This is a genomic window from Azospirillum palustre (assembly GCF_002573965.1).
Classification (GTDB): Bacteria; Pseudomonadota; Alphaproteobacteria; order Azospirillales; family Azospirillaceae; genus Azospirillum; species Azospirillum palustre.
This window is the reverse complement of record NZ_PDKW01000040.1, coordinates 1-56,976: the sequence shown is the minus strand read 5'-3', so window position 1 is coordinate 56,976 and position 56,976 is coordinate 1. Positions and strand designations below refer to the sequence as shown.

The following is a 56,976-nucleotide window of genomic DNA, read 5'->3' as shown; positions in this document are numbered from 1 at the left end:
GGCCAGCGAGGGAACTGCAATCGCTTGAGCGGGATGCCGGCGGTCGCCCGGACCAGAAGTGCCTAAAACCGCGCCACTGCGCTGAACTGCTGCACAAATGCCGCGTCTTTGCGCAATGAGCGGCCATGCGACCGGCGGATTTCCGCCATTTGGCCGTTGGCACGCGGGATGCACAAGTCGGAACGGTCACAAACGACCGCGCAGATTGTGCACAATTCTGGAGGCCCTTCGATGACGGCAGGTTCGACGGTCGAGCTGGTGAAGCTGCGCAAGGCCTATGGAACGACTGTGGCGGTGGACGGCATCGATCTGCGGATCGCCGCCGGGTCCTATTGCTGCCTGCTGGGGCCGAGCGGTTGCGGCAAGACCTCCACCCTGCGGATGATCGCCGGGCACGAGGACATCACCGACGGCGACCTGCTGATCGGCGACAGCGTGGTCAACGACGACCCGCCGGCCAAGCGCGGCACCGCGATGATGTTCCAGAGCTACGCCCTGTTCCCGCATCTGGACTGCACCGACAATGTCGCCTTCAGCCTGAAGATGAAGGGTGTCGCGAAGGAGGAGCGGCGGCGCCGGGCGTCCGGGATGCTCGATCTGGTCGACATGGGCAAATATGCCGGGCGCCTGCCGTCGCAGCTGTCGGGCGGGCAGCAGCAGCGCGTCGCGCTGGCCCGTGCGCTGATCACCCGGCCCGGCGTGCTTCTGCTGGACGAGCCGCTGTCGGCGCTCGACCCCTTCCTGCGGGTGCGCATGCGGGAGGAGTTGAAGCGCCTGCACCGCGACATCGGCATCACCTTCATCCACGTCACCCACAGCCAGACCGAGGCGATGGCGCTGGCCGACCTTGCCGTGGTGATGAACCAGGGCCGGATCGAGCAGGCGGGGCCGCCGCGCGAGCTGTTCAACCAGCCGCGCACCGCCTTCGTCGCCCGCTTCATCGGCGGCCACAACGTGATCGAAGGCGGAGTTGTGGGCGACGCCGGCCGCTGTGCCGTGCGGACCGACCGCATCCAGCTCGGCGCGGCCGATATGCCGAGCGAAATCCAGGTGGAGGGCACGGTGCGCGCGCTGGAGTATCACGGCGCCTCGGTCCATCTCAGCCTCGACGTCGCCGGTGCCGACGAGTTCGCCGTCGTGCTGGACGAGGCCCGCTATTTCGATGCCCCCGTCGGCGTGGGCGACCGCGTGCGGGCCGGCTGGAGCCGCCGCGACATCCACCCGCTGGTGGCCTGACCTTTTTCAAAAACCGCCCATCAAAAAACAACACGACGAACAGACTGGAGGCTCAGCGATGACCGACACCCGTACTCCTTCGAAGTCCGCGACGCTGTCGACCGGCGTCAGCCGCCGCACCCTGCTGAAGGGCACCGCCGCCGTGGCGGGTGCCGCCGTCGGCTCGGGCGCCATCACCGGCTTTCCGACCATCTGGGCGCAGAACATCAAGAACGTCACGCTGCGCCAGTTCGGCACCGGCGTGTCGAACCTGAACGCCGTCGCCGACAAGGTGAAGGAGGATCTGGGCTTCACCCTGCAGATGACGGCGCTGGATTCCGACGCGGTGACGCAGCGCGCGGTGACCCAGCCGAAGTCCTACGACATCGCCGACATCGAATACTGGATCGGCAAGAAGGTGTTCCCGGCCGGCGTCATGCAGCCGATGGACGTCAAGAAGATCAAGAACTTCGACAAGATCGTCCCGATCTTCATCACCGGCAAGCTGACGCCCGACAGCGCCATCGCCCAGGGCACCGCCCCCCACACCGTCGGCTTCGTCGAGGGCAAGGACAGCACCAAGTTCGCCAAGGCGCCGACCGAGTGGATGACGCTGATCCCGACGATCTACAACGCCGACACGCTGGGCATCCGCCCCGATCTGGTCGGCCGGCCGATCTCCAGCTGGAAGGATCTGCTGGATCCCGCCTTCAAGGGCAAGGCGTCGCTGCTGAACATCCCGTCCATCGGCATCATGGACGCCGCCATGGTCTGCGAGGCGATGGGCGAGGTCAAATATGGCGACAAGGGCAACATGACCAAGGAGGAGATCGACAAGACCCTCAAGATCATGACCGACGCCAAGAAGGCCGGCCAGTTCCGCGCCTTCTGGAAGACCTTCGACGAGAGCGTCAACCTGATGTCGTCGGGCGAGGTCATCATCCAGTCGATGTGGTCGCCGGCCGTTGCCGCCGTGCGCGCCAAGGGCATCCAGTGCGTCTACCAGCCGCTGAAGGAGGGCTATCGCGCCTGGGGCGGCGGTCTCGGCATCGCCAAGCATCTGAGCGGGCTGGAGCTGGATGCGGCCTATGAATACATCAACTGGTATCTGTCGGGCTGGGTCGGCGCCTATCTGAACCGCCAGGGCTATTACTCGGCCGTGCTCGACACCGCCAAGCAGCACATGTCGCCGGAGGAATGGGCCTTCTGGATGGAGGGTCAGCCGGCCAAGGCCGACATCCTCAGCCCCGAGGGCAAGGTGATGGAGAAGGCCGGCGCCGTGCGCGACGGCGGCTCGTTCCAGGACCGCATGGGCCGCGTCGCCTGCTGGAACGCGGTGATGGACGAGGACCGCTACATGGTCCGCAAGTGGAACGAGTTCATCGCGGCGTAAGGCTTGCGGTGGCCAGCCATCCCCTCTCCCCCCCCCGGGGAGAGGGGGATAATCGCCGAAACCACCTCAAGCGCAGGACCACGCCCATGACCCTGACCGCCGAAACGTCCCGACCGTCCGTCACGGCCGCCGCCGGCAGGGCGCGGCGTCGCCGCTTGGCTCCGCGCGTGGCGCCCTATCTCCAGGCGGCACCGCTGACCGTGATGCTGCTGCTGTTCCTGCTGGTGCCAATCCTGACCATCGTTGTCGTCAGCTTCTGGGACTACGACAGCGTCCGCTTCTACCCGGACTTCGTGCTGACCAATTACACGGAGCTGCTGACCTCGCCGGTCACCTGGAAGACCTATCTGAACACGCTGAAATACGCCGCGCTCACCTGGGCAATCACGCTGGGGATCGGCTTCACGGTCGCTTATTTCCTGGCCTTCCATGTGCGGTCGACCACCTGGCAGATGGTGCTGTTCCTGGTCTGCACCATTCCGTTCTGGACCTCCAACATCATCCGCATGATCTCGTGGATCCCATTCCTGGGACGCAACGGGCTGCTCAATTCCGGCCTGATCTCCGCCGGGATCATCGACCAACCGCTGGAGTTCCTGCTGTTCTCCGACTTCTCGGTCGTGCTGGCCTTCGTCCACCTCTATGCGCTGTTCATGGTGGTGCCGATCTTCAATTCGATGATGCGCATCGACCGCGCCCTGATCGAGGCGGCGCGCGACGGCGGCGCCAGTGCCGCGCAGACCTTGTGGAACGTCATCCTGCCGCTGACCAAGCCTGGCATCGCCATCGGCTCGATCTTCGTCGTCACGCTGGTGATGGGCGACTTCATCACCGTGCGACTGATGAGCGGCGGTCAGAGCGCCTCCATCGGGCTGATGATCGCCAACGAGATCTCGCTGCTGCAATACCCGGCCGCCGCCGCCAACGCCGTGGTTCTGCTGGCCGTCGTCCTGATCATGGTGGTGGCGATGCTGCGCATCGTCGATATCCGCAAGGAGCTGTGAGAGATGAACACCTCCCGCCGCGGCCTGTCCTTCTATCTGCTGGGCGCCTTCTTCGCGCTGTTTGTGCTGTTCCTCTACGGCCCGACCGCAACCATCCTGATCCTGTCCTTCCAGGGGCCGGATGGCGGGCTGACCTTCCCGATGAACGGTGTCTCGCTGCACTGGTTCCGCAACCTGTTCGAACAGCAGGCGGTGGGCGATTTCGGCGGATCCTTCCGCCGCTCCATCGCGCTCGGGCTGATGGTGATGGTGCTGACCGTGCTGTTCTCGGTGCTGGCCGGCTTCGCCTTCCGCCGCCGGTTCCGCGGCAGCGGGGCGATTTTCTATCTCGCCGTCGCCAGCCTGATCGTGCCGTCGATCCTGGTCAGCCTGGGCATCGGCCTGTTCTTCAACATCCTGGGGCTGGAGCCGTCCTGGTACAGCTCGGCGCTGGGCGCGCATCTGACCTGGACGCTGCCCTTCGGCCTGCTGATCGTCTTCGCCATCTTCAACCGCTTCAACCCGGCCTATGAGGAGGCGGCGCGCGACCTGGGCGCCACGCCATGGCAGACTGTGCGCCATGTGGTGCTGCCGATCCTGCTGCCCAGCCTGATCGGCGTCGGGCTGTTCGGCTTCACCCTGTCCTATGACGAGTTCGCCCGCACGCTGATGACCGCCGGCAGTTTCAACACGCTGCCGCTGGAGATCTACGGCATGACCACCAACGTCACCACGCCGGTGCTCTATGCGCTGGGGTCGCTGACGACGGTCTTCTCCTTCACCGTGATCGGCCTGTTCTTCCTGGGCCTGATCGCGCTGCGCCGCCGCCGCCTGGGCCATAGCGGCGCTTAAGGACTTTCAAGACATGCGCATTCTGGTCGTCAACCCGAACAGCACCGCCTCGATGACCGCGCGGATCGGTGCCGCCGCCCGCACCGTCGCGGCCCCCGGCACCGAAATCGTCGCCACCAACCCGCCGGGCGGACCGGCCAGCATCGAGGGCTATTACGACGAGGCGCTGGCCGTTCCCGGCATGCTGGCCGAGATCGAGCGGCAGCAGCGCGACGGCGTCCTCGCCGGCACGGTGATCGCCTGCTTCGACGATGTCGGGCTCGACGCCGCGCGCAGCCTCGCCACCGCGCCGGTGGTGGGCATCTGCGAGGCGGCGATGCAGACTGCCGGGCTCCTGGGCGGCCGGTTCAGCGTGGTGACGACGCTGGCCCGTTCCGTCCCGGCGCTGGAGCGGCTGGCGCAACATTACGGCATGGCCGGGCGCTGCACCATCCGTGCGGCCGGCGTGCCGGTGCTGGCGCTGGAGGATCCGGCGTCGGGTGCCGTCGAGCGGGTTCGGGCGGAAATCCGGCGGGCGGTGGAGCAGGATGGCGCCGAGACCATCGTGCTGGGCTGCGCCGGCATGGCCGACCTCGCCCGCAACTTGAGCGATGAGATGGGACTGCCGGTGGTGGACGGAGTCACCGCCGCCGTGAAGCTGGTGGAGGGGCTCGCCGCCCTGGGGCTGCGGACCAGTAAGGTCGGCGGCTATGCGCCGCCGCTGCCCAAGGCGCGGTGACCCTTCCGCCGTTTTACAGTCGTGGCAGTTCCGGGAAATCCGGCGTGCCGATGCCGGGCAACCCCGTCCGGGTTGACATCGCCCCGCCCGGCAGTCCGCCCAGGATGCGGCGGGCGGCGTCCGCGCATTGGCTGCGCAGTTCCGGCACCGCCGTCATTTCCCAGAAGGGCGCCTTGGCAACCGGCCCGAACGCCAGCAGGCGCGGCGACGGCGTGCCGTCCGCGGCGATCACCGCCCCGCCTTCCGTCACGTCCAGCCCCAGCCGCAACTCGTCCGGACGGGCGAGGCCGCGGTCGAGCAGCGAGCGTACCAGCGGGTGGCGGATGCGGGTGTAGTCGCAGTTGGTGCCGGTGGCATTGATCAGCGCGCCGGCTGTCAGCCGCCGCTCCGCACCGCCGCCGCGCTCGGCGACGGTCAGTTCCAGGCCGCGCGCGGTCAGCGCGGCGTCCTTCAGGCGGCCGGGCAGGATGCTCAGCTGGCCGCTGTCGCGGGCGGCGGCGATGCGGTCGGCGACCTGCGGGGCCATGCGGTGGCGATGCACCTCCCAGAAGGGACGGGCATGGCGCAGGAAGCGGCGGCGCTCCTCCATCGGCAGATGCGCCCAGATGCGGTGATGGTGCGGCCGCAGCGCGTCGAAGGCCGACCGCCAGTCATAGCCGGCGGCGGTCGCCCGCCGGGCGTCGGCCTTGAGCGCGATCAGCACGTCGAGAACCGTGCTGGGCAGCACATCCGGATGGAGGAAGGAGGTGTAGGGCCGCGTCTCCTCATGGCGCAGCGGCAGCAGGCCGCGGCGCGACATCGCGGTGATCGGCCCGCGATGCCCCTGGTCGAGCAGCGACAGCACCGTGTCCACCATGGTCAGCCCGGTGCCGAGGATGGCGACGGGAGCGTCCCGGTCGATGGTGCCGATGGCGGCGGCATCCCACGGGTCGCCGATGAAGCGGTCCGATGCGAAGGCCTCGTCCGCGGTCGGGGACGCCAGACAGGGCGGGGAGGGCGGAAAATTACCGATGCAGAGGGCGGCGGTGTCGGCGCTGACCACCCGGCCGTCGCCGAGCCGCACATGCACCGCCGGCCGGCTGCCCGATGGGGTCTCGGTCCGGACATCCACCGCTTCGGCCCGAATCAGGTTCAGCCGGGCATGGTCGGGCGCCTCGGCCTGGGCCTCCGCCAGGACATCCTGGATGTAGGCGCCGTAGAGCGCGCGGGAGGCGAAGGCATGGCCGCTGGGCGGCATCGGCTCGTCCGGCGTCGGACCGTCCGCGCGGCTCCACAGCCAGCGCAGGAAATGGCGCGGATCGTCGGGATAGGCGCTCATGTTGTAGGCGCGGACATTCAGCACATGCGTGCCGTTCGGTGTGGAATAGGCGACGCCGGTGCCGGGCCGGTGCCCGTATTCGATCAGATGCACCACCAGCGGCGCCTGGGCGCCGCGCAGCAGGTGGGCGGCCAGCAGGCTTCCGGTGAAGCCGGCGCCGACGATGGCGATCTGGCGGGGCTGGTGGACAGCATTGGGCGGTGTGACGCCAGGGCGATGGAAGTGAGGCGTTGCAGGCATCGAAGTCCGTCCTTCCGTGAGTCATTCCGGAAAAGGCCGGCCGTTGGCGTCTGTTCCCCGAACCCGTCAGGCTATCGCTGAAAGAGGGGACTCGCGTCGGCCGTGTGTCTGCTCTGTCCGCTTCGTTCTGCCCTGAATATCACAGCGCCGGGGACACGCGCCATCGGCCGAACGGCAAACACTATTCCAAAAGTAGGGATTTGCCGGTTTTTTACGCATGCTGCCCCGCATCATCGCTGTCGCCAAGCCCGCGCCGATATGGCACATGCGTTCGGCCACCGCCGCCACCGCGCAGCCGTGTTGCAAGACCGATCAGGAGCACGCCCGATGTCCATGCCGTCCATCCAGTCCGCCCCCCACGCTTCCGCTTGCGACCGGCTGGAAGCGGCGCTTTCCCGGATTGCCGATCCGGAGCGGCAGGGTGCCATGGTGTTCACCGAGATTTATGCGGAGGAGGCGCGCTCCGCGGCGGCCGCCAGCGACCGCCGGGCCGCGGCCGGTCGCTCGCTGGGGCCGCTCGACGGGCGGATCGTCTCGGTGAAGGCGCTGTTCGACGTGGCGGGCGATGCCACGGCGGCCGGCTCCGCCATCCTGCGCGGTCGTCCGGCAACCGGGCGCGATGCCAGGGCGGTGGCCCGGCTGCGCGCCGCCGGGGCGGTCATCGTCGGCCGGACCCACATGACCGAATTCGCCTTCTCCGCGGTCGGCATCAATCCCCATTACGGCAATCCCGGAAATCCGCATGACCGCTCGCGGGTGCCGGGCGGCTCCTCGTCCGGGGCGGCGATCTCGGTGATCGACGGCATGGCGGAGATCGCACTGGGCAGCGACACCGGCGGGTCGCTGCGCATTCCGGCGGCGCTGTCGGGTGCGGTCGGCTTCAAGCCGTCCGCCGGGCGCCTGCCGTCGGACGGGGCCTTTCCGCTGTCGCCGACGCTGGATGCGATCGGGCCGATTACCGCCACTGTCGCGGATGCTGCGCTGCTGGACAGCATCCTTTCCGATGGCAACCCGGCGCCGCTGGCACCGTTGTCCCTTGCCGGGCAATCCTTCCTGGTGGCGCGCGGGCGGCTGTTCGACGGGACCGAGCCTGCCGTCGCCGCCGCCTTCGAGGCGGCGCTCGACCGGCTGCGGGCGGCCGGGGCGCAGGTCGTCGACGGGTCCATCGAGGCGGAACTGGACGCGCTGGCGGAACTGGACCGCATCGGCGTCTTCACAGCCATCGAACTGGCGGCGACCCTGGCCGATCTCGGCATCACGGCGCTCGACGGCATCGATCCGAAGACCCGCGCGCGGATCGAGGCCGGCGGCAAGGCGCCCGCCGCCGATTATGTCCGCATGCAGAACCGCCGTGCCGCGTTGATCCGCCTGATGGACGAGCGGCTGACCCGCCATCCCGTCCTGCTGCTGCCGACGGTGCCGATGACGGCGCCCACCATCGCCGACGTGCTGGACGATGCGGCCTTCCACCACGTCAATCTGGCGTTGCTGCGAAACACCCGTGTCGCCAACCTGTTCGACCTGCCGGCCATTTCCCTGCCGGTTCCGGCCGATGGGTTGCCGGTCGGCCTGATGGCGATGGGCCGGCGCGGCAGCGACCGCAGCCTGCTGGGCATCGCCGCCGGGATCGAAGCGGCGCTGCTGGGGTAAGCCTGCGCCAGATGTGCTGTGACCATGATGGGGCCGTGAATTTTCCGCGCAGGAATCGCGGCCCCGTGCGTATCACCCATGTGGACGTGCGCCCTGTTCAAAGAGTAGAAGTAAATAATTACAAACAACCGATTCCTGACTCCCAAATGACCGCTCATCGTCACAAGCGGTGTCAAAGAGTGGCGACAGACAGAATTCGGTTCAATTTGCGGAAAACTCGCACTTATTGTCTGCCGGCGGTCGGATGACGACTGCAGACGAGAGCCGACGATCATCATGTGTGATGGTCGGATGCCATCCGCTGGCGCCGGGAATATTGGCGCGGGAATGCCGGGTGGCGATCGGCTGAAATGCTTGGAGACTTCCTATGGCTACCAACTTCGCCACTGATACGCTCAAGTCCGTGACGTCCAAGGCCACTGCGCCGACCTCATCCGTCACGACCACCGACAGCGCAGTCGCAGAGTTCCGGGACCACCAGCTTCAGCACCAGCACGCCCAGGGCGATTCCGCCACCGACGGCGCGAATGGGAACACGACGGCCGACACCATTGTCGGGCACAGCGCTCCGACGCTGTCGGACAGTGCAGTCACTGAATTGAAGGCCGCCTATGTCGCGGTCGAAAAGGCCATCGCCGACGCCAAGAGCGGCAGCACGCGCAGTGGGAGACAGGCTGTTCTATAACCACGGCGAGGATTTGTGGACCAGCGACGGAACCCCGGAAGGCACAATGCTGGTAAAGAATTTTCCGCCGGTCGGCCTCTCCCTGCCCAACCAGTATGTCGCCTTCGACGACCGGATTGCCTTTGTGGCCGAGGATGGGCAGCACGGTTTTGAGCTCTGGATGTCGGACGGGACGGAGCAGGGAACGCGCATGGTGAAGGATATCGCCCCTGGCAGCGCAGGGGCCAACATCTCGGACTTCGCCGTTCTGGACGACTGGGTGTTCTTCACCGCGGACGACGGAGTGCACGGACGCAGTCTGTGGATGAGCAACGGTACCGAGGCTGGCACGCGCATGGTGGCGGACAGGTCCCACGACACGATTTGGACGGCGCCCGGCAACCTCCACTCGGTCGGCGACAGCCTCTATTTCAGCGGGATCGACGCCGGGCAAGGCGGCGCGCTGTTCCGATTGGATGCCGACGGGGAGGCGGTGACGAGGCTCGCCACCGCGCAACCCTTCAGCCTGCTTTATGGCACGCTGGAGATCGCCGGGATCTGATGCCACTCATTTCAAGCTGGTGTCGATTGCCACGACCGCCCCCTGAACCGTGTCGGGATTTCTACCTGACCAATTCACCGGAGCCGGGTCGGCGGGCGCGGGGCTAAGCCGCTGGCTTCGTACATGATTCTTGTGATGAAGCAGTCTCACAGCGGATCAATGGAGTTCACGCCCGCCTTGGCCGAGAGTGCCGGGGATCTTCCCGTCTTATCACCGGTTGCCGACAAGCCGGTTGTCGTTGACTTCGATTGTGGCCGTCTCACCTCCGCCGACCAGCTTCCCCTACCAGGAAAGCTTCGCGATGCTGGCCGCTCGCACCGTCAAGCTGCCGCCTTAAACGCTGGTGCAACCCGCCCCTGACCAACCCATTCCCGCGACCAAAAGCGTATCGCCGAAAGGATGGTGGACGTCCGCCCTAGCGATTCGGCCGATCGCCCGCGATATTAACCGGAGCCGGGAAATCGGGAGGATCCTGCTTTGTGCAAAAAGGCGATGCTCCGATCGGTGGTGATAGCCGTCGGGTGCTTGGCGCTTGTCCGGCTGCCGGGGACGGCTTCGGCAGCCGACTTGCAAGGTGTCTGGCTAACCGCAGACAAGGATGCGGTCCTTAGGATCACCCGCTGTGCCAATCGATTCTGCGGTCGGATTATCTGGCTGGAGAACGCTACGGATCGGAGTGGCTCGCCTCGTCTGGATCAGAAGAACCCGGATCCAGCCAAGCAAGCACAGCGGATCTGCGGCCTCGTCGTCATAACCGGCCTTACCCCCGTAGGTCCCGACCGCTGGGACGGGTCCGTTTACAATCCTCAGGATGGCCAGACCTACAGTGGCAGTATCACCGTCCTGTCGGATGAGTCATTGAGAGTTCGTGCCTATATAGGGTTACCGATCTTCGGGCGAAGCGAGACTTGGACACGGGTGAACGGTTCATCGGCAAACGAGATCGAGTATAAATGCCGAAGTCACGGGTGAGGCCCCCTACGCCATCCCGAGAAAGTCGGCACCGGCTTCCAACACCTTCTTCGAGGAGGGGGCTTATGACTCAGGATGCCGTGGGTGCGACATTGCCGCCGCACAACGATGTCGCAATCGGTGATGGTGGACATGCGCTTTTGCGCGAACGGCTTCGCCCCTACCAGACACCAAGCCTCGTCCGCAGCCTCGCCCAACTGGCAACGTCGGTCCTGCCCTTCATCGGGTGCTGGGCGCTCATGGTCCTCAGCCTCGACATCAGCTACGCCGTCACGCTGCTGCTTGCCGTTCCGGCCGCCGGCTTCCTGGTTCGCATTTTCATCATCCAACACGATTGCGGGCACGGGGCCTTCTTCCGGTCACCGCGGGCCAACGATGCCATCGGCACGCTGTGCGGTGTCATGACCTTGACTCCCTATGCCAACTGGTGGCGCCAGCATGCCGGTCACCATGCCAACTGGAACAATCTCGACCGGCGGAACAGTGGATACGACATCTACTCATCCTGTCTGACGCTGGACGAGTACAACGCGCTCGGCCATCGCGAGCGTCTTTTCCATCGCCTGCTCCGCTATCCGGTGGTGGCGCTGATCCTGCTGCCGCCGCTGGTCTTCCTCGTGCTGTACCGTTTCCCCTTCGACACGCCGTCCGATTGGCGGCAGGAGCGGCTGTCCGTCCATAAACCAACCTGATGATCGCCGCCCTGCTGCTAACGCTCGCGGCCTGGCTCGGCTTCGGCACGGTGCTGCTGGTGCAATTGCCCATTACGATCCTCGCCGCCATAGCCGGCGTCTGGCTGTTCTCGGTCCAGCACCGGTTCGAGCACACGCTGTGGGTTCGGCAGGAGCAATGGGAGCCACAACTCGCGGCCTTGCAGGGAAGTTCCTACCTGCGTCTTTCCGCCATACTCCAATGGTTCACCGGCAACATCGGTTTCCACCACATCCATCATCTGAATCCCCGCATTCCCAACTATCATCTGCAGCAATGCCACCGGGATATTCGGGCACTCCAGGAAGCGCCCATTCTCACCCTGGGAGGGGCGTTGGCTGGAGGCTGTCTCTGGCTGTGGGACGAAGCGCGTGGAAAGCTCGTCCCGTTCCCTTGACCACATTTCCCCGGCCACCCGCCCCACGGCGCCCTTCCCGATCCTAAGGACGCCGCTGCGTACCCCCCGTTGGGGAGCGGCTTATCCGCTGCAATCGGCAGGTTGCCACCTCCGCTTCCCATGACGATCCCGCAGCGGCAGGACCAGGCTATGCCTCCCGCCATCGAGCGGCAGGCGCACCGCTTCGCCGGTCCGGTCGAAACGCGAGCCATCGAGGACCGCGTCCGATGCGTCGCGATCACCGTGCGACGTCGCCTCCACACGGATGTGGTAGTAGGTCGAATCCACGGTTACCGTGGCTTCGAAGCCTGTCCATGAAGCCGGAAGACACGGATCGACGACCAGGAATGCGCCCTCGCGGCGGATGCCGAGGATGCCCTCGGTGCCGGCACGGTACATCCACCCCGCCGCACCCGTATACCAGCTCCAACCGCCGCGCCCTTCATGTGGCGCCACCGAATAGACATCGGCGGCGACAACATAGGGTTCGACCTTGTAGCGCTCGGCCTCCGCCGGCGTGCGGGCGTGGTTGATCGGATTGAGGAGGTCGAACAGGGCGGCCGCCCTGCTGCCGTCACCCAGCTTGGCGAACGCAAGTATCGCCCACATGGCGGCGTGGCTATATTGCCCGCCATTCTCGCGCAGGCCCGGCGGATAGCCGCGGATATAGCCGGGATCGGACGTCGTCCCATCGAACGGCGGCGTGAACAGCAGCGCCAGGCCATCGTCGGGTCGGATCAGCAATCTTTCCAGCGACGCCATCGCCGTCGCGGCACGCTCGGGATCGGCGGTACCCGAGAGCACGGCCCAGGATTGGGCGATGGAGTCGATGCGGCACTCCTCGCACGCGGCAGAGCCAAGCCATGTGCCGTCGTCGAATGTCGCCCGGCGGTACCATGCGCCATCCCAAGCCTCGCGCTCCAGCGACTGGCGCAATGCCTCGGCATGGTCACGCCAGCGGCGGGCGCGGACGGCGTCGCGACTGTCCGCCAGCGGCGCGAACAGCGCGATGGTGCGGAGCAGCAGCCAGCCAAGCCAGACACTTTCCCCCTTGCCGTCCTGGCCGACGCGGTTCATGCCATCGTTCCAGTCGCCGGTGCCGATGAGCGGCAACCCGTGCTCGCCGGACAGGACGAGGCTTTGGTCGAGGCCGCGGGCACAGTGTTCGAACAGCGAGGCGCACTCGTCGGCAGTCGCCGGCTGGAAGAAGGCGTCGTGCTCGCCGGGACGCAAGGGCGGACCGTCGAGGAACGGCACGCTCTCCTCCAGGATCGCTGCGTCACCCGAACTGGCGATGTAGGTGGCGGTGGCGAAGGCAAGCCACACGCGATCGTCCGAGATCCGCGTCCGTACCCCTTGCCCGGACTGCGGCAGCCACCAGTGCTGGACGTCGCCTTCGACGAACTGCCGGCCAGCGGCGCGCAGCAGATGGCGCCGCGCCTCATTCGGCATGGCGAAGCTCAGCGCCATCCCGTCCTGCAACTGGTCTCGGAAGCCGTAGGCGCCGCTCGCCTGATAGAAAGCCGAGCGTGCCCAGATGCGGCAGGCCAGCGTCTGGTAGAGCAACCAACCGTTCAGCATGATGTCCATCGCCCGGTCCGGCGTCTTGACCTGAACGGCGCCGAGCACGGAAGTCCAATGATCGGCGACCGCTTCGAGAACGGCGTCGAGATCGGCGTCGCGGTAGCGCGCGATCAGCACGCGGGCCGCCTCCGCCGAGGCGCATTGCCCGAGGAACCAGATGATTTCGACCGTATCGCCGGCCTCCAACTCGACAACGCCCTGCAAGGCCGTGCAGGGATCAAGGCCGGCACCGGTCGCCCCGGACAGCGGTGACCGCCCGACGAGCGCCGCTGGCGCCGAGGGGCCGCCGTTGCGGCCGAGGAACTCCGTACGGTCGGCCGTCCACGCCGTCTGCCGGCCGTCGAGATCGGCGAAGGCGACACGCTCGCCGAAGGTCAGGCTCCAGCGGTTGCGGGCCAGCATGGCTCCAGTGGCGGCGTCGATTTCCGTTGCGATGAACGGAGCCGAAGCGCCACGTGCCGTGCCGAGCACCCACTCCGCATAGGCGGTGACGGACAGCGTGCGCGGGCCGGGCGAATGGTTGCGCAGGGTCAGGCGGGAAATCTTGACCGGATCGGCGAGTGGCACGTATTGCAGAAGCTCCAGCGCGATGCCGTGCGCCCGATGTTCGAAGCGGCTGTAACCGCGACCATGGCGGGCGATATAGGTCCCGCCGTTGCGGATCGGCTGCGCGGTGGCGCTCCACAGGTCCCCGCTCACCTCATCGCGGAGATAGATCGCTTCCCCGGCCGGGTTGCCGACCGGATCGTTGGACCACGGCGTGAGCTGGTTCTCCCGGCTGTTCCCTGCCCAGGTGAAACCGCCGCCCTCCGCCGCCACCTGGAAGCCGAAATCGGGGTTGGCGATCACGTTGATCCAGGGAGCGGGCGTCATACGGCCGGCGTCGAGGATGGTCACATACTCCTGTCCGTCCTTGTCGAAGCCGCCCAGACCATTGAAAAACTCGAGGAAACCCGGCACAGGCACCTGTTCCGCCATGGGCTGGGCCGCGGACTGGATCGATACGAGAGTGTCGGCGGGTGCCGATGGAGCCCGCTGCAGCTGCAGGCGGGCGATCTGTTCGGCGATGGAGCCGCGCCGGGCGATCAGCACGACACGGGCCACCGAATGGAGCAGGGCGCGTGCGTCGGCACGCATCAAGTCGGCACGCAACGCGTAGACCGAGCCTTGCGCCGGTTCCTCGCCGAACCGTGGCCGCGACTGGCTGCTTCGCACCGCAGTCTCAATGGCGACCTGAAGATCCTGAACATAGGATGAGGCGCGCTCGTTGACGATCACCAGATCGACGGCCAGACGCTTCATGCGCCAGTATTCGTGGGCACGCAGCAACTGGCGGACCTGGGCGATGTCCTCGACGTCGTCGATGCGCAGCATGACGATGGGCAGATCCCCTGAAATCGCGTGCGGCCACAGGCCCGACTGGGTTCCTGCACCACCGGCTATTGTCGCGGAGGGAGCCCGGAAGCGGGCATCGGCGTACAGGATCGGCGCGGCCAAGCGCTGGAAGTCGGCGGCCTCGTCGGCCACGATGGCCAGGTGGCGAAGCTGGACCTGGGCCTGCGTCCATGCCAGGGTTTTCGCCCGGTCGAAGGCATTCCGGTCGGCGTGCTGATCGACAAGGTCAAGGAGCGTTGCCTGCGACGACGCGACCAAGGTCCAGAAGGCGACCCGCGCGACCCCGCCGGGCGGGATGGTCACGCGCTGCCTGATCGCGACAATCGGGTCGAGAACCGTCCCGAGGCTGTTCGACAGCGGCTGGCCGTCGGTGATAGCGGCGGCCGTGCCGACGGTGTGGCCACGCCCGATGAAACGGGCCCGGTCGGTCTCGAATTGTGGATCGGCCGCAATCCCGCCGTCGACGACGGCGAAGTGGGCGGCCCAGACCGGCGGCTCGCGTGGTGAGCGCGGGCGGCGGGTAGCGACCAGCGCGCCGAACTCGGCGTGGAACTCGGTCTGCACGAACATCTTGGCGAAGGCCGGATGGGCGGCGTCGGCGGCCGGCGTGGTCAGGACCAGCTCGGCATAGGACGTCACTTCGATCACGCGCGGTCGCCGGCCGCCATTGGTCAGCGAGATGCGGCGGACTTCACCGTCGGCCTCGCCGGAGACCAGAACGTCCATGGTGGTGGTCAATGTCCCGTCATGGCGGATGAATTCGACGTGATCCTCGCCGAACACCACCTCGGCATGGTCCGCCGCACGCCCGATCGGCTGCGCGCTGGCAGACCACAGTTCGCCGGTCTGCGTGTCGCGCAGGAAAATAAACGTCCCCCAATCGTCCCGGGTGGCATCCTCGCGCCAGCGGGTCACGGCGATGTCACGCCACAGGCTGTATCCCGCCCCTGCCGCGGTCAGCATCACTGTGTAGCGCCCATTCGAGAGCAGGTGGGTGACCGGGGCTGCGGCGGAGGGCGGCGCGGTAAGGCGGCGCACCGTCGGCGATGCGATGGCGACGCCCATTGCGGAGGTCTTCACCTCCTCGGCCCGAGGATGCCCGACGACGACGTCGCGCGGCATGCGTTCCTGGAGCAGCAGTTCGCTGGCCATGATCATGGGTTCACGGTGGAAACGGTCGCGCATCCGGCCGTCCTGCAGGGCGTTGGCGATGGCGACGATGGTCATGCCCTGGTGATGGGCCATGACGTTGCGCACGATGGCCATTTCCGCGCCTTCGGGAAGCCTGGAGCGGGTGAAGTCGAGGGCGTCGTAGAAGCCATAGCGCCCGCATGCGCCCATCGCGGCGAGGCGGTCGTAGTTCAGCCGCGCGCCGTGCGGATCCACCATCGCGGCCAACCCGGTGGCGTAGGGCGCGATGACGAGATTCTCGGAGAGGCCGCGCTTGAGGCCGAGGCCGGGAACACCGAAGTTCGAGTACTGGTACGTGAACTCCAGGTCGCGGGCGCTGTAGGCGGATTCCGAGATTCCCCATGGTACCCCCAGCGTTCTGCCGTAGGCTTGCTGACGCTCCACCACCAGACGGTTTGTTTGCTCCAGAAGGCTGCCAACCGGCGCGCGCATCACCAGCGCCGGCATCAGATATTCGAACATGGAGCCGGACCAGGAGATCAGCGCGGAGCCGTTGCCGACCGGTGTCGCCGCACGGCCGAGGCGGAACCAGTGCCGCGTCGCGACGTCGCCCTTTGCGATGGCGAACAGGCTGGCGAGCCGGGCTTCCGAGGCAAGCAGGTCATAGCAGCTCGGATCCAGGCTGTTGTCGGGGAGAGCGTAGCCGATCGACAGCAGTTTACGTTCGGGATCGAGAAGGAAGGAGAAATCCATCGCGAGCGCCATGGCGCGCGCCGTATCGGCGAGGGCACGCAACCGGCCTCTCAGCATGTCCGGCATCCCGGCGATGGGGAACCGGTCACGGCCATGCTCGATCACCGCGGTCTGCAACGCCACTATCCAGAACATCAGATCCGCCGGACCGTCGCCCCCGGCCGACAGCCCGCCCGCTGGGATGATGTCGCGGGCCGCCTCGACGGCCTTGTCGGACAGCCGCTTCAGCGTCGGCACCTGGATCTCTAGGGACTGCCTCCCGTTCAGCTGGGCGGCGATCTCGTCAAGAACGGCGCCAAGTCGGCATCCGTGCTCGCCACCCGAAGTGGGCAGGGCGTCTGTGGCTTCGCGGGCCAGGGCGAGGGTATCCATCATGCCGAGCCGGGCGTCCGCCGCCGGAGCGCCGTCCATCCATTCCTCGCAGGCGTTCGCGAGTGCGATCAGATGGCCGGCAAGGTTCCCGCTGTCGACCGACGAGACATAGGCCGGTTCCAACACTCTCAGATCCTGTGTTCCATACCAGTTGTAGAAATGCCCCCTGAACTGCGAGAGCTTCCGCATGGACTCGAACGTCGCCTCCAGCCGCTCGATGGTTTCCGTCGTTCCTGACCAGCCGAAGTCGCGGGCGGCGACGGTGGAAAGCAGGTAGAGACCGATGTTGGTCGGCGATGTCCGGTGGGCGACCACCGGCTTCGGGTCCTCCTGGAAATTGTCCGGCGGCAGCATGTTCTCGGCAGGTGTGACGAACGTCTCGAAAAAACGCCAGGTGCGCCGCGCGGTGAGGCGCAGGTCGCGGGCATCCGGATCGGAGAACGCCGCCCGCCGAAGTATGGCCGGCGACCGGCTGGTCCACGCGGCGAGCGCGGGGGCCGTCAGCCACAGCAGGGCGAAAGGCAGGGCCAGCGGCCAGGACGATGGCGTCACGGCAACGGTACCGGCCGCCACGACGAGCCCAAGCGCGGTGCCACCGGCCATGTCGCGATAGAAGCCGCCGAGATCCAGCCGCGGCCGGCCGCTTGTCTGCGCCGCCGTCGTCCATTCGAGAAGGTGGCGGTGCGTGACGAACAGCCGGGTCAATGTCCTTGCGATCGCATCGGCCATCCGCCACGCCTGGTCGGCCAGGAAGGCGGCCGACATCACGGTCCGCATCGCCGCCATCCGCAGATCCTGCATGAGCGAGCCGACGTGGCTGCCGAGGCGGGTACCCGGCCGGCCCGGCAGCACCGAGGACACCGCCGGCAGGAACGCCGGAACCGCGCTGACAGCGAGCACGAGCAGGATTCCCGCCAGGGCGGACGGCAGAGGCAGCAGCCAGCTCACGGCCAGCGTCGCAAGGGTGAACGGCGCCAGCAGCGAGCGTCGCAGGTTATCCAGCATCTTCCAGCGACCGACCGGCGGGGCCGCCTGAGGACCTGTCCTATGGCCGAGGATCCAGGGGAGCAGTTGCCAGTCGCCGCGGGTCCAGCGGTGCTGACGCTTGGCAGCGACGTTGTAGCGCGAGGGGAACTCCTCGACGAGTTCGACGTCGGAAGCAAGACCGGCGCGGGCGAAAACACCTTCGAACAGGTCGTGGCTGAGCAGGGCATTCTGCGGAGCCCGGCCGTCCAGCGCCGCTTCGAGGGCATCGACGTCGTAGATGCCCTTTCCGGTGAAGGATCCCTCGCCGAAAAGATCCTGGTAAACGTCGGAGACGGCCGACGCATAGGGGTCGATGCCGCCGGGGCCGGAGACGATCCGCTGATAGAGCGAGCCCTCGCCGCCGAGCGACAGCGACGGCGTGATGCGGGGCTGAAGAATGGCATAGCCGTTGATGACGCGCCGACCGGCCGCGTCGAACGTCGGTCGGTTCAGCGGGTGCCCCATCTTGCCGACCAGCCGGAGTGCGGCGTCCCGCGGCAGTCGCGTGTCGGCGTCAAGGGTGATGACATAACGCACGTCTCCCGGTACCTGCGGCGCGCGACCGGCAATGGGCATGAAGCTGGTGTCGGTGGCGCCGCGCAACAACCGGTTGAGTTCGTGCAGCTTGCCGCGCTTGCGCTCCCAACCCATCCATTTGCCCTCGCCGTCATTGTAGAGCCGGCGGCGATGCAGCAGCAAAAAACGGTCCCCGCCGTCGGGACCAGGGCCATGGCGCAGATTCAGTCGCTTGATGGCCGTAGCGGCCACCGCCAGGAGAGCGTCGTCGTCAGCCACCACCTCCCGGTCGGCGTCGAGACCATCCGACAACAGGGCGAAGACGAGGTCGCCGCTGGCCCCGGCGAGGTGGTGAACCTCCAGTCGCTCGATCTGCGCCAGGAGGTCGGCCTCGCCGGTCAGCAGCGTCGGAACGGCGACGAGCGTGCGCTGTGACGGGGGCACGCCGTCCGCCAGTTCGAGCCCCGGCAGGGTGATTGCCCCGAACAGCGCGGTGACCGCGCGGTTGACAAGCGCCGTCGCCACTTCGGAGGCCGGCAGGACGCCGGCAAGGGCGAACAGGACGAGCCAGCCGCCCATACCGGGAAGCCAAGCCGCCCACACCGCGAGACCCAGCAATAGCGCCGTCACGGACAGGATCGCGCCGACATAGCCGCCGATTCCCAGATGAACGCTGAAACGGCTGATCCGCAGCCAGGCCGGTGGTCGAAAGCCGACGCGCCGCTCAAGTGCGCCTCGCCCTTCCGCGATCAGATGATAGCCGGGGTCGCCGACACGCGCGGCGTCCGCACCGTTGGCTGCTTTCTCCGCCGCTGCACGTGATGCTGACAGCGCCAGACCGGCGATGGCGAGTTCCGGGAATGACGAACCGCGGGCCAGTTCCTCGATGGCGCTCCGGTAGAGGTTGCGCGTGGGGAAATCCATGGCGGCAAAGCCGCTCGCCGCGCGAAGTTGTTCGTCGACGAGGCTCACGCTCTCGAACAGGTCCGCCCAGTCGATGTCGGAGATCAGCCGCATGCTGGTGATGACATTGCGCACGGTGACGTTGGAGGCGCCCAACCTCTGCTGAGCGTGCTGGACCACACCGTCAACCGTTGCGCCTTGACGGTTAAGCCGCTCCTCCAGCCAGCCGAGGGCCGGCATCGTTCGCGGGTCCTGGTCCCGCAGCCGCTTCGCCAGTTCCGCGGCGAAAACGTCGGACAAGGAATCGGAAGAGCGCGTGGCCATGTCCGCTTCGAGAGCGGAACGGCTGTCCCCCGACGCGAGAAGCCGGTCTGCCAGTGCGTCGGCGTCCGCCTGTGCCACGCGTCCGGCGGTGATCTGGTCGGCGAGTCGGCGCAGGTTCTCGATGAGGACGATGCGAAGCGTAATCGCGACTGCCCACAGCTCGCCGATGGACAGTGGCTGGACCCGCTGATAGGCGGCGATGAACCGGCGCAGGATCGCGGGATCGAGGTGGCTGTCCGTGTGGGCAACGAAGGCCCAGGCCAGTCCGAACACCCGAGGATACCCGGCGAACGGCCCGTCAGCGAGCTTCGGCAACTGACGGTAATAACCCGGCGGCAGGTCGACGCGGATTTCCCGGATCTGTTCTTCGACGACATGGTAATTGTCGAGCAGCCATTCCGCGGCGGGATCCACGCTGCGACCGCGCTCCAATTCCGCCGCACTGGCCCGATAGGCGGCGAGGAGCACCGCGGCGTTGTCGGCGAGGCGGGTGTGCAGGGACAGGACGGCAAGCGGCTTGCGTGTCACCGGCTGCGCGGCGGCGAGACTCTCCGCATGCCGCTCGAGCCGGTCCAGACCGAAGAGCTCCTCGCGCACCGGTGCCAGATCGCTCCAGGGGGACGGTGGCAGACGACGCCCGAAAGCATGGCGGAGGATCGCATTCATCAGTGCCTTTCCGGCCAGCATCAGCGTGCGACCGCGATTAAGAGAGATGCGTGCCAAACAGTGGTGTGATCATCGCTGTAGGCATCGAGGTTGGCCGCCGTACCATTTTTTAGGGCTGTCTTCTTTGGCGCGAGGGCTGAAGGCGGAATTTCTGTGAGTGTCCCGGCATAGGCTGCCGTCAGCTCATTCTTTTGATGCGGGCCACGGACTAGCTGATCGTCGCGCATTGGAAGGCCGATCAACAGCTTTGCGAGGTTCAGGTCGACACGTTGGCCACGGTGATGGGGGTGACAGTGGACCGTCCCGTCCTTGATGACGCGAGCCCCAGTTCGGTCCTTCCTGCTGAAATCGGTTGGCTACAGCGGGACGTGGACAACGCATCGTTCAAAGGACTTCCGATCGACGCTCTCGAACATGGCGAAGCCTTCGGTTCAGACAGCGGGACCATGTATCAGGACGAAGAGCAAGACCGTCAGCGCGATGGCGACTGGAATCACCACAGGTGGCACGAAGTATGCTTTCACGGCGTTCCATGAGGATAAAGAGCCGGTATCCGTCGGGGGAAGGGACATGGTCGTGCTCCATATGTTCGGCGGATTGAACCAAGGATGCCGCGATAGTTTCCTCGTTGCGCCGCGTTTCAACGATTGCGAAATCGCCTATCGAGGAAATGGTGATGAAGCTGGGTCGATATTGTGGCGATTCCGCCATATGGACTCATGCGCCGCAAAATCATGTGCAATGGATTCCAAGAACAGTCCGCCAGATCGCCGTGTGAGCGCTTCAGTCCGTCTTCCAAGGCAGGCGTTTTGCCGGTGGTTTTCCCGCTTGCTCACGAAGCCCATCACCGATACGGCGACACCCCAGTCTTTGGAGAAAAGCCCGGATGTGGCCGGACGTATGCTGAAATTTCGCGGATGGCCCAATACCTCTGGCCTTGTGGTCGGTCCAGGGCTTTCAGACTGTCCGGGGTGACGCCATAGGACGGACGAGAAACTACGACAAGGAGACTGAGCTGGAACATGGAGCATGACGGGACCAATGGGCGCTCTTGGAAGTTCCTCTGGAAGCCGCAAAAATCCTGTGTTTGATACAGCTACGGTTCTGCCTGATCGACAATGTTCGGTTTCTGGACCGCTCGGATGGTGGCCGGGAAGGGCAAGCAATCTCAATGGTTTGGTGCTTAGCGTATAATGCCGTCCGTCCTATGGCGTCACCCCAATAGCGCTCGGCTCAGGTACACGGGCAGCTCTGACGAGCAAGTGGCCTCGGCGGATTTTGCAATCCAAGCCTTTCCTAGATGTTACCCGATTGACTTCATTGAAATTTGTGGACGTTCCCGCTGCCTCTTTGTTATGCGATCAACGCCGTTTGACGTTGAAAATTTTCAATGAAAAATTTCAGGAGAAAGCGACAGCCAGGCAGGTGCCAGCGGATGTCCACCCAACGCCTGATCAAGGGCGCCCACCGCACCCGCTGCTCGCTCAAGCGCCCGCAAGAGGCGATTGGGGTGGGCGTGGTCACACTTGGCTGAAGGGTGACGGCCACGCCGGCCCGAAGCCTGCGAAGCGGCGGTTGCTGGCGACACGTCCGTTCGGCGGAGACTGGTCGTTTGGGGCATGCGGCTGGATTTCCAGTGGGCGGGCGAGATGGGGTTTGCACTTGAAAATTTTCATGAAAATTTTCAAGTGCAAACCCTATTCGGTCGGAAGGATAAGTTCGTTATCCCTCAGAGTCGAAATATGAGGTTTTAACGTGAGGAGTTAACGTCTGATAAGGGAACTTATGCGACGTTTCTTGACGGGCTGCTTGTCATTGCTGAGCTAATCAGGCGAAATTCGGATTTTTGGGCTTTCCGAGTGACTTTCCCTCCCGTTTTTCAGGGCTAATCACGCCAAAATCTGAGGGCTGATCAGGCGAAATTTTCCCGCCCGCTTGGCGCTACCTAGACCGACCTTTCCATCCTTGGCGATGACAGCGCCCCGGCACCCGGCTTTTTTTTGCCGCCGAGCGGTCTGTCCCAGGCCATTCGAACGCACACCGGAGGGGCGTTCCCCTTCGGTTTTAGCTTACGTCCGACAAGCGTTCTTTTCGGACATTGTAAACGGGTGGAAGTTCCAATATAGCTACCTCAGCGAGAATCGTCGGCGAAACCACTGTCGAAATGGTCGTCGGTTGCTTGGACCGGTGTGGATGGGGTGGGTAGCGCAGATGTGGCCGAGGACGCCGGAACACTCGGGGGTGTCTTGGTGTCCGGTTCCGGCGAGGGGAGGCCTTCGGCGGCTGGCAAGGGTGTCTCCCGGGTTCGGCCGATGGAGGTCACGGTGTGCTCGACGGCGCGGCGGGCGGCCCTCGTCGCCTTGACCCGGGCTGGTGAGACCTTGCCGCGCTCCTCGCGCTTGGCTTTGGTTTGCGCGACGGCGTGCGCCACCAGGCGACGCTGCTGGAGCACGGTCTGGAACAGAAGCTCCTGGTTGATCGAGCGGCGGCCCTCGGCCCGCAACCGCTTGACCGCCCGGCGATGTTCGGCGAGCGTAATCGCCGGAAGGGTGGTGTCGCGGTAGGGAATGGTGAAGTACCGCCCCTCGTCATCCCGGATGTAAACGCGCGCGATGTTGCGCGGGTCGTATCTCACCTCGACGTCCCGGTCGCCGCTGGTCAGCCACGTTGCAAGAACCCGGTCGAAATAGACGATGTTGAAGAGGTGGATGCCGTCGCGCAGCACGCGGCGTGTCTTGGAGGGCAGAAAATCCAGGACGAACTGACGGGGTTCCTTCGGCAGGCGCAAGACCCGGTTGGACGTCGCTGCGACCGCGGTTTCCCAGGCCGCATTGGGCGGCCTCAGAAGCGCGGCGTGCACGGTGTTGTGGTACTTTCCAACGATCTCGTGCGCCAGATAGGTTTCCAGCTCCCGCATTGTCAGGGCCGCGTGCTCGGCCGAGCGATAGTCCCCGCGATCCTGGGGGTTGGAATGGGTGGTGCCGGGAAGCAGATGAATGGCGCCCATCATGGTGCCGATCAGCCGCTCGATGTGGCCGCCGAAATGCGGCGTCCGCACCGGACGGTACTGGGGCGTGATGCCATACTCCTCGCAGCCGCGCGTGAGGTCCTGTGCGTGGAATTCCTTGGCATTATCCATGTGCAGGATCTGCGGCAGACCGCAGACCGGCCAGTTCCCCTCGACGCCCCGTTGCCGCAGCCATTCGTCCTTGGGCAGGACCGCGTGGGTCAACGCCAAGGCGACCGACGTCGTCGAGGGTGGATCGAGCGTCAGGTAAAAGCCGGCGACCATCCGGGTGGCAACGTCGATGATGAAGGTCACCCACGGACGACCGAGCGCTTCCCGGCTGTATTCGTCCACGACGATCAAATCGACCAGCGTGTGGTCGATCTGCCAAAGGCTGTTCGGTCCATCGGCCAGGACCGACGTGGTGACCAGACCGAACCTGTCATGAGCGGCCTTGGCGCCTTCACGCTTCGCCAGGGCCTTGCGGGCATCAATCTCCCGCACGCGGGATCTTACCGTGTTGTAGGACGGGACCGGCAGGCTTTTCTCCTGGCAGGCCGTCCGAATCTCCCGGTGCAGGGCCGCCGGCCGCGGCTTCTGCCGGGTGAGATAAAACGTCTCGATGCATTGATCGATCACCGCTTCGACCTCAGCGGGGATCAGGCGCATGCCAGCCGGACGACCGCCGCGGCCGGTGACGAGAGAGGAAGTGCGTGGATCGGCGCGGTAACGGGCCACCATCCGATAGACACTGGCGCGGCTGACCCCCAGAGCAGAGGCAGCCTCCTCCACGACCAAGCGCGGCGGCCGAACCAAGCTGGCGAGCGGACGGATGATCTGCTCGGCACGTCGTGCCGCCTCCCAGACATGCGGGGGGATGATCCGGATGTCCGATGCGTTCCGGCGGGTCATGGCGTCAACCGTGCTGCAAATTGGTCTCACGGTTTGCAGATGGAATCGCACGGCTTCTGGAAAAACTCACCTTACGGTGAGACAGAGGAGCGCAGAATCCCTCGGTCGTCGTTCTCTGGGTAAGCGGAAATTGACAGCCGCCCCGGAGCCCCGATGTCCGACGATCCCGTGACCGATGTCCGCCTGGACGGGGAGGGCGCCGCCTGGCCGAACGCGGACGCCGGCGTCACCGTCGAGACCGGGCTGTTCGGCCGCCTCGTCGTCCCCGCCGACCCGGCGCGCGCCGCCGAGATCCGCGAACTCGCCGGGCAGGCCGCCGCCTGGGCGACGCGGGCGCGGGGCGAGGGCACACTGCGCGCCTACCGCTCCGCCTGGACCCAGTACACCGCCTGGTGCGCGCGCCTCGGCTTCGCCCCGATCACCGGCGAGGCCGAGATCATCGGCCTGTACCTGGTCAAGGCGGCCGAGCGCTTGGCCGTGCCGACCTTGCGCGTCCACCTCGCCGCCATCGCCACCGCCCACCGCCTCGCCGGCGTGCCCGTCGATCTCAAGCACCCGCGCATCGCCCTGGTGCTTGACGGCCTCGCCCGCGGCCAAGCCGACCGTGCCGTGCGGCAGGCCGCCCCGGTCCTGCTCGATGCCCTGCCGCGGCTGCTCGCCATCCAACCGCATGGCCCGCTCGGCTGGCGCAACCGCGCCATGCTGCTGATCGGCTACGGCGCCGCGCTACGGCGCAGCGAGCTGGTGGCGCTGCGGGTGGCGGATGTCGTTCGCATTCCCGACCGCGGGGTCGAGGTGACGGTGCGCCGCTCCAAGACGGACCAGCACGGGCGCGGCGACAGCGTGGCCATCTGGGCCGCCGCCGATCCGACGCTGTGCGTGCTGCGCACCCTCGACGCCTGGCTGGCGGTGCGCGGCAGTCGCGACCCCGCCGACCCGCTGTTCTGCGGCGTACTGAAGAACGGTCGGGTCACCGGCAAGCCGCTGTCCGACAAGGCGGTGACCCGGCTGGTGAAGGAGGGTGCCGCCAAGGCCGGCCTGCCCGAGCCGGCGCGCTTCTCCGGCCACAGCTTGCGCGCCGGCCTCGCCACCGCGGCGGCCGAGGAGGAGGCCCAACTGCACGACATCATGCGCCAGACCCGCCACAAATCCACCGAGGTAGCACGACGCTACCTGCGCTCGCGCGACCGCTGGCGCAACAACGTCACCGAAAAGCTCTTCCGCCGGCAGGGCGAAGCCTAACCCTGACTTGCCCCTGCCGTTTGGCACAGTTTGGCCGCAAGCCACATTCACGCAAACGGAGTATACCCGACCTGACCCAGGCTGTGCTTGAAGCGTTGGCAATCTTGGATCCTAAAAAACATTGGTCCAAGAAGTCTGCCCTGTTCCGCAAACATTTACACTTTCGTCTTCATCATGGAGGCATGTCATGTATCTGGCATTGATATCCGACCCGATTTTGGTTGATGCCAGATCTGCCTGAAAGGAGAGATTACGACGGTTTTTTCTGGATTAGAGTGCAGTCTGTCTTCAGCTTCTTCAGGCTCCGGCAAGCTAATTTTGCCGCAGCCGCGTCGAACCCAACCAGCTGGGCCTTATACTGTGTGCCCGAGCGCTGAACTGCCGGCATCGCCACCGTGGCCAGGCTACCCAGGCTTTTCCGGGCGGTCTCGGCGTCCCGGCGGGCCGCCTGCTGACTGCGGTACACGCCGGTCTGGATCGCCCAACCGCCCGTCCCGGCGACCGCAGCAAGCCGGGCCTTCGGCTTACCGGACACCAGCACATCCTCCGGCTTCGCCAGGGCTTGGTTGTGGAACCCGGCATCCATGAGTTCGACGATGCGCCGGTCCCGCTTCCTGGCGCTCTCGCCGCCCAGTACCACGGCGATCAGCCGGCGCCCGTCACGGGAAGCCGAAGCGGCCAGATTGAAGCCGGAGGCGGCGATGTAGCCGGTCTTGATCCCGTCCATTCCGTCATATTGGTCGAGCAGCCGGTTGTGCCCGTATACGGTCTGGTTCTGCCAGTCGAAGCTGCGGCGGCTGAAATACGGGTAGTAGCGCGCGTGGTTGCGGACGAGTTCCCGGGACAACAGTGCCATGTCGCGCGCTGTGGTCCGCTGCTCGCGATCCGGCAAGCCGGACGCGTTGCGGAAGACGGTGCGCTTCATCCCGATCTCACGCGCGCGCCGGGTCATCGCCTGGGCGAAGGCGGCCTCGCTTCCGCCAACCGCCTCGCCGAGAACCACGGCGACGTCGTTGGCCGATTTGGTGCTGAGCGCCAGAATCGCGTCCTCGACGCGGATGGTGTCTCCCGGCACGACGCCGAGCCGGGAAGGCGCCATTGTCGTGGCGTGATAGGAGACTGGGAGCTGTTGGTCGAGCCGAAGCTGGCCGCGGTCGAGCGCCTCGAAGGTCAGGAGCAGCGTCATCATCTTGGTCAGCGACGCAGGATAGGTCGAGACGTCGGCATTGTGCGCCCTCAACACGGCTCCGCTGGCCGCATCCATCAGAAATTCTGCGACGACCGGCCGCGCCGCCGCCGACTTGCGCCCCGCCTTGGCCGCGGCCGGCACCGACAGGGAGGACAACGTCACCATGGCGACGATGGTGGCGGCAAGGCGTGCTCGGGCGAACATGCGGGATGACCGGCTCAGCGGTTAGGGACACGATCACGGGTAGTCCACCCAAGATTAAAGGACTGTTAAGTGCCCCATTCCTCTGACGCGAAGAGAGCATTCGCCGGTCGCAAGGACCTGCTCAGGATGGCACAACCTTGGGAGATGGCCGGATGGCGATGGCGGCTGCTCCGCCGACGATGAGGATGTCGGCAAGGTTGAAGGTCGGCCAGTGCCAGCCGAAGACATGCAGATCCAGGAAATCGGTGACAGCTCCTTGGCGGATGCGGTCGACCGCGTTGCCGATGGCTCCTCCTGCCATCGCCCCGGCCGCAAGTGCCAAAGGACGATTCGGCATCCGTGCCCCCCATCCCAGCAGCACGAGCGCCACCAGCAGTGCGAAGCCTGCCAGGAGATAGGGCGGCAAAGTCGTGTGACCCGACAACAGGCCGAAACTGACGCCGGTGTTGAAGCCGAGGCGCAGATTAAAGAACGGCGTGACCGGGATGATGTCCGTCGGGGTGAGGATGTGAGTGAGCATCGTCCATTTGCTCACCTGATCGGCAACCACCGCGATGACCGCCATTGCCATCGCGATGTACAAACCCGCTGGAGACCAACGAAACGCCATGGCGAACACTCCTCAGCCCAATGAGAACGGCACCTGCGTGCCGTCGGCATCCTGCCTGCTCTAGCCGCTCGAGCATCAAGAGGAATTTGTTGCTTGGTGCTCCTGAGACGGACCCCGCTTTTGATCACCACCGTCAGTGGTGATCGTGCAGGCAGTGGCTGTGATCGGCGAGCACCTCGATCACATGGCAGGTTCGGACCTGCCCCTGCGGGCATGGCTCGACCATATTCCGGACTTCGGCCCGTAATGCCTGGAGACGGGCGATCTTGGACTCGATGTCCGCCAGATGGGCACGGGCCAAGGCATCCGCCTCACCGCACGGATGGGCCGGATCGTCGGCCAGCATCAGGAGCTGGCGGATGGCGTCCACTTCGAAGCCGAGTTCCCGGGCATGCCGGATGAAGCGCAGCCGGCTGACCGCCGCCGCGTCATAGGTGCGGCGGTTGCTGTCGGTTCGGAGTGGAGCGGGCAGCAGGCCGATCGATTCATAGTAGCGGATGGTCGGGATCTTCACCCCGGCCTGAGCCGACAGCTCTCCGATGGTCAAAGGCTTCATCTTGCGTTTTTCCCTCTTGATCCTCCAGTCGCTGGAGAATGTACGGTCGCATCAGCAGATCGACAAGGGAGCGCCCGATGCGCGTGACTGAAAACGAGGAGACCCCTGCCACGCAGCGGACCCGGTACCGGGTGAGCGGCATGGATTGCGGTTCCTGTGCCGGCAAGATCGAAACGGCCCTGCGGCGGGTGGACGGCATCCACGAGGTTCGGGTGTCGGTGCCCAACGGTACGATGACCGTCACCCATAGCCCGTCCGTCACCGGCGACGCCATCACCCGTCCCGTGAACGCGCTCGGTTTCCAGACCGGTCCGGGTGAAACGCTGGGTGGGCCGAAGGCCGAAGCGGAACACCGCGACGGGCAGCATGACGGTTGCAGCCATGATCATGGGAAGGAGCAAGGCCATGCCCATGCCCATGCGCATGATCACGGGCATGACCACGGGCACCTTCACAGCCATGACGCCGGCTCCGGTCCCTGGTGGAAGACGCCCAAGGCACGCCTGACGCTCGCCTCGGGGCTGGCGCTCGGTCTCGCCTACATCGTCGGCAGGCTGGTCCCGTCGGTGGAAAGCTGGGCCTTCCTGCTGGCGATGGCGGTCGGGCTGGTTCCGATCGCCCGGCGGGCCCTCGCCGCTGCGCGCGCCGGCACGCCCTTTTCCATCGAGATGCTGATGACGGTGGCCGCCATCGGTGCCGTCGTCATCGGCGCGGTGGAAGAGGCAACGGCGGTGGTGTTCCTGTTCCTGGTCGGCGAACTGCTGGAAGGCGTCGCGGCCGGCCGGGCCAGGGCCAGCATCCAGGGCCTCATCTCGCTTGTCCCGGACACCGCCCTGCTCGAACGCGACGGCAGGACCGAGACGGTGCCGGCATCGTCGCTGGCGGTGGGGAGCGTGATCCTGGTGCGGCCGGGCGACCGGCTGGCGGCCGACGGCGTGATCCTGTCCGGCGACAGCGCGCTCGACGAAGCGCCGGTGACCGGCGAAAGCGTGCCGAAGCGCAAGGGCGAGGGCGCACAGGTCTTCGCCGGAACCATCAACGGCGACGGCGCCCTGCGGGTGCGGGTGAGCGCCACGGCGAAGGACAACACCATCGCCCGCGTGGTCCGGCTGGTCGAGGAGGCGCAGGAGAGCAAGGCTCCGACCGAACGCTTTATCGACCGCTTCTCCCGCTGGTACACGCCGGGCGTGGTGGTGGTGGCGGCGCTCGTCGCCGTGCTGCCGCCGCTGCTGGGCGGCGGCGCCTGGGAAGAGTGGATCTACAAGGGACTGGCGGTGCTGCTGATCGGCTGCCCCTGCGCCCTGGTGATCTCCACCCCGGCCGCCATCGCCGCTGGCCTGTCCAACGGTGCGCGCCGCGGCCTGCTGATGAAGGGCGGTGCCGTGCTGGAGGCGTTGGGCCGCATCACCACCGTCGCGTTCGACAAGACCGGCACACTGACGGAGGGCAAGCCCCGTGTCACCGATATCGTCGCCGCCGGCGGCAGCGAGGAGGAGGTTCTGGCCGATGCCGCGGCGCTGGAAACCGGGTCGAGCCACCCGCTGGCCAAGGCGATCCTCGCCGCCGCCGAAGAGGCCGGGCTGACGGTCACCGCGGCGTCCGACACCGGCGCGCTTGCCGGGAAGGGGGTGCGGGGACGGTCGAACGGGCGCGAACTGATGCTCGTTTCACCGCAGGCGGCCGCGGATCGGCTGTCCGCCGAGCAGGCGGAACGGGTCGCCGTGCTGAACGGCGAGGGCAAGACGGTGTCGGTCCTGCTGGTCGACGGCCGGCTGTCCGGCCTGCTGGCGATGCGCGACGAGGCGCGGCCCGACGCGCGCGCCGGCATCGAGGCCCTGAACCGTGCCGGCATCCGCTCGCTGATGGTGACCGGCGACAATGCCCGCACGGCGAAGGCGGTGGCTGAGAGCCTGGGTGTCGAGCCGCATGCCGAGCTTCTGCCGGAGGACAAGCAGCGCATCGTCCGCGAGTTGCAGGCCCGTGGCGAGCGGGTGGCGAAGGTCGGCGACGGCATCAACGACGCCCCGGCGCTCGCCGCCGCCGACGTCGGCATCGCCATGGGCGGCGGCACCGACGTGGCGTTGGAGACGGCGGACGCTGCGGCGCTGCATGCAAGGGTCGGCGATGTGGCCGCGATGGTCGCGCTGTCGCGCCGGACCATGGCGAACATCCGCCAGAACATCGGCCTCGCCCTGGGGCTGAAGGCGGTGTTCCTGGTCACCACCGTGGTCGGGATCACCGGACTGTGGCCGGCCATCCTCGCCGATACCGGGGCCACCGTGCTGGTCACGGCCAACGCGTTGCGGCTTCTCTCCGTCCGCCCCTGACCCGCCTTCAACCCGATGAACGCTCGCTTCGCGTCTTCCTTTGACAGCAGGAGTGCCGATTGGTGAACGAGGTTGCAACGACGGGGGACGGGCTGTCCTGCCCCAACTGCCGGATCACGCTCGTCATGTCGGAACGGCAGGGTGTCGAGATCGACTATTGCCCGAAATGCCGTGGCGTATGGCTCGACCGTGGAGAACTCGACACGATCATCGAGCGCAGCGCCCGCTATGCGATGCAGTCGCCATCCCCCTCGGCGGGTGGCGCCCTTGATCCCGAACCGGCTGGAGCTTCGCAGGCTGCCGGCCGATTCCTTCCCCAGGGTCCGGGCAGCCCGTGGGGGGCCGTGCCGTCAGCGCCCGCATGCCCGGCGCCGCCTCACGGCCACGAGTCCTTCCGTCCCGTGTCCGGCCCTGCGGATCACCGGGCCGGACATCGGGATGGGCATGGCGGGCATGGGGCTGGTGAGGGTCGCGATCATGGCTCCCAGCGAACGCATGGCGGCCGTCATGGATCATTCTTCGGCCGGCTTTTCGATTGACCGCTCCGAACAGGTGCCGGGCCGGTATGGGCCAGCCCGGCACCCTGCTGTCCTGTTCGACACGTGTTTCCCACCGCCGAGCAGGACAGCCAGGACCAAGATGGCTCCAGCGAGCGGCACCAGAAGGAGGTCGCCATAACGGCCGTAGGGGGTCGGCGGCAGTGCCGGCGGCAGCGGCGCGTCGATGACGCCGGTCTCGCCCAGCGGCAGGCTGGCGCGAACGGTGCCGTAGCCGTCGATGATCGCCGATATGCCGGTGTTCGCGGCGCGCACCATCGGCACCCCTTCCTCGACCGCCCGCATGCGGGCCGAGGCCAGATGCTGGTGCGGACCGATCGACATCCCGAACCAGGCGTCGTTGGTGGGGTTGAAGATCCAGTCCGGCCGCCGGTCGCGCTCGACCACCTCACCTGGGAAAATGGCTTCGTAGCAGATCGCGATCCCCACCGCTGTTTTGCCGACCGTCAGGGTCCGGGGACCCGGTCCGGCGGAGAATTCACCGAAACCCGCGGTGAAGCGGTCGAAGGGCAGGATGTGCCGCAAAGGAACATATTCGCCGAACGGGACCAGATGATGCTTGGCGTAGGCCGCGACGATGGCGCCGGCCCCGTCCACCCCGACAACCGCATTCCAGAATGCCGGTCCCGCCGCCTCCAGCGTGCGGCGCGGCGTTCCGGCCAAAAGTTGCGCGCCGGGCGGCAGCTGGGCGGCGATGCGGGCCAGGACGTCGCGGGCTTCGTCCAGGAAGCCCGGATAGGCGGTTTCCGGCCAGAGGAGAAGATCGTAGCGTCCCGGCCGGAATGACAGGTCGAGATACCGCTCGACCGTCGCGGCCCGCTCCTCGGGCCGCCATTTGCGGGCCTGCGGGACATTCCCCTGGACGATCCGCAACACGGGCCCTGACCCCTCGCCGCCATCGGTCGCCGGCAGGCGCAGGGAACCTCCGCCCAACAGCAGCAGCGCAAGGATCGACCCCATGCGCGCCCGGCGGCGCTCCCGTCGCGACCATGCCAGCAGCGACAGGGGCAGCAGAACCGCGGCAAGAACCGTCAGCAGACCCAGGCCATAGCTGCCGACCAGGGCGGCGATCTGCCGGGCGCCGGGATGATCGACCCAGGCATAACCGATCAGGTTCCAGGCAAAGCCGGTCAGCGCGTGACCGCGCACCCACTCCGAGGCCATCCAGAGCAGAGCAAAGACCAGGGCGCCCGCCGCGCCGCCGATGCGCAGCCGGGCAAAGGCCCAGGCCGGAGCGGCGAGGAACAGGGCAAGGAACGCGCTCAGTCCTCCGACTGCGGGAACGGCCATCCAGCCAAAGCGGTCGGCCTCGACGTAGAAGCTCTCGGCGATCCAATGCGTTCCGGCGACGAAGAAGCCCAGGCCGAAGCTCCAGCCGATCAATCCGGCCAGCCGCGGGGAGGCGCCCTGGAGCAGCAGGAAGTGACCGCCGAGTCCCAGCACGAGAAAGGGAGGGAGCGAGAAGGGCGGCAGAGCCAGGACGGTCAGCGCGCCCAGCATACCGCCGGCCGGCACCGCGACCGCGGGGTGTCGGCCAAGGCGCGCCAGGGCTGCCTTCCATCGCCTCATCGAAAGGTTCCCTGCGTGCCAATGAAGTGCAGAATTGCCTCCGCCGCCATGATCTTCCGCTCTCCGCCTCTGCTAAAGCTCCCGACCGTGCATGCTCCAGCCGCTGGAGAAGCAAGAGCTATCTTCGTGCGACGCTCCGCCGGGGAATGGTGCGGGCGGCCCGCCAGTGTCCTTTGCGGTTGTTGATGCATCTCCGGACGCGCTACCATCCCGGCATGATCCGCCTGCGCCGCCTCATGCCCGTCCTGCTGCTGCTGAGCTTCGTGCTCGGTGCGGTGCAGGCCGTTGCGGGCCGAGGGTGGCCGGAGAGAAGCGCAGGAACGGTCGCGCTGCCCTGGACGGCCTGCCTGCCGGATGGCTGCGATTCCGGCAGCGGGGGCGAGGCCGACGCGGGAAATCTCCCAGTTGTGACCTGCCTGCATGGCGGTGGCTGTGTCGTTCTCCCGGTTTCACCGGCTGGGGCGGCATTCCCCGCCCAGGTGGCTGAGCGGTACCGTCCTGTTTCGCCAATCCTCGCAGCGGGACGGGATTTGGCTCCCGACCAGCGACCTCCGATCGCGTCCATGGCTGTCTGAGCGCATCCCGGCGGACAAGTCCGTCCGCCGGTCCGCTGCCCTATGGAACGGCTTTCCTTGAAAGCCCGCCAACCGGCTTCGCCTCGCAATCAGGAAGGCTTCGGGCGCCGCACAGGCTGCGTCCCGTCGCCTCCCCCCGCCATCGGATGTTCCATCGTCATGTTCGCAAGCCGCACCCTTCGTGCCGCCGTTCTGTTCGCCGCGCCGCTCGCCGTCTGGCTGGTGGCCGGCGCCGTTCCGGCGCAGACGCCCACCGCCGTCACCGCTGCCGTTCCGGTCACGGCCACCATGCCGCGCGTGCTGGGTGATCCCCAGGCTCCGGTCGAGGTGATCGAGTACGCCTCGCTCACCTGCCATCACTGCGCCACCTTCCACAACACGGTTTTGCCGCAGGTGAAGCAGGAACTGGTCGATACCGGCAAAATCCGCATCGTCTATCGCGATTTCCCGCTCGACCGAAGCGGTGTGGAGGCCGCGACCCTGGCCCGCTGTGTGACACCGGAGCGTTATTTCCCGCTGCTCTCGGTGCTGTTCGCCAAGCAGGACGACTGGTCGCACGCCAAGGATCCGGTGGAGGTCCTCGCCCGTCTCGGCGCGCTCGCCGGTCTGTCCCGCACCGCCTATGACGCCTGCCGCAACGACCAGGCACTCCAGGATGCGATCCTGCAATCCCGCTTGGACGGCGAACGGCTCCACAGCGTGAATTCCACGCCGTCCTTCGTGATCGGCGGCAAGACCTACAAAGGGGTTCTGCCGTTCGAGGACTTCAAAAAGGCCGTGACGCCCCTGCTGCCGGCACCCTGACGGCCGGATCAGGAAAATTCCGGAGCTTCCGGCAATTCGGCCTTGATCCTCCAGTTGCTGGAGGATGCATGGTCGACGAGGGCCGCAGGCAAGAACCGGACCGGCAAGGGTGGAGTGGATGATGCAGGACGGCACGGCCCTGGATGCGATGAACAGCGCCGGCGGGCAGAGTCTGCGCTACCGGGTGGACGGTATGGACTGTCCAAGTTGCGTCACCAAAATCGAAACTGCCCTGCGGCGGCTGTCCGGTATCAGCGACATCGCGGTCTCTGTCGCGGGCCACGGTTGCCAACATCCGCCACAATGTCGCCTTCGCCCTCGGCCTCGAGGCGATCTTCCTCGTGACCACCCTGATCGGCGCGACCGACCTCTGGCTGGCCATTCTCGCCGACACCGGGGCGACGGTCATCGTCACCCTGAACGCTCTTCGGCTGCTGCGCCGGCCGAAGATCGAACCTCTCCCGGCCGCCGACCAGGCGGTGCGATGCCAGCCAGTCCATTTCATCCCAAGGAGCATTGACCGTGAAATCGATCCTGACGGCAGGCGCCGTCCTCTTCGCCGCCTGTGCCCTGCCGGCCGCCGCCGAAACCGTCCGTACCGGAGCCCTATCGATTGAGCAGGCCTGGGCGCGCGCGACCATTCCCTCGGCCCAGACCGGGGCGGTCTATCTGACGATCCGCAACGGCGGTGCCCAGCCCGACCGCATCGTCGCTCTGGAGGCTCCGGTCGCCGGGCATGCCATGCCTCATGAAACCAAGCAGGATGGCGACGTGCTGCGCATGGCCGAAACCGGTCCGCTGAGCGTCCCCGCCGGCGGTGCCTTGGAGATGAAGCCGGGCGGTACGCACATCATGCTGATGGATCTGAAGGGCGGGCTGAAGCCGGGCCAGTCCTTTCCGCTGACCGTGACCTTTGAACGGGCGGGAACGGTCGCGGTGCCGGTGACGGTCGGCCGGGCCGGCGCCATGGGGCCGGAGTGACCGCCGGATGACGCTGCACCACCTTCGTCTCATTCTGTGGTCGGCAGTGGGCGTGGCGCTCGTCGCGGGCTTTGTGCTGCTCTGGCGGGCTTCGTCCGGCGGTCCGCCTGCCACACAGCCGGACCCCGCCCGCCCGCTGGCTGAGGGCAGCCGATGGCAGCTGCTGGACGAGCGGAACCAGCCCTTCACGCCCGCCGATCTGCCGGGACGGCCAACGGTGATGGTGTTCGGTTTCACCCACTGTCCCGATGTCTGCCCGACCTCCCTGTCCTACGTGGCAAACCTGCTCCGGTCGCTCGGGCCGCGGGGAGAGGCGATCCGGCCGCTGTTCCTGACCGTCGATCCGGAACGGGACACCCCCGCCGTCATGGCCGATTACACCGACCTGTTCGACCCCCGCATCCATGGCGTCACTGGCGCACCCGATCAGATGGCGGCGGCCCTGAAGAGCCTCGGCATCTTTTCCCGGAAGGTACCGCAGGAAGACGGCGGCTACACCATGGACCACAGCGCGACGATCCTGCTGCTGGACTCGGCGGGGCGCCTGCGCTCGACGCTGGACATCCATGAGGGAGAGGAGGTTGCCGCCCGGAAGATTGAACGGCTGCTTGTTGCAGAGGCCGGAAGCCGGTGACACCCAAGCGCGGCTATGGTTCCTCGCCGCCGCACTTGTGGAAAGCCGACGGCGAGGCCCCGTCTCCGAGGAGATCGCCGACCGCTTCCAGCCGGTCGACATAAAGAGGAAAACTTGTTGGGAAATGAAAGTATTTTAATGTTTAGCTATCCCAACCATAAATCGAGTAAAGCAAAGGAGTTGGAAGCGCAATATACCATGCCAAAGCCGCTCGCCGAGGGTTGACGATGAAAATACAGAGCTGTAGTGTCGCGCCCATTGGGGAGTAGCTTCCGGCAGCTAGCCGGGAACACGTCAACATTCTTGCGCTCAAGGACGCATGGCGCGTTCAGTGGACGATCGTCTGCCTAGCGAGACCAGTGTGTTCGACGATCCGCGCCGGCCGGATTCTCGAACGCGCTGTCTCACAAGACCGGCGGGATGGACGATGACTCCTCTATCGATTGCCGTGTTGTCGCTCAGCATGTCGGCCGATGCCTTTGCCGCCTCCATCGGCCGTGGTGCATCCCGCCGACCCACCTTCCCGGCTGCCCTCAAAGGCGGCTTGGTTTTCGGCGCCGTCGAAGCAATCACGCCATTGATCGGCTGGGCATTGGGCCTGGCTGCGGCAGGCTTCGTCACTGCCGTCGACCATTGGATCGCATTTACTCTGCTCGGCCTCGTCGGCGGCAAAATGGTCTGGGAGGGCTTCCAGTCCCAAGAGGGCGAGGATGATGCCTCCACCGGGTCCAGCCCCTGGACGCTGGTCGCCACAGCGGTCGGCACCAGCATCGATGCCGCCGCGGTCGGCGTTTCCCTGGCGCTCCTGGACACCAACATCATCCTCATCGCTCTGTCGATCGGTCTCGCCACCTTTGCGATGACCACCATCGGCATGATGATCGGCAAGGCGGTGGGCGTGCGCTTCGGCAAGGTGGTGGAAGCGCTCGGTGGCATCGCGCTGATCGGCTTGGGATGCTCGATCCTCGTCGAGCATCTCGACTTGTTCCCCTGATCTCTTCCGCAGGTCTCCTGCCGGCAGGAGCCATGCAAACACCACGTCCATGGGCGCAGCTTGCCGCACCACGATTACACTGCCCGGTAGTGAACGAAAGCAGCGAGGTCAACTTTGTCGCTCCGCTCCATACCCCGCAGCGTCGTCGCTCTGGGCTTCGTCAGCCTGTTCATGGACGTCTCCTCGGAGATGATCCACAGTCTTCTGCCGGTGTTCCTGGTTTCGGTCCTCGGCGCCAGTGCGCTGTCGGTGGGTCTCATCGAGGGCATTGCCGAGGCGACGGCATCCATCACCAAGGTCTTCTCAGGCGTGGTCAGCGATTGGGCCAGGCGGCGCAAGCCGTTGCTGCTGCTTGGCTATGGCATGGCCGCACTGACCAAGCCGGTGTTTCCGCTCGCCGATACGCTGGCCTCGGTGCTGCTCGCCCGCTTTCTCGACCGCATCGGCAAAGGTGTTCGCGGGGCGCCGCGCGATGCGTTGGTCGCCGAGGTGACGCCGCCCGACCTGCGTGGCGCCGCCTTCGGGCTGCGGCAATCGATGGACACGGTGGGAGCATTCGCCGGCCCCGCACTTGCCATGCTGTTGATGGTCCTTAGCGACGACAACTTCCGCCTTGTGTTCTGGATTGCGGTCGTCCCGGCTCTGATCGCCGTCGCGGTGATCCTGTTCGGCGTGCGCGAGCCCGACCGGGAAGCGTCCGGCGAACCGCGCCGTTTCCCGATCCGGCGTGGTCAGCTGCGGCGGCTGGATGGGACCTTCTGGCGTGTGGTGATGCTTGCATCAGTGCTGACGCTGGCGCGATTCAGCGAGGCCTTCTTGCTATTGCGCGCTCAGAGTGTGGGTGTGCAGGATGCCTACGCGCCGCTGGTTCTGATCGTCATGAACATCGTCTACGCGATTTCCGCCTACCCGTTGGGACGTCTGGCCGATCGGTTGGACCGACGCAACTTGCTGGCTGTGGGAGTCGGCCTGCTGGTCGTGGCGGACCTGGTTCTCGCGGCAGCTGGTTCCGCGCCGGCCGTCCTGGCCGGAGTTGCGCTGTGGGGACTCCACATGGGCGCTACCCAGGGTCTGCTCGCGGTCTTCGTCGCCGATGCCACGCCCGCAGACCTTCGGGGAACGGGCTTTGGCCTCTACAATCTTCTGACCGGAATTTTCCTGTTGGCCGCCAGCACCGTGGCCGGGGTGCTATGGACCGCGGTGGGTCCGAATGCAACGTTCCTGGCTGGCGCCGCATTCGCGCTGATCACCCTGGTCGGACTGTTGACCTTGGTGCCGGGAAAGGCGAAGAGCTAGCCCTCCGGGCGACACCTCCGTCTGGTGGCCCAAGCGAACTAGATTTTTCCTGACGCTACAGGAACTCCTCAAGGTAAATCAGCCCGAGGAAACCGACGAAGAATGCTACCGGCATCATCGGCGTGTCCCGTACCTCATGCGCTTCGGTCAGTAGCTCCTCGGTGACCAGATACAGCAGCGCAACGAGGCCGAAAGCGAAGAACCCGGATAGAATCGATGGCGGGAGACCGCCGAGCAGCAGGCCGACCACCGCACCAACCGGCATTGCCATCGCAATTCCCGTGGTCACCGCGACGATGCGCGGTTTGCTGGTGCCACTGCCAAATGCGCCAGCGACCGACAGGCCGAGGAACAGCAGTTCGACCGTCAACGCAATGGTGAGAAGCAGTCCCTCCTTCGCTCCTTGGAGAAACCCGAGACCAAGAACAAAGCCATCGACAAAGACATCCACTCCCGCCACGACGGTCATGCCAACCGATCCGCCGAAGCGCGCTTCCGACTGCTCAAGGGCGAGCATCGTCAGGACACCGATCACAGCCCCCAGGAGTGTCGACCAGGGAGCATTGGCATGGATCACGTCCGGCAGGAGTTCTGCCGCAGCCGCGGCGAACACCACGCCTGCAGCAAGGTGCTGGACGATGCTTCGGAACCTTTGGGACGGCGGCCAGCATGCGGTGGCGGCGCCCCCGCCAATGGCTGCTGCGACTGGGATGATCGTGGAGAGAAGAACGGTCTGGAACATGCCGGAACAACTCCGCAGCGGCAGGCGCGGTTCCGCGCCGATCAGCCGACAGGCGGCGGAATTGCTCTACCCGGAGTCTTGGACGCAGCCAGGCTGACGGGAGGAGCGGATGGATGGTCGCACCTGTTTAGACCACGTCAGCCGGAGCCAGGAGGCAGTCGCCGCCGTCATGCTCAACCTGAATGGTCACGTGCCCGATGCCGAACCGTTCGTTCAGGTCATGCGCGACCTCCTTCAGGAATGCGTCGTCGGTTCCGGCATCAGGGCGGACGAGGTGGGCGGTGAGTGCGGTGTCTGTTGTGCTCAGGCCCCAGATATGCAGATCGTGGACGGCAACGACGCTCGGCAGCCCGGAAAGATAGGCCTCGACATCGGCCCGGCTGCCCCCCTCCGGGACCGCGTCCAGGGCGAGGTTCGCCGACTCCCGCAGCAGGCCCCAGGTTCCGACAACGATCACCACGACGATCACCAGGCTGACCACCGGGTCGAGCCAAAGCCAGCCTGTCCAGCCGATGAGCAGCGCCGCCACAACAACCCCGAGCGACACGGCGGCATCGGCGGCCATGTGCAGGTAGGCGCCTTTGACGTTCAGGTCGGCATCCTTGCCGCCCATGAACAGCCAGGCCGTGACCGCGTTGATGACGATGCCGACGGCGGCAACCCACATCACGACGCCCCCCTCGACTGGTTCCGGATGCGTTAAACGGCCGACCGCTTCCCAGGCGATGGCTCCGACGGCGATCAGCAGAACGACGGCATTCAACAGGGACGCCAAAATCGACGAACTGCCAAACCCGTAGGTGTGCCGGAGCGTGGGGCGGCGCCGGGTGAGCCAGGCGGCTCCCCAGGCGAGCAGCAACCCAAGCACGTCGGACAGGTTGTGTCCGGCATCGGCGAGCAGGGCGACGGAGTTCGCCACGATGCCATAGAACGCTTCAATGACGACGAAGCCGATGTTCAGCACGGTCCCAATGGCGAAGGCGCGATCATAACTGGCTGGGCCGTGATGATGTCCACCAAGGCCATGGGAATGACCGGCATGATGATCGTGCCCGTGGTCATGGGGATGGCTGTGGGCTTCATCGCGCCGGTAGGCATCATCATGGTTGTGAGGCACGGATCTTTGCTCCTTGTTCTTTTGCGCTCGGTCCTCTCGCGCTCGTCTCATCGGGCCAGTCTCTAGCCTCCAGCAGTAAAAATCCTCGCGAAAGCTGGGAGGCGGGCTTCCTGAAGGGGCTCCAACCCGACGATCACCCCATCCAGCAGGGCGTCACGTTGGACATCGGCTGTGAGGGAGGTGTTCTTTTTGGGGTGCAATGGTCAAAGGCTGTTCCGTTCCGTGCCATGTCGATGACACCGCCACGCGGGATGCCGACGATGGTTCATGCTCGTGCGCCCATGGGGCCATGGAGTGGAAACACATCGGGTTGGCCCTAACAGGGCGCGGAAAAAGAACTGTGTATGACGTCCTTGCCTTCGCGGAGGCTCGAAATTTGCGCCTTTCGCACCCGTTTTGGTCGGAACCAGCGGGTGCACCCCGGTCTGGGGTGCCCAAGGCCGCCTTTTGGGCGGACTCCGGGCGCGATTATGCCGCCGCCAGCAGCTTAGGCAGGCGGATCAGGTTGTAGGCGGCGGCGGTCAGGGTGAACATCCAGCCGACACGGGCCATGCCGCGATGGCGCGTTTTGCGCAAGCCGGCTCCTTTGATCCAGCCGAAGACCTCTTCGATGCGCTTGCGGATTCGTAGGCTGACTGCGTAACCGGAGTGGCGGGTGGTTCGGCCGTCGATGGCCGAGCGGCGGTTGCGGGTGTTCTGGGCGACGTGCGGGGCGGCGCCCAACTCGCGCATGTTCGCCACGAAATCCTTGGTGTCGTAGGCCTTGTCGGCGCCCACCGTGATGTGGTGGCGGCCGGGGATGGCCTCGACCATGGACACCGCAGCCTCGCGTTCAGCCAAGCCGGTGGCCGCCGTCAGCCGGACATCAACCACCAAGGCGTTTCGGTTCTCCATCAACGCATGCCCCATGAAGGCCAGTTTCGCCGGCTGGCCGTTGCCCTTGCGGTACAGCCGCGCCTCGGGGTCGCTGGTCGAGGCATGGGTCTCGTTGGAGCGCTTCTCGCCGTGAAAGTCGCGTTCGCCGTTGCGTCCCGGCCCCGGCGGCTCACCGCTGCCATCCTTGGGCCGGAAGCTCTTTACCGAGGCCCACGCCTCAATCAGCGTCCCGTCCACCGAGAAGTGCTCGTCCGACAGCAACGCTTTCACCTTCGGCTGGCCCAGCACGGTGGCCAGGAATTTGGCCGCCACATCCCCGGCCAGCAGACGCTCGCGGTTCTTGGTGAACACCGTCACGTCCCACACCGGAGCGTCCATCGACAGGCCGACGAACCAGCGGAACAGCAGGTTGTAGTCGAGCTGCTCCATCAACTGGCGTTCCGAGCGCACCGAGTAGAAGGCCTGGAGCAGCAGTGCCCGCAGCAGCTTCTCCGGCGGGATCGAAGGCCGCCCGATCTTGGAGTACAGACCCTCAAAGGCCGGTGACATCACCTCCAGCGCTTCGTCCACAATGGCCCGGATCGCCCGCAATGGATGGGTCGCCGGAACCCGCGCCTCGCAACTCACGTAGCTGAAAAGACCCTCGCTGCGTTCGTCCGAACCCCGCATCATTCCCTCGACAGTCACCTTTTCCCTCAATGGAGGGAATCACGACACCACAGCCGTGCACAGCCCTTTTTCCGCGTCCTGCTAATGGAGCAGGGAAGGACGGGTCCAGAGATCCACCGTCAACCCGGCTTCTGCCTCTGGAACGTCAGGATGATGGAACCGGAAGATGGCGAGCCCGACGTCCCGGGCATGTTCGTACGGCTCACCGCGTCTCACCATTTCAGTGAAGGCGCGTTCGACAGCGGTCCGGCAGCACATAGCAGCCTCCTAAAGGTACTTGGCAAGCTCGCGCAGCTTGGCGAGCCGATCGCGGTCCTCTCGGGGAATGGGGCCGACGATCTCTTCGAGATGATGGTCGATGTGGTCGAGGATCAGGACGCTCTTCGCCTTCTCCAGGGCCTTGATGACAGCCTGCAACTGCTGGGCTATGTCGATACCGTCACGCCCCTCCTCGATCATACGGGTGATGGTGGCGAGATGACCTTCGGCTCGGCGCAGGCGGTTCTTCAGATCGGGGTTGTTGGCGTGGCTCATGGAACATGACCTATCCCCCTGGTGGGGATATTTCAAATCTTCACGTCACGCTGCTGTCGGGTTGGCTGGTGTCTGGCACAGTTTTCACTGATATGTTGCCGCCAATGCCGTCAGCGGAAAAGTCCGAGAGTCTCCACTGCCTCGCCACCCAAGCCAAGCTTGAACTCGGTGACGCCAGGGGCATCCTCCGGGTTGATTCCGCCGAGATCGAGTGCGGTGACGCCGCGCTTCTTAAGCTCCTCGATCGCCCGCCACAGCACCAACCGCATGGCGTTGCTCTTGCGCCCAGCCTCATTGGACCAACCGACCTGATAGGTCGCCGCCTGCCCATGGATGAAGAGCAGCGCTGCCGCCACCGGCTCCTTTCCGGCAAGCGCCGTGACCATCAGCACCCCGCCGGCCTTGTGCAGCGCGTTGCGCAGTCGGACAATCAGCGTCCCCGACGCGCTGCGGTAGCCCTTGGATTCCGCCTGTTTCTGATCCTGCCGCACCAGCCAGGGCAGGTTCTGCGCGGCCGGGTCGACATCAAGGGCAAGACCGGCCGCCTCGGCGGCACGCAGTCCTTTGCGCCACGGGCCAGTGAAGCGGGCGCGAATCGCCTCCGGCTTCAGCGACAGGTCGAGCCAGACCGTCTGATAGCCGGGTGCGATACGACGGAAGCCACAGCGCTCCAGCATCGCCGTCATCTCCGGCGACGCCGGCAACTCTGGCAGCAGGCTGACCCGGCTGAACAGGTGGTTCGGGTACTCCCGACGCAGAAGCCGGAACACGGCCTCGGCCGTCTCCGGTGCCGGCGTCTCTCCCAGCCACAGCGGTCCGCGGTGGATGTGGGTCTGGCGGAACAGCTTCAGCGAGTGGCGCTGCAGCACCTGCACCAGCCCGATCGATCGCTCCCCCTGCTGGATGAGGCCGAGCCGCGGAACATAGCCGCGCGTCTTGGCCATTGCGCTCGCATAGCCGAAGCTCTGCGGCAGCGTCGAACGTGGGATCGCGGCGTAATGCCGCCCCCACTCGCCGACGGTGCCCTCGTTCCACAGGATGGTGACGGCGGGATCCGGGATCATGGCGGAGGCCGCGGTCAACGCTCCGGCCATACCGGATGCTCGCGGTCGATCACCAGCGCATGGCTGTGGCGGTGTCCGCCCCCGGTGGGCTCGGCTCCGGCAAGGTGCGGGTGGCCGGCAGGCAGGTTGTCATGGGTGTGCGGCAGTTCGGCCGGGTCGTCGACCGGCCACAGTCGGGAGGCTAGGCCGACCGCCGCCGCGGCGATCGCTGCGAGGACGGCGAAGGTCGCGCCCAATCCGGCGGTCGTCCCAAGCCAGCCGGCCATCGGGTAGGTGATCAGCCAGCAGGCATGAGACAGGGCGAACTGTGCGGCGAACAGGGCGGGCCGGTCGGGTGAATGCGCCGATCGCTTCAGCAGACGGCCGGTCGGGGTCTGTGCCAGCGAGTAGCCGAGCCCAAGCGCGAACCACAGCGGCAGCAGCCAGCCATAGCCCGGCAGCAGCGTGCCGGCCGTCAAGCCGATGACCAGGACGGTCGCCCCGCCCAGCATGGCCCGGCGGTCCGGCAGAGTGTCGAGCAGATGCGGCAGGGCCAGAGCGGCGATCATCGAGCCGCTGCCGAAGGCTGCGAGCGCCACCGCCGTCGCTGTCTGGCCGAGACCGTAGCGCGCCTGGACCAGCACGACGGTGTTGACGATCACCATCGAACTCGCAGCGGCGATGGCGAGATTCAGCGCCAGCAGCCCGCGCAGACGCGGTGTGGCGAGGTACCGTCGCACCCCACGGGTCGTGCGGTCGTAGATGCCGCCCTGGGCAGCGGCGTCAACCCGCGGGCTTGGCAGGACGACCGACACCACCAGGGACGCGGAGACCAGGAAGCCGACGACGGTGCCGGCGAACAGGGCGTGGAAGCTGACAACCGTCAGCAGGGCAGCCGCCAGCATCGGGCTGACGACGCTCTCCAGATCGTAGGCCAGCCGCGACAGGGAGAGCGCCCGGGTGTACTCGCCCTCATCGGGCAGCACGTCCGGGATGGTGGCCTGGAAGGTCGGGGTGAAGGCGGCCGACGCCGCCTGCAGCACGAAGATCAGGCCGTAGACTTGCCAGACCTCGGTGACGAAGGGCAGCGCCACCGCCACGCTCGCCCGGACGAGATCGAGAGCCACCAGCATGGTCCGCCGCGGCCAGCGGGCGGCGAAGGCGCCGGCGACCGGAGCGACGCCGACATAGGCCACCATCTTAATGGCGAGTGCGGTGCCCAGCACCGCGCCGGCGTCGGCACCGGCGAGATCGTAGGCGAGCAGCCCGAGCGCCACAGTCGCCAGGCCGGTGCCGACCAGCGCGATAACCTGGGCCAGGAACAGATGGCGGTAGGTCCGGTTGGCCAGGATCGTCAGCATCGTTTCCCCCTCGCGTTGGACAAGCGCCGGCGTTCTCCGGTCTTCCGACGGTCAATGCAGCGTCGGAGGCATGACCCAGGTCTCGACCACGTCCAGGCTCTCCCGCAGCGGGGTGTCGGGATGGTGCCAGTGGTGGATCACGGCGGCGGCCTCGACGGCATGGCGGTGGGGAACCCCATCCGCCACCAGGGCGCGGTAGGCGCGGGTCACGGCGTCACGACACATGGGTTCCTCCGATCCAGGCCAGCGTGTAACCCAGTCCCTGCAGGGCGTGGATGCCGACATAGAGGCCGACCAAGATGATCACCGCGCTCGACAGGTAGGGCGCGCGGCGGGCGAAGCTGCTGAAGGCACCCGACCAGCGCCGTTCGGCGTGGCGCATGCCCAGCGCGGCGATCGCCCCGGCGGCCACCAGGGTCAGGGCCAGACCGATGCTGAAGCAGACGACCAGGGCGGCGCCGAGCGTGACCTCCTTCAGTTGCAGGCACAGCAGCAACACGGTGATCGCCGCCGGACAGGGGATCAGTCCGCCGGTCAGGCCAAACAGGATGATCTGCCCGGTGGTGACCTGCCGGCCGGCGAAGCGGTGCTGGATGTCACGGGCATGTGCCCGCTCATGTGCGTCCTGGTAGCCGACCTGTCCAAGGTCCAGGGCGCCGGGCGGTGCATGGTCGTGGCCGCCATGGTCGTGCCCGTGATGACCATGCTCATGGCCATGCCCGTGATGGTGGTGGTGACTGTGGTCATGGGCCGTCTCATGGTGATGGGCGTGCTCGACGAAGCGTACCGGGTACTCGTGATCATGACCGACATGGCCGACCCGCACCGTGGCGACGAACTCGTGCGGCTCGGGAATCTCCTCGACCGACTCAAGGAAGGCGCCCTCGTCGAGGAACGAGAACTGCTGTAGCGTGCCGTCGGGCCGCAGCGTCTCCACCGTGATGGAAGCCGCGCCCGGCGCGGGGGCTGGCCGGCCCTGCCGTTCGGAGCGGATGCGGAAGCGGGGCGGAACGCCGTCCTCGAAGACCTCCAGCACCAGCACATCGCCGTGGCCAGTATCGATGCGGTGGGATTCGTCGCCATGGGAGTGGCCGTGCCCGGCATGCTGGTCCCGCCAGGTCCGCGCCGCCATCCACAGCGCCACCGCGACGATCAGCACCGCGGAAGCGAGTTGGAAATAGGGCTCGGTCGCCTCGGCGTTCCAGCCCTGGCCGATCCACATCCCGCCGAGCGCCACGGCCCAGACCACCAGCGTATGGGACAGGGTGGCGGCCAGACCGAGCAGGACCGCCTGGGTGACGGTGCCGCGGATGGCGACGATGAAGGCTGCCATCATCGTCTTGGAATGGCCCGGCTCCAGCCCGTGCAGCGCGCCGAGCAGGATGGCGCTCGGGATGAACAGCCAGGCGTTGGAGGCGCCTTGCTGCAGGAGGGCGGAGAACTCGGGCATGGCAGGTCCCTACAGATATTTCGTGATCGCCTTGAACTCGGCGACCGAAGCCCGCGTCTCGGCGGGGGTGGCATCGATCGCGGCATCCAGGCAGTGGTCCAGGTGGTCGTGAATGAGCACCTTCTTGGCCTCGCGGACGGCGCTCTCCACCGCATGCAGCTGCTGGGCGATGTCCAGGCAGGGACGCCCGGCTTCGATCATCTCGATGATGCCGCGCAGATGGCCGTCGGCCCGCTTGAGACGCTTGATGATGTCGGGGTGGCTGTGGTGCGTGCTCATGGCTTGGTGGTATCCCCCTGGATAGGATAGAGTCAAGGCCCGATGACGGCGGGGCTGATCCGCCCATTGTGCTTTGGTTGAGTGATGCGTTGGGCCGTATTGACCGCGACCCCGATCTTGCTCTATCCCCCTGGATGGGATCAATGCCGGTATCAGCCGGCTCCCGTTTCTCCGCCCCGGCCAAGGTCTCGATGCCCTCCGCGTTCCTGCCAACCCTGCTGCGCCTGCTCACCGCCCTGGTGGTGGCTGTCGGCGTCGTGGCCTTCGCAAGCCACGCCGTGCCAGCGTTCGGTCAAGTGGAAGGGGGACCACCCTGGGCGGATGCCGGCGGAGATGGCGGCCACAGCCACGATGATGACGGGGATGGCCGTGACCGCACGGCTGGACACACGCACGGCCACAATCCGGCCGATCATTCCCACGACACCCTGGTGTCCGGGACTGCCCTGCGGCCGACGGTCGATGGACATGCTGGGGCGTGGCGCCGGATCGCCTCCGATCCGGATGCCGGCCATGCTCCCCAACCTCCGGATCGCCCGCCCAGGCCTGACATCCGCGCGTAGGACGTGGCCGCCCTGACTTGGCGGCCTTTCAGCGAACCGCCACCGGATTTGGACCATGATTCCTGCTTTGCGAGGGGGCGCGCCGTGCATCCGCACGGCCCGCGCCGCCCTTCCTCTGTTCGTCTTAGCCATCCTGGCGCTCACCGGCGCCGATGCCCTGGCCCATGGCGTCACCGCCGGCGACAAGGGGTACATCCAGGAGATTTCCGGGATGAACCTGCTGCCCTTCCTCTATCTGGGCGCCAAACACATGGTGACCGGCTACGATCACCTGCTGTTCCTGTTCGGCGTGGTCTTCTTCCTCTACAGGCTCGAACACGTCGCCATCTATGTCAGCCTGTTCGCCCTCGGCCATTCGACCACCCTGCTGTTCGGCGTGCTGTGGGACACCAACGTCAGCGCTTATCTGATCGACGCCATCATCGGGCTGTCGGTCGTCTACAAGGCGCTCGACAACCTCGGTGCCTACCGCCGCTGGTTCGGCGTTCAGCCCAACACCAAGGTGGCCACCCTGGTCTTCGGCCTGTTCCACGGCTTCGGTCTGGCCACCAAGATCCGCGAGTTCGAGATCGCCCCCGACGGGCTGATCCCCAACCTGCTGGCCTTCAACGTCGGGGTCGAGATCGGCCAGTTGCTGGCGCTCTCCGCCATCCTGATCGTCATGGGCTTCTGGCGCCGCACCGACGGGTTCCTGCGCCATGCCTACACCGCCAACGTCGCGATGATGACCGCCGGGCTTTTGCTGATCGGCTATCAGCTGACCGGCTGGGCCGTCGCCGCCTGATCCAAGGATTTCCGCAAGATGTTCAACGCCAACATTCCCCCCGTTTCCGAACTGCCGTCCTCGGCCCAGCTCCTGCGCTCGACCGCGATCGCCGCGGCGACCGCCTCGGTCCTGCTGGTCACTGCCGTGCTGCCGGCCGAATATGGCATCGACCCCACCGGCGTCGGCCGGGTGCTCGGGCTGACGCAGATGGGCGAGATCAAGGTCCAACTCCAGGAGGAAGCCGAGGCGGACCGTCCCGGCGCCCAGGGCGCCGCCGCTCCGGCCGGCCAGCAGAGCTTCGACCTGAAGGCGGTCGGCGACCTTCTGGCCGGGCTGGTCGTCTCGCCGGCCGCCGCGCAGACGCTTCCAGTGCAGATCGCCCAGACTGCCCAGTCCGATACGGTGAAGCTCACGCTGAACCCCGGCGAAGGGGCCGAGGTCAAGGCGGTGATGACCAAGGACGCGACGCTGACCTACAGCTGGAAGTCCGAGGGCGGGCCGGTCAATCACGACACCCACGGCGAGCCGACCGCCAACCCGAATGCGACGCACAGCTACAAGAAGGGCCGCGGCGTCGCCGGCGACGATGGCGTGCTGAAGGCCGCTTTCGACGGACATCATGGCTGGTTCTGGCGCAACCGCGGTGATGCGCCCGTCACGATCATCCTGATCGCCAACGGCGCCTACAGCGACTTCAAGCGCGTGAAGTGATGCCCAAGGCCGGGCCCGCGCTGTTCTCCGCGAGCCCGGCCGTCCGCCGACCCGACGGAGGCCCTATGGACGATTTCGCCGGTCTGGCCGGCCTGTTCAGCGCCGCGCTGCTGGCGGCGACGATCCTGCCGGCCCAGTCGGAGGTGGTTCTGGCCGGCATGCATATGGCCGAGACCCATTCGACGCCGACGCTGGTGCTCGTCGCCACCGCCGGCAATGTGCTGGGATCGGTGGTGAACTGGCTGCTCGGCCGCTACCTGATCCACTTCCACGACCGCCGCTGGTCTCCGGTCAAGGCCTCGCTGATCGACCGTGCCACCGCCTGGTACCAGAAATGGGGAGTGTGGTCGCTGCTGCTGGCCTGGGCGCCCTTCATCGGCGACCCGCTGACCCTGGTCGCCGGCATCCTGCGGGAGAATTTCTGGGTGTTCCTGCTGTTGGTGACCATCGGCAAGGCTGCCCGTTACGTGGCGCTGGTGGTCGCCGTCTAAGCCCCTTACTGCGTGCAACCGAGGACCGATCATGTCGTCTTGCCCCTGCGGCTCCGGCCGTTGCTTCGAAGAGTGCTGCGGCCCCATCCTGGCCGGGGAGCCGGCGCCGACCGCTGAAGCGCTGATGCGGTCCCGCTACACCGCCTTCGTCCGCCACGACCTCGACCATGTCGAGCGCACCCATGCCCCGGAAATCCGCGAAGACTTCAACCGCGGCGAAGCCGAACGGGTGGCGGAGGAGTCGGAGTGGCAGCGGCTCGACATCCTGCGCGCCAGCGAGGAGGGCGACACCGGGGTGGTGGAGTTCCAGATCCACTTCCGCCGGGACGGCAACGACATGCGCCACCACGAGCGGGCAAGCTTCCGCCGGGAGGACGGGCGTTGGCTCTATGTCAGCGGCGAGGTCAACCCGAAGGGCGAACCGCGCCGCGTGGTCAAGGTCGGACGCAACGAACCCTGTTCCTGCGGGTCCGGCAAGAAGTACAAAGCCTGCTGCGGCAAGTGATCGGAGGGGGGCCGCCGTGGAACCGCGTTTCTCCTGCACCGCCTGCGGCAAATGCTGCCACGGCTGGCTGCCGCTGACGCTGCCGGATGCCGTCGCCCATGCCGGCCGTTTCCCGCTGGCGATGGTGTGGACGCCGGTGCGGTCCAATGCCCGCTCCTACGAGCTGGCGACCAGGCTGGGCGCCACGGTGCGCCTGCCCAACCGCAAGACGGTGGCGGTGCTGATCGTACCGACCGCCTATCTGCCGACCTCCTTCCCCTGTCCGGAACTGCAGGAGGACGGGCTGTGTGGCATCCATGAGGATAAGCCGTCGCGCTGCCGCACCATGCCCTTCTATCCCTACCGCGAGGAGAAAGATCAGGCCGACCTGCTGATCCCGCGCAAGGGTTGGCAATGCGACACCTCGGTGGTGGCGCCGGTCGTCTATGCCAATCACGCCATCCTCGACCGCACGGATTTCGACCGCGAGCGGGGCGATCTGCTCGACCAGGCGCCGGTGATCCAGCGTTACGCCGACTATGTGCTGAAATACATGCCGTGGATCGTCGACGAGCTGGCGAAGCTGGCGGCCAAGCCGACCGGCGGCAATCTGGTCACCAGCCTGTCCTCCTTCCTCACCGCCACGCGCCGGCCGGACGCCGCGGAGATCGCCGCGGCCCAGGCCCCGCTGTTCCAGGCGATGGCGGAGCGGACCAAGGACGATCCGGCCTTGCGTGAGTACCACCGCAATTACAGCGGATGGGCCAAGGAGATGGAGAGTTTGGCGCGGCGCAAACCTAGCTGACTGTCCAATGGAGGGTCAGCCACTGCACTGTCTTTCTTCATTCGCCCATGTTGGGAGCTGAGTTTCCCAATCTCATGACTGCCCATCGCATTCCGAGCTCCTTACCTAGGTTTTCGGTTCTGCTGCTGACACTGTTGGCGAAATCCGGGGGCTCGGCACGGCCTGGGAACGGCGGCTGTTGAGGAGACATCCTCATTGAAGGGGGCCGATCATGTCGCTCAAGCCGCAGACCATTCCGCCGGTGCCCGAGACGACCGCGACCGTCGCGCGGGCCGCCTTTCCCAAGGGCACGGTCGTTCTCCGCCTCCGAGACGAGCTGGGGACGATCTACCAGGATGAACTGTTCGCCACCTATGGCGTCACCCCATCAGACGACCACTGCGGCTTGAGCACACATATGGCCAGGGCCCGCACCCTCAGGACAGCGACCTGACCGGCCGCCGTGCAGCCGCGTCACTCACCGGCTTTCAATTACCCACAAGCTGCGGTGCGATCTCCGAACCGAGGGTTATGTCGATCAGGCGTGCCATCCCCCGCCACATGACGGTGTTCCCCGGCGGGGGATCGCAGCGACGGGCGAGATAGCCGCCGAGCTTGGCGACTTTGGTGAGATAAATTCCCAAAGTGTTGCTGCCGGTTAAGGTTGGGGCCTTGTCTGGAACCAGAAAATCGAGAACCTGCTGTTCGCGATCCGTGAAGACTATGTCGGCATCGATGTCCGGCGCCGATCGATTGATCATCGTCATCCAGAAGACCCGCCAGCTCACCAGGGAATAGACGGCAATCAACTTGACGAGGCGGTCGGCGCTTCGGAGCCTCGCCTCCTCCACCTTGCAGCCCGACTTCAGGATCTTGTGAAACACCTCAATCTTCCACCTCATCGCGTACCAACGCAGCGTTTCGATGGCCGCTTCCGGGGCGAGGACGGGCAGATCGGTGAGAAGCTTCCAATCGATGCGCGGCCGATCGGCCGGTTCTTCCCGCTCCCGGGCATGCAGGACGGTCAGGATGAGCGCCGGATAGCGCTTCTGCTTGCCGATGGGCGGCAGGACACGCAGGCTGCGGTAGGTCAGTTCGACCTCCGCCGTGCCGACGCGGCCCTTGGCATCGCGGACGGGGACGGCGTGCACGCCCTGAACGGCGACCTCTTCCATCACAGCGTCGACGGTGGTGTTTCCATCGAGAGCGAGCCGGTCGACGCAGGTCCGCACCAGGAAATGTGTTCCCAGATCCTGAGCCAGACAGAACAGCTCGTAGATGTCGCTCTCGCGATCACCGACATGGACGCATCGTCCCGGATCGCCGAACAACTCCGTGGTTCGCCGCAGGTTCTCCAGCCAACGGATGCTCTCCTTTTCTTCGATAGGCACCCGTGTCGGATTGATCTTCCTCTTCAGAGCGGCGGTGCCCTTGAATTTCGTCCGGGTCCAGAACTTGACCGCGCCGAGACCCAGCGGCAGGCCCTCGGTCGTGACCGCCAAGCTGGCGTGCATCAGAAGTCCGCACACGGTGTGCATGCGGAACCGGCCGTCCTTGTCCTGGCCGCTGTTCACCCGGCAGGTCTGGCCGATCTTCTCGGGGTGCTCGCGCTGAAAGGAGAACTCGGTGGTGTCCTGAAGGACCAGGAGGGGGCCGGTGGTCGCTGCGACACGCTGACGTGTCGCAGCGAAGTGCCCGGAGAGGATGTCCCCTTCGCTCACCCGGTCGTTGGAGAAGAACCGATAGGCCGCCTTGGTGTTGGCCCAGTCCTGGCAGGCCAGAGGAATGCTGTCACCCATGGCCCCGGCCATCTGATCGAGCAATGTGCTCAGGCGCCGCTCCAGCCGCTCATCGCCAAAACGGCAGCCGGCAAGTTCATCTTCAATCCATGTATTGGCTCCCGTGACCATCGACACCTCCCGAACATCGTTCGATGCCAACAAGTGGGAGACCGTCTGGGTTCGAGGCGGAGGCTGCCGTCACCGGCTGCCCGGCCGGATGTGGGTAATTGAAAGACTCACCGGATGGATACGAAACTCGCGCCACTGGTCCTCGTCATAAATGGCCAGCAGATAGGCCCGCTGGCCCCGTTGGCGCTTGGTGACCACCGAACCAGGCGCCGCCCGGATGGAGGAGGCTTGCCACGCCTCGCGCCCCAGTGATAACGGATAGTGCGCTTGACATGTAACGACCGTTACATCAATAATCTATCCATGAACACGCGTTCATGGATACTCCTCACCTACAAGGTCCCTGCCGAACCGGCCAAGGGGCGGGTCGGACTCTGGCGAAAGATCAAGAGCCTCGGCGCGGTCTACCTGCAGAACGGCGTGTGCCTGCTGCCCAGGACGGACGACCATCTGCGCCGGCTGAAAATGCTGGAGAACGACATCGCCGCTTTGGGGGGGGAGTCGGTGCTGCTGGAAACCGTCGGTCTCGACCGTGGCCAGGAGGACAAGGTCGTTGCCCGCTTCAACGACGACCGAAACCAGGAGTATCAGGAATTCCTCGGACGCTGCGCCGATTTCGATGCCGAGATCGCCCGGGAGACGGCCGCGCGCAACTTCACCTACGCAGAGCTGGAAGAGAACGACGAGGAGCTGAAAAAACTACGGACGTGGCTCGACAAGATCCGCAAGCTCGACTTCTACGGAGCCCCCCTGGCGGGACAGGCGGGGGAGCGCCTCGTCCACTGCGAAGATCTGCTCGACGTCTACGCCCATCAGGTCTTCGCCGCTCAGGACGAGAACCGACCGGGGTCTGACACCCCGTCATGAACCGGAGACCATGCGCATGAAAGTCCTGCTGTCGGCCTGGCCGTTCTGGGCATTGCTCTCCGCTGCCTTCGCGGCGTTGACGGCCATCTTCGCGAAGATCGGCATCGAGAACGTCAATTCGGACTTCGCCACCTTCATCCGCACCATCGTCATCCTTCTCGCCCTCGGCGCAATCCTGCTGGGCACCGGCCAATTCCAGGCGCTGGATTCGGTGGCGCCCCGGACGTACGCCTTCCTGGTGCTGTCCGGCCTTGCCACCGGCGCCTCGTGGCTGTGCTATTTTCGCGCCCTGAAGCTCGGCAATGCCTCCCAGGTGGCGCCGATCGACAAGATGAGCGTCGTGATGGTGGCGGTCTTCGGCGTCCTGTTTCTCGGCGAGAAGCTGTCCGGCGCCAATTGGGCCGGGGTCGTGCTGATCGCCGCCGGCGCGCTGCTCGTCGCCTACAAGCCCTGATCCCGGCGGCACCCCCCGGTTTGGGTGGCCGACGCCGGACGATCCGTACCGACCCGCACCCAGGTGTGTGCCCGCGTCTTGCCTGCGCTTCCAGGCGTGACGCCACCCTGATCCGCGCCTTCGACGCGGTCTCCTCCCAAGGAATGGAACCCGCCACGATGCTGACGATCCTCACCTACAACACCCTGTTCGCTGGACGCGACGGCGCCGACGACCGCCGGGCCGAGGCCCAGATCGGCCTGATCGGGGACCTCAAACCCGACGTTTTCCTGATGCAGGAGGCCAAGGGCTTCGACGCCGGCGGCAACGCGCTGCTGTACGCGCTGGAAGCCCGCATCGGCATGCGCGGCTTTCTGGCGGTCGCACCGCGCACCAACCAGAACGTCGCCATCTTCATCCGCGCCCCGCTGCGCCCGCTGAGCTTCGAGGCCGACGGGGCGAACGTCCACCACGCGCTCGCCACTCTGACGGTCGCCCTGCCGGAAAGCGGGCGCCCCCTCACCCTGATCAGCGCCCATCTGTGCCCGAACGGTCCGGCCGTGCGCCGCCGCGAGGCCGCGTGTCTGACGGTGCAGGCGTTGCCTGACCGGTTCGCCCTGCTCACCGGCGATTTCAACTCCGTGTCGCCCCATGATCCCGAGCCCGAGGGCTTCGATGCGCTTCCCGCCCACCACCGCACCCGCTATCTGGCCGACGACCTGCGTGGCGCCGACCGCAGCGTCCTGGCCCATCTGGAAGCGGCGGGCTGGGTGGATGTCGGCCACGCGCTGGGCGGAGCCGGCGTGCCGACGGTGCCCACGGCCGGGTACCCGAACACGGAATTCGCGGTGATGCGTTGCGACTACGTCCTCGCCTCACGGGCGCTCGCGGCGGCTGCCGCGTCCTACCAGGTAATCCGCAACCCGGTGACCGATCGGGCCTCGGACCACTATCCGGTGCTCGCCCGCTTCGAGGTACGGTGATGACCGCGCCATCTCCCGCCGCTGCCCGACCGTGTATGGGCTGGTTCAACCGCACCGTGGCCGGTGCCGGCCTGACCAGCGCGCTGGGTGATTTCTGCTACGAAACCACCACGGTGATCCTGCCCGGGTTCCTGGCGGTGCTCGGCGTGCCGGCGGCCGTCCTGGGCGTCATCGAGGGAACCGCCGACGCGGTGGCGAGCTTCACCAAGATGGTGTCGGGCTACATCGCCGACAAACTGGGACACCGCAAGACGCTGGTGCTGGTCGGCTATGGGCTGACGCCGCTGGGCCAGGCGCTGATCGCGTTCGCCACCGGCTGGCCGTTGTTGCTTGCCGGCCGGCTGGTCTCGTGGTTCGGCAAGGGGCTGCGTGGCCCGCTGCGCGACGCCATTGTGACCCAGGCCGTCAGTCCCGAGACGCGCGGCCGGGCGTTCGGCTTCCACCGCGCCATGGACACCATCGGTGCGGTGATCGGGCCGCTGCTGGGGGTGTCCCTGCTCGGCTGGGCGCAGACCTGGGGGTGGGAGGACGCGGCCGGGCCGTTCCGTCTGGTGCTCTGGCTCAGCGTGATTCCCGGCGTTCTGGCCGTCCTCGCCTTTCTCGCCCTGGTGCGGGATCCCGAACGCGCACCCAACCCGGCGCTCACCGTCGTCGGCGCCGTGCGCGACCTGCCGGCGCGGTTCAAGCGCTACCTCGGGGCCGTGGGTCTGTTCGGCATCGGCGATTTCTCCCACTCCCTGCTCATCCTCGCGGCGACGCATCTGCTCACGGCGTCGATGGGCGTGGCGCAGGCGGCGCAGGTGGCCGGCCTGCTCTATGTCGGACGGAACGTCGTGCAGGTCGCCGTGTCCTACCCGGTCGGCGTGCTGGCCGACCGCTTCGGGTCGTTGCCGGTGCTGGCGGCGGGCTACGCGCTGGGAACGCTGACGGCGTTCCTCACTGCCCTGGCCTTCTGGTCCGGGACCGACAGCGTGCCGGCGCTGGGAGCGATCTTCGCCGTCGCCGGCCTGTATGTCGCCGTGCAGGAGGCACTGGAATCGACGGTGACCGCCGACATGGTGGAGCCCGACACGCTGGCGACGAGCTACGGCGCGCTGGGCACGGTCAACGGCGCCGCCAAGTTCATCTCCAGCACAGCCGTCGGCCTGCTGTGGACGGCGCTGTCTCCCCTGGTCGCCTTCGGTCTGGCCGCGCTGTTCATGGCCGCCGGCACCTGGGCGTTGCGACGAACCGCCCGCCGGTAGTCGGTAACTGGTGGACCGGTGTGGCCCGGCGTCCTGGCCGGACGCGCGGGCCGCGCCCGGTCACGAGGCGAAGGGGGAGCCGAAGAGCGCCTTCGGCCCAAGCTCCCGCTCGATTTCCAGCAGTCGGTTGTATTTGGCGATACGCTCGCCACGACAGGCCGAACCTGACTTGATCTGGCCGCTGCCCATCGCCACCGCGAAGTCGGCCATGAAGCTGTCCTCGGTTTCGCCGGACCGGTGCGAGATCACCGTGCGCCAACCGGCCTGCCGGCACAGCTCGACCGCTTCGATGGTCTCGGTGACGGTGCCGATCTGGTTCAGCTTGATCAGGACGGCGTTCGCCGTGCCCTCGGCGATGCCGCACCGGATGAAGCGCGTGTTGGTGACGAAGATGTCGTCGCCGACGATCTGGACCTTGTCGCCCAGCGCCGCCGTCTGTGCATGGAAACCGTCCCAATCATCTTCGGCCAAGCCATCCTCCAGGGAGACGATCGGGTAGCGGGCGATCCAGTCCTGGAAGAGCGCCGTCATTTCGGCGCTGGTCTTGCGGCCCTGGCCGGATTTGTCCAGCGCGTAGCCGCCATCGGCACGGAAGGAGCTCGCCGCCGGATCGAGGGCGATGGCGACGTCGCGGCCCGGCGTCAACCCGGCCGCTGCGATCGCCTCGACGATCAGCGCCAACGCCTCCTCGTTGCTTCCCAGATCGGGGGCGAAGCCGCCCTCGTCGCCGACGCCGGTCGCGTAGCCGCGCTTGCGCAGGATGGCCTTGAGCGCGTGGAAGGTTTCGGCCCCGTAGCGCAGCGCCTCGGCGAAGCTGGGCGCGCCGACCGGCATGACCATGAATTCCTGAAAATCCACGGAATTGTCGGCGTGCTTGCCGCCGTTCAGGATGTTCATCATCGGCACCGGCAGCCGATTGGCGACGCCACCGCCGAGCCAGGCATACAGCGGCTCTCCCCGGTCCTGCGCGGCGGCTCGGGCCACCGCCATCGACACTCCGAGAATGGCGTTGGCGCCGAACTGAACCGCACCGGGTTTGTCGGAGGCTCCGTTTCCTGAGAAACTGGGGTCATCATGACGAAACAGGCATCCCCCAAATACGCCCCTGAAGTGCGCGAGCGTGCGGTTCGGATGGTGTTCGAGCACGAAGGCGAACACGCCTCGCAGTGGGCGGCGATTAGTTCGATTGCGACGAAGATCGGCTGCAATCCCGAGACACTGCGGAACTGGGTCCGCCAGGCCGAGCGTGACCAGGGCAAACAACCCGGCCCAACGACGGACGAGCAGGAGCGGATCAAGGCGCTGGAGCGCGAGGTGCGGGAACTGCGCCAGGCGAACGAGATCCTTCGCAAGGCGTCGGCGTATTTCGCCCAGGCGGAGCTCGACCGCCCGTTCCGGAAATGATCGCTTTCATCGACGCGCACCGCGCTGTTCACGGGGTCGAGCCGATCTGCCGAGTGTTGCCGATCGCCCCGTCCACCTATTACGCCCATGCCGCCCGACAGGCCGATCCGTCCAAGGCGCCGGCCCGCTCGCGAAGCGACGCCGAGCTGAGTGGGGCTATCCGGCGGGTCTGGGACGCGAACTTCCAGGTCTATGGGGTACGCAAGGTCTGGCGGCAGTTGCGGCGAGACGGCATCGACGTGGCGCGCTGCACGGTAGCCCGACTGATGAAGCAGATGGGCCTGAAGGGAGCGATGCGTGGCAAGACGGTGCGCACCACGATCAGCGACCGGGCGGCGCCCTGTCCCGCCGACCGGGTGAATCGCCAGTTCCAGGCGCCACGCCCGAACGCCTTGTGGTTGGCCGATTTCACGTACGTATCGACATGGCAGGGCTTCGTCTACGTGGCCTTCGTCATCGACGC

48 protein-coding genes, 2 pseudogenes, 1 riboswitch and 1 other annotated feature are annotated in these 56,976 nt (G+C 66.4%); of the genes and pseudogenes, 31 read left to right on the top strand and 19 right to left on the bottom strand.

Going from position 1 to position 56,976, the window contains the following annotated elements; translation table 11 throughout:
• Positions 1 to 231: 231 nt before the first annotated feature.
• The 5 genes from CRT60_RS10200 (at position 232) to CRT60_RS10180 (ending at position 5,161) form a co-directional block, all read left to right on the top strand.
• Entirely contained in the window at positions 232 to 1,236 is a 1,005-nt protein-coding gene (locus CRT60_RS10200; RefSeq protein WP_098736329.1) for an ABC transporter ATP-binding protein, read from the top strand.
• 58 nt (positions 1,237 to 1,294) lie between these two features.
• Positions 1,295 to 2,608, top strand: a complete 1,314-nt coding sequence (locus CRT60_RS10195; RefSeq protein ID WP_098736328.1) for an ABC transporter substrate-binding protein — start codon at positions 1,295 to 1,297, stop codon at positions 2,606 to 2,608.
• A gap of 86 nt (positions 2,609 to 2,694) precedes the next feature.
• A complete protein-coding gene (locus CRT60_RS10190; RefSeq protein WP_098736327.1) occupies positions 2,695 to 3,612 on the top strand; it encodes an ABC transporter permease in 918 nt (305 codons plus the stop codon).
• A 3-nt stretch (positions 3,613 to 3,615) separates the two neighbouring features.
• Positions 3,616 to 4,443, top strand: a complete 828-nt coding sequence (locus CRT60_RS10185; RefSeq protein ID WP_098736326.1) for an ABC transporter permease — start codon at positions 3,616 to 3,618, stop codon at positions 4,441 to 4,443.
• Positions 4,444 to 4,456: 13 nt separating this feature from the next.
• Positions 4,457 to 5,161, top strand: a complete 705-nt coding sequence (locus CRT60_RS10180; protein WP_098736325.1) for an aspartate/glutamate racemase family protein — start codon at positions 4,457 to 4,459, stop codon at positions 5,159 to 5,161.
• Between the two features lie 13 nt (positions 5,162 to 5,174).
• On the opposite strand, the gene CRT60_RS10175 is transcribed toward CRT60_RS10180, so the two are convergent.
• Entirely contained in the window at positions 5,175 to 6,719 is a 1,545-nt protein-coding gene (locus CRT60_RS10175; protein WP_098736324.1) for an FAD/NAD(P)-binding protein, read from the bottom strand.
• A 327-nt stretch (positions 6,720 to 7,046) separates the two neighbouring features.
• Between CRT60_RS10175 and CRT60_RS10170 the strand changes: the two genes are divergently transcribed.
• From CRT60_RS10170 to CRT60_RS37505, 6 genes are all read left to right on the top strand, one after another.
• Positions 7,047 to 8,369, top strand: coding sequence for an amidase (locus CRT60_RS10170; RefSeq protein WP_204561806.1), 1,323 nt, complete (start codon positions 7,047 to 7,049; stop codon positions 8,367 to 8,369).
• Positions 8,370 to 8,736: 367 nt separating this feature from the next.
• Positions 8,737 to 9,054 carry a hypothetical protein gene (locus tag CRT60_RS35625; protein WP_143273209.1) on the top strand — a complete coding sequence of 106 codons (318 nt, stop codon included), beginning with the start codon at positions 8,737 to 8,739 and terminating at the stop codon, positions 9,052 to 9,054.
• A 46-nt stretch (positions 9,055 to 9,100) separates the two neighbouring features.
• Entirely contained in the window at positions 9,101 to 9,595 is a 495-nt protein-coding gene (locus CRT60_RS10165) for an ELWxxDGT repeat protein (protein ID WP_342210673.1), read from the top strand.
• Positions 9,596 to 10,087: 492 nt separating this feature from the next.
• On the top strand, positions 10,088 to 10,567 hold the full coding sequence (locus tag CRT60_RS37765; protein ID WP_098736323.1) for a DUF2147 domain-containing protein: 480 nt from the start codon (positions 10,088 to 10,090) through the stop codon (positions 10,565 to 10,567).
• Between the two features lie 65 nt (positions 10,568 to 10,632).
• Positions 10,633 to 11,259, top strand: a complete 627-nt coding sequence (locus tag CRT60_RS37510) for a fatty acid desaturase (RefSeq protein ID WP_161958018.1) — start codon at positions 10,633 to 10,635, stop codon at positions 11,257 to 11,259.
• Complete coding sequence (locus tag CRT60_RS37505; RefSeq protein ID WP_098736321.1) at positions 11,259 to 11,675, top strand: fatty acid desaturase; 417 nt, start codon at positions 11,259 to 11,261, stop codon at positions 11,673 to 11,675. Before CRT60_RS37510 ends, CRT60_RS37505 begins: the two co-directional genes overlap by 1 nt.
• Positions 11,676 to 11,756: 81 nt before the next feature.
• Here CRT60_RS37505 and CRT60_RS10145 read toward each other — a convergent pair whose 3' ends face one another.
• Together CRT60_RS10145 and CRT60_RS10140 are read right to left on the bottom strand one after the other, a co-directional pair.
• Positions 11,757 to 20,366, bottom strand: coding sequence for a glycoside hydrolase family 94 protein (locus CRT60_RS10145; RefSeq protein WP_244592391.1), 8,610 nt, complete (start codon positions 20,364 to 20,366; stop codon positions 11,757 to 11,759).
• A gap of 2,110 nt (positions 20,367 to 22,476) precedes the next feature.
• On the bottom strand, positions 22,477 to 24,264 hold the full coding sequence (locus CRT60_RS10140; RefSeq protein WP_098736319.1) for a Mu transposase C-terminal domain-containing protein: 1,788 nt from the start codon (positions 24,262 to 24,264) through the stop codon (positions 22,477 to 22,479).
• Positions 24,265 to 24,417: 153 nt separating this feature from the next.
• On the opposite strand from CRT60_RS10140, the gene CRT60_RS10135 reads away from it, so the two are divergent.
• A complete protein-coding gene (locus CRT60_RS10135) occupies positions 24,418 to 25,506 on the top strand; it encodes a tyrosine-type recombinase/integrase (RefSeq protein ID WP_098736318.1) in 1,089 nt (362 codons plus the stop codon).
• 250 nt (positions 25,507 to 25,756) lie between these two features.
• Here CRT60_RS10135 and CRT60_RS10130 read toward each other — a convergent pair whose 3' ends face one another.
• The 3 genes from CRT60_RS10130 to CRT60_RS10120 all read right to left on the bottom strand — a co-directional run bounded on the left by CRT60_RS10130 (position 25,757) and on the right by CRT60_RS10120 (position 28,065).
• Positions 25,757 to 26,899, bottom strand: coding sequence for a D-alanyl-D-alanine carboxypeptidase family protein (locus CRT60_RS10130; protein WP_098736317.1), 1,143 nt, complete (start codon positions 26,897 to 26,899; stop codon positions 25,757 to 25,759).
• Between the two features lie 121 nt (positions 26,900 to 27,020).
• Positions 27,021 to 27,509 (bottom strand): signal peptidase II, encoded by a 489-nt coding sequence (lspA, locus tag CRT60_RS10125; RefSeq protein ID WP_244592390.1) that lies wholly within the window; start codon positions 27,507 to 27,509, stop codon positions 27,021 to 27,023.
• A 133-nt stretch (positions 27,510 to 27,642) separates the two neighbouring features.
• Complete coding sequence (locus CRT60_RS10120; protein ID WP_098736316.1) at positions 27,643 to 28,065, bottom strand: MerR family transcriptional regulator; 423 nt, start codon at positions 28,063 to 28,065, stop codon at positions 27,643 to 27,645.
• A gap of 77 nt (positions 28,066 to 28,142) precedes the next feature.
• On the opposite strand from CRT60_RS10120, the gene CRT60_RS10115 reads away from it, so the two are divergent.
• Together CRT60_RS10115 and CRT60_RS36715 are read left to right on the top strand one after the other, a co-directional pair.
• Positions 28,143 to 30,392 carry a heavy metal translocating P-type ATPase gene (locus CRT60_RS10115; protein ID WP_098736315.1) on the top strand — a complete coding sequence of 750 codons (2,250 nt, stop codon included), beginning with the start codon at positions 28,143 to 28,145 and terminating at the stop codon, positions 30,390 to 30,392.
• Positions 30,393 to 30,454: 62 nt separating this feature from the next.
• Positions 30,455 to 30,931, top strand: coding sequence for a TFIIB-type zinc ribbon-containing protein (locus CRT60_RS36715; RefSeq protein WP_280177208.1), 477 nt, complete (start codon positions 30,455 to 30,457; stop codon positions 30,929 to 30,931).
• Here CRT60_RS36715 and lnt read toward each other — a convergent pair.
• Positions 30,905 to 32,518 (bottom strand): apolipoprotein N-acyltransferase, encoded by a 1,614-nt coding sequence (lnt, locus tag CRT60_RS10105; protein WP_204561803.1) that lies wholly within the window; start codon positions 32,516 to 32,518, stop codon positions 30,905 to 30,907. The genes CRT60_RS36715 and lnt overlap by 27 nt on opposite strands.
• A gap of 734 nt (positions 32,519 to 33,252) precedes the next feature.
• Between lnt and CRT60_RS10100 the strand changes: the two genes are divergently transcribed.
• The 6 genes and pseudogenes from CRT60_RS10100 (at position 33,253) to CRT60_RS10075 (ending at position 37,802) form a co-directional block, all read left to right on the top strand.
• Positions 33,253 to 33,897: a DsbA family protein gene (locus CRT60_RS10100; RefSeq protein WP_098736314.1), complete on the top strand. Its 645-nt coding sequence runs from the start codon at positions 33,253 to 33,255 to the stop codon at positions 33,895 to 33,897.
• 64 nt (positions 33,898 to 33,961) lie between these two features.
• Positions 33,962 to 34,132, top strand: a pseudogene (locus CRT60_RS37760) (hypothetical protein); the annotation flags it as partial.
• Between the two features lie 287 nt (positions 34,133 to 34,419).
• Positions 34,420 to 34,878: a copper chaperone PCu(A)C gene (locus tag CRT60_RS10090; protein ID WP_161958017.1), complete on the top strand. Its 459-nt coding sequence runs from the start codon at positions 34,420 to 34,422 to the stop codon at positions 34,876 to 34,878.
• Between the two features lie 7 nt (positions 34,879 to 34,885).
• On the top strand, positions 34,886 to 35,512 hold the full coding sequence (locus CRT60_RS10085) for an SCO family protein (protein WP_098736312.1): 627 nt from the start codon (positions 34,886 to 34,888) through the stop codon (positions 35,510 to 35,512).
• Between the two features lie 248 nt (positions 35,513 to 35,760).
• Positions 35,761 to 35,861, top strand: a riboswitch (yybP-ykoY riboswitch).
• A 102-nt stretch (positions 35,862 to 35,963) separates the two neighbouring features.
• A complete protein-coding gene (locus CRT60_RS10080) occupies positions 35,964 to 36,506 on the top strand; it encodes a manganese efflux pump MntP (protein WP_425290404.1) in 543 nt (180 codons plus the stop codon).
• A gap of 114 nt (positions 36,507 to 36,620) precedes the next feature.
• Positions 36,621 to 37,802, top strand: a complete 1,182-nt coding sequence (locus tag CRT60_RS10075) for an MFS transporter (RefSeq protein WP_244592389.1) — start codon at positions 36,621 to 36,623, stop codon at positions 37,800 to 37,802.
• 55 nt (positions 37,803 to 37,857) lie between these two features.
• Here CRT60_RS10075 and CRT60_RS10070 read toward each other — a convergent pair whose 3' ends face one another.
• The 10 genes from CRT60_RS10070 to CRT60_RS10030 form a co-directional block, all read right to left on the bottom strand.
• Positions 37,858 to 38,544 (bottom strand): ZIP family metal transporter, encoded by a 687-nt coding sequence (locus CRT60_RS10070; protein WP_098736310.1) that lies wholly within the window; start codon positions 38,542 to 38,544, stop codon positions 37,858 to 37,860.
• A 127-nt stretch (positions 38,545 to 38,671) separates the two neighbouring features.
• Complete coding sequence (locus CRT60_RS10065) at positions 38,672 to 39,661, bottom strand: cation diffusion facilitator family transporter (RefSeq protein ID WP_244592388.1); 990 nt, start codon at positions 39,659 to 39,661, stop codon at positions 38,672 to 38,674.
• A gap of 468 nt (positions 39,662 to 40,129) precedes the next feature.
• Positions 40,130 to 41,206, bottom strand: coding sequence for an IS5-like element ISAzs10 family transposase (locus CRT60_RS10060; RefSeq protein ID WP_098736962.1), 1,077 nt, complete (start codon positions 41,204 to 41,206; stop codon positions 40,130 to 40,132).
• Positions 41,207 to 41,473: 267 nt separating this feature from the next.
• Entirely contained in the window at positions 41,474 to 41,740 is a 267-nt protein-coding gene (locus CRT60_RS10055) for a metal-sensing transcriptional repressor (RefSeq protein ID WP_098736308.1), read from the bottom strand.
• Between the two features lie 110 nt (positions 41,741 to 41,850).
• Positions 41,851 to 42,834, bottom strand: a complete 984-nt coding sequence (locus CRT60_RS10050; protein WP_244592387.1) for a lipid II:glycine glycyltransferase FemX — start codon at positions 42,832 to 42,834, stop codon at positions 41,851 to 41,853.
• Positions 42,819 to 44,144 carry an MFS transporter gene (locus tag CRT60_RS10045; RefSeq protein ID WP_098736307.1) on the bottom strand — a complete coding sequence of 442 codons (1,326 nt, stop codon included), beginning with the start codon at positions 44,142 to 44,144 and terminating at the stop codon, positions 42,819 to 42,821. The genes CRT60_RS10050 and CRT60_RS10045 overlap by 16 nt, the downstream gene beginning before the upstream one ends.
• A 51-nt stretch (positions 44,145 to 44,195) precedes the next feature.
• A complete protein-coding gene (locus CRT60_RS36160; RefSeq protein WP_161958016.1) occupies positions 44,196 to 44,369 on the bottom strand; it encodes a hypothetical protein in 174 nt (57 codons plus the stop codon).
• Entirely contained in the window at positions 44,359 to 45,594 is a 1,236-nt protein-coding gene (locus CRT60_RS10040; protein WP_098736306.1) for a nickel/cobalt efflux transporter, read from the bottom strand. The genes CRT60_RS36160 and CRT60_RS10040 overlap by 11 nt, the downstream gene beginning before the upstream one ends.
• A 9-nt stretch (positions 45,595 to 45,603) precedes the next feature.
• Entirely contained in the window at positions 45,604 to 45,873 is a 270-nt protein-coding gene (locus CRT60_RS10035; protein ID WP_098736305.1) for a metal-sensing transcriptional repressor, read from the bottom strand.
• A 152-nt stretch (positions 45,874 to 46,025) separates the two neighbouring features.
• Positions 46,026 to 46,388 (bottom strand): hypothetical protein, encoded by a 363-nt coding sequence (locus tag CRT60_RS10030; RefSeq protein ID WP_143273204.1) that lies wholly within the window; start codon positions 46,386 to 46,388, stop codon positions 46,026 to 46,028.
• A 103-nt stretch (positions 46,389 to 46,491) separates the two neighbouring features.
• Here CRT60_RS10030 and CRT60_RS10025 point away from each other — a divergent pair, with 103 nt between their 5' ends.
• The 6 genes from CRT60_RS10025 to CRT60_RS36425 all read left to right on the top strand — a co-directional run bounded on the left by CRT60_RS10025 (position 46,492) and on the right by CRT60_RS36425 (position 50,126).
• Positions 46,492 to 47,220 (top strand): HupE/UreJ family protein, encoded by a 729-nt coding sequence (locus tag CRT60_RS10025; protein WP_098736303.1) that lies wholly within the window; start codon positions 46,492 to 46,494, stop codon positions 47,218 to 47,220.
• Positions 47,221 to 47,238: 18 nt separating this feature from the next.
• On the top strand, positions 47,239 to 47,913 hold the full coding sequence (locus tag CRT60_RS10020; RefSeq protein ID WP_098736302.1) for a transmembrane anchor protein: 675 nt from the start codon (positions 47,239 to 47,241) through the stop codon (positions 47,911 to 47,913).
• A 65-nt stretch (positions 47,914 to 47,978) separates the two neighbouring features.
• Positions 47,979 to 48,404: a YqaA family protein gene (locus CRT60_RS10015; RefSeq protein WP_098736301.1), complete on the top strand. Its 426-nt coding sequence runs from the start codon at positions 47,979 to 47,981 to the stop codon at positions 48,402 to 48,404.
• 31 nt (positions 48,405 to 48,435) lie between these two features.
• Positions 48,436 to 48,909 carry a YchJ family protein gene (locus tag CRT60_RS10010; protein ID WP_098736300.1) on the top strand — a complete coding sequence of 158 codons (474 nt, stop codon included), beginning with the start codon at positions 48,436 to 48,438 and terminating at the stop codon, positions 48,907 to 48,909.
• Between the two features lie 16 nt (positions 48,910 to 48,925).
• Positions 48,926 to 49,693: a YkgJ family cysteine cluster protein gene (locus CRT60_RS10005; RefSeq protein WP_098736299.1), complete on the top strand. Its 768-nt coding sequence runs from the start codon at positions 48,926 to 48,928 to the stop codon at positions 49,691 to 49,693.
• Between the two features lie 211 nt (positions 49,694 to 49,904).
• Entirely contained in the window at positions 49,905 to 50,126 is a 222-nt protein-coding gene (locus CRT60_RS36425; protein ID WP_098736298.1) for a hypothetical protein, read from the top strand.
• Positions 50,127 to 50,160: 34 nt separating this feature from the next.
• Here the strand turns inward: CRT60_RS36425 and CRT60_RS09995 are convergent, their stop codons facing one another.
• On the bottom strand, positions 50,161 to 51,582 hold the full coding sequence (locus tag CRT60_RS09995; protein WP_098736297.1) for an IS4 family transposase: 1,422 nt from the start codon (positions 51,580 to 51,582) through the stop codon (positions 50,161 to 50,163).
• Between the two features lie 303 nt (positions 51,583 to 51,885).
• Between CRT60_RS09995 and CRT60_RS09990 the strand changes: the two genes are divergently transcribed.
• The 4 genes from CRT60_RS09990 (at position 51,886) to CRT60_RS09975 (ending at position 55,109) form a co-directional block, all read left to right on the top strand.
• Positions 51,886 to 52,449, top strand: a complete 564-nt coding sequence (locus CRT60_RS09990; RefSeq protein ID WP_098736296.1) for a Chromate resistance protein ChrB — start codon at positions 51,886 to 51,888, stop codon at positions 52,447 to 52,449.
• A 16-nt stretch (positions 52,450 to 52,465) separates the two neighbouring features.
• Complete coding sequence (locus tag CRT60_RS09985) at positions 52,466 to 52,903, top strand: EamA family transporter (protein WP_098736960.1); 438 nt, start codon at positions 52,466 to 52,468, stop codon at positions 52,901 to 52,903.
• Between the two features lie 158 nt (positions 52,904 to 53,061).
• Positions 53,062 to 53,865 (top strand): endonuclease/exonuclease/phosphatase family protein, encoded by an 804-nt coding sequence (locus CRT60_RS09980; RefSeq protein WP_098736295.1) that lies wholly within the window; start codon positions 53,062 to 53,064, stop codon positions 53,863 to 53,865.
• 35 nt (positions 53,866 to 53,900) lie between these two features.
• Positions 53,901 to 55,109: an MFS transporter gene (locus CRT60_RS09975; RefSeq protein WP_204561800.1), complete on the top strand. Its 1,209-nt coding sequence runs from the start codon at positions 53,901 to 53,903 to the stop codon at positions 55,107 to 55,109.
• A gap of 60 nt (positions 55,110 to 55,169) precedes the next feature.
• On the opposite strand, the gene eno is transcribed toward CRT60_RS09975, so the two are convergent.
• The gene (eno, locus tag CRT60_RS09970; protein WP_280177221.1) at positions 55,170 to 56,255 is read right to left on the bottom strand and encodes a phosphopyruvate hydratase; all 1,086 of its coding nucleotides are present in this window, start codon (positions 56,253 to 56,255) and stop codon (positions 55,170 to 55,172) included.
• Between eno and CRT60_RS09965 the strand changes: the two are divergent.
• Positions 56,184 to 56,976: pseudogene (locus tag CRT60_RS09965) on the top strand (IS3 family transposase); the annotation flags it as partial. The gene eno and the pseudogene CRT60_RS09965 overlap by 72 nt on opposite strands.
• Positions 56,468 to 56,584 (top strand) — a sequence feature (AL1L pseudoknot). (Overlaps the previous pseudogene by 117 nt.)

What these genes read in the sequence shown, in the direction of transcription:
- CRT60_RS10200 (WP_098736329.1), top strand. Translation starts at nt 232, where the DNA reads ATGACGGCAGGTTCGACGGTCGAGCTGGTGAAGCTGCGCAAGGCCTAT.
- CRT60_RS10195 (WP_098736328.1), top strand. Translation starts at nt 1,295, where the DNA reads ATGACCGACACCCGTACTCCTTCGAAGTCCGCGACGCTGTCGACCGGC.
- CRT60_RS10190 (WP_098736327.1), top strand. Translation starts at nt 2,695, where the DNA reads ATGACCCTGACCGCCGAAACGTCCCGACCGTCCGTCACGGCCGCCGCC.
- CRT60_RS10185 (WP_098736326.1), top strand. Translation starts at nt 3,616, where the DNA reads ATGAACACCTCCCGCCGCGGCCTGTCCTTCTATCTGCTGGGCGCCTTC.
- CRT60_RS10180 (WP_098736325.1), top strand. Translation starts at nt 4,457, where the DNA reads ATGCGCATTCTGGTCGTCAACCCGAACAGCACCGCCTCGATGACCGCG.
- CRT60_RS10175 (WP_098736324.1), bottom strand. Translation starts at nt 6,719, where the DNA reads ATGCCTGCAACGCCTCACTTCCATCGCCCTGGCGTCACACCGCCCAAT.
- CRT60_RS10170 (WP_204561806.1), top strand. Translation starts at nt 7,047, where the DNA reads ATGTCCATGCCGTCCATCCAGTCCGCCCCCCACGCTTCCGCTTGCGAC.
- CRT60_RS35625 (WP_143273209.1), top strand. Translation starts at nt 8,737, where the DNA reads ATGGCTACCAACTTCGCCACTGATACGCTCAAGTCCGTGACGTCCAAG.
- CRT60_RS10165 (WP_342210673.1), top strand. Translation starts at nt 9,101, where the DNA reads ATGCTGGTAAAGAATTTTCCGCCGGTCGGCCTCTCCCTGCCCAACCAG.
- CRT60_RS37765 (WP_098736323.1), top strand. Translation starts at nt 10,088, where the DNA reads ATGCTCCGATCGGTGGTGATAGCCGTCGGGTGCTTGGCGCTTGTCCGG.
- CRT60_RS37510 (WP_161958018.1), top strand. Translation starts at nt 10,633, where the DNA reads ATGACTCAGGATGCCGTGGGTGCGACATTGCCGCCGCACAACGATGTC.
- CRT60_RS37505 (WP_098736321.1), top strand. Translation starts at nt 11,259, where the DNA reads ATGATCGCCGCCCTGCTGCTAACGCTCGCGGCCTGGCTCGGCTTCGGC.
- CRT60_RS10145 (WP_244592391.1), bottom strand. Translation starts at nt 20,366, where the DNA reads ATGCTGGCCGGAAAGGCACTGATGAATGCGATCCTCCGCCATGCTTTC.
- CRT60_RS10140 (WP_098736319.1), bottom strand. Translation starts at nt 24,264, where the DNA reads ATGACCCGCCGGAACGCATCGGACATCCGGATCATCCCCCCGCATGTC.
- CRT60_RS10135 (WP_098736318.1), top strand. Translation starts at nt 24,418, where the DNA reads ATGTCCGACGATCCCGTGACCGATGTCCGCCTGGACGGGGAGGGCGCC.
- CRT60_RS10130 (WP_098736317.1), bottom strand. Translation starts at nt 26,899, where the DNA reads ATGTTCGCCCGAGCACGCCTTGCCGCCACCATCGTCGCCATGGTGACG.
- lspA (WP_244592390.1), bottom strand. Translation starts at nt 27,509, where the DNA reads ATGGCGTTTCGTTGGTCTCCAGCGGGTTTGTACATCGCGATGGCAATG.
- CRT60_RS10120 (WP_098736316.1), bottom strand. Translation starts at nt 28,065, where the DNA reads ATGAAGCCTTTGACCATCGGAGAGCTGTCGGCTCAGGCCGGGGTGAAG.
- CRT60_RS10115 (WP_098736315.1), top strand. Translation starts at nt 28,143, where the DNA reads ATGCGCGTGACTGAAAACGAGGAGACCCCTGCCACGCAGCGGACCCGG.
- lnt (WP_204561803.1), bottom strand. Translation starts at nt 32,518, where the DNA reads ATGAGGCGATGGAAGGCAGCCCTGGCGCGCCTTGGCCGACACCCCGCG.
- CRT60_RS10100 (WP_098736314.1), top strand. Translation starts at nt 33,253, where the DNA reads ATGTTCGCAAGCCGCACCCTTCGTGCCGCCGTTCTGTTCGCCGCGCCG.
- CRT60_RS10085 (WP_098736312.1), top strand. Translation starts at nt 34,886, where the DNA reads ATGACGCTGCACCACCTTCGTCTCATTCTGTGGTCGGCAGTGGGCGTG.
- CRT60_RS10070 (WP_098736310.1), bottom strand. Translation starts at nt 38,544, where the DNA reads ATGTTCCAGACCGTTCTTCTCTCCACGATCATCCCAGTCGCAGCAGCC.
- CRT60_RS10060 (WP_098736962.1), bottom strand. Translation starts at nt 41,206, where the DNA reads ATGCGGGGTTCGGACGAACGCAGCGAGGGTCTTTTCAGCTACGTGAGT.
- CRT60_RS10055 (WP_098736308.1), bottom strand. Translation starts at nt 41,740, where the DNA reads ATGAGCCACGCCAACAACCCCGATCTGAAGAACCGCCTGCGCCGAGCC.
- CRT60_RS10050 (WP_244592387.1), bottom strand. Translation starts at nt 42,834, where the DNA reads ATGGCCGGAGCGTTGACCGCGGCCTCCGCCATGATCCCGGATCCCGCC.
- CRT60_RS10045 (WP_098736307.1), bottom strand. Translation starts at nt 44,144, where the DNA reads ATGCTGACGATCCTGGCCAACCGGACCTACCGCCATCTGTTCCTGGCC.
- CRT60_RS36160 (WP_161958016.1), bottom strand. Translation starts at nt 44,369, where the DNA reads ATGTGTCGTGACGCCGTGACCCGCGCCTACCGCGCCCTGGTGGCGGAT.
- CRT60_RS10040 (WP_098736306.1), bottom strand. Translation starts at nt 45,594, where the DNA reads ATGCCCGAGTTCTCCGCCCTCCTGCAGCAAGGCGCCTCCAACGCCTGG.
- CRT60_RS10035 (WP_098736305.1), bottom strand. Translation starts at nt 45,873, where the DNA reads ATGAGCACGCACCACAGCCACCCCGACATCATCAAGCGTCTCAAGCGG.
- CRT60_RS10030 (WP_143273204.1), bottom strand. Translation starts at nt 46,388, where the DNA reads ATGGCCGGCATCCGGATCGGAGGCGATCCGGCGCCACGCCCCAGCATG.
- CRT60_RS10025 (WP_098736303.1), top strand. Translation starts at nt 46,492, where the DNA reads ATGATTCCTGCTTTGCGAGGGGGCGCGCCGTGCATCCGCACGGCCCGC.
- CRT60_RS10020 (WP_098736302.1), top strand. Translation starts at nt 47,239, where the DNA reads ATGTTCAACGCCAACATTCCCCCCGTTTCCGAACTGCCGTCCTCGGCC.
- CRT60_RS10015 (WP_098736301.1), top strand. Translation starts at nt 47,979, where the DNA reads ATGGACGATTTCGCCGGTCTGGCCGGCCTGTTCAGCGCCGCGCTGCTG.
- CRT60_RS10010 (WP_098736300.1), top strand. Translation starts at nt 48,436, where the DNA reads ATGTCGTCTTGCCCCTGCGGCTCCGGCCGTTGCTTCGAAGAGTGCTGC.
- CRT60_RS36425 (WP_098736298.1), top strand. Translation starts at nt 49,905, where the DNA reads ATGTCGCTCAAGCCGCAGACCATTCCGCCGGTGCCCGAGACGACCGCG.
- CRT60_RS09995 (WP_098736297.1), bottom strand. Translation starts at nt 51,582, where the DNA reads ATGGTCACGGGAGCCAATACATGGATTGAAGATGAACTTGCCGGCTGC.
- CRT60_RS09990 (WP_098736296.1), top strand. Translation starts at nt 51,886, where the DNA reads ATGAACACGCGTTCATGGATACTCCTCACCTACAAGGTCCCTGCCGAA.
- CRT60_RS09985 (WP_098736960.1), top strand. Translation starts at nt 52,466, where the DNA reads ATGAAAGTCCTGCTGTCGGCCTGGCCGTTCTGGGCATTGCTCTCCGCT.
- CRT60_RS09980 (WP_098736295.1), top strand. Translation starts at nt 53,062, where the DNA reads ATGCTGACGATCCTCACCTACAACACCCTGTTCGCTGGACGCGACGGC.
- CRT60_RS09975 (WP_204561800.1), top strand. Translation starts at nt 53,901, where the DNA reads ATGGGCTGGTTCAACCGCACCGTGGCCGGTGCCGGCCTGACCAGCGCG.